The following is a 57671-nucleotide window of genomic DNA, read 5'->3' as shown; positions in this document are numbered from 1 at the left end:
ATAGAATGTACGGCTACATCAATTTTATTACTCAGCAGGTAAGCATCGAGCGTTTTGGTAAATACGCCCTGCACGCCCATTGCATACAATGGCGTTACCAGGTCAAGATCGCCTTCACTTTTTACTTTTACCAATTCACACACACAGCCTTGGATTTCAAGCATTGCTTTTACCTGCGATGCCTGCCATACGGCTAACCTGCTATCACGTGTTCCGATGCGGATGATTTTTTCCATTAAATTTTCAGGATGATTTTTTCTGCGCAATAAAATCGTTCAAAGCCTCCAGGTAAATACAACCCGGCCTGTGGTCGGCGCGCATTTTTACAGCCATTGTTTTTATTACACGATGAACGGTCATGTCTTTTTCCTGCTGATTGTAATCCATTACAAAAACTTTATTGTTCAGATCAAGCATTTTTTGTTTTGCAGTGCGGATCAGCGGTGCATTTTTACGCTGTTTGTACCAATTGTAAAATTCGTCTGCATGCTCCATGATGATCTTCTTAGCTTTCGGCACTTCGGCCTCGCGCATTTCCAGGGTTTCATCATTGATCTTTGAAAGGTCATCAACGTTTGCAAGGGAAATATGTTCCAGCTCCTTTACGTTCACATCAATATTGTTGGGTACAGAAAGGTCTATTAATATTTTGTTACCGCAATCTTTAAAATCTTCTTTGCTCAACACGGGTGTTTCTGCATTCGTTGCCACGATTACCACATCAGCTTTTCGCAATTGCTCGCTATAATTTTCGAACGGTGCAAAATCAATGTCAAGGTCTACTGCCAATGCCTGTGCTTTTTCGTTGGTACGATTTACAATGGTAATATCTTTTACTTTCAAATAGTCTTTCAGGTTCTTACAGGTATTCTTCCCGATCTTGCCAGCTCCTATAATGATCACTTTTTTGTTCCTGAAAGATTGTTTGGTTTTCTTTAAATATTGTATTGCAGAGAAAGCTACAGAGATGGTGCCACCACTGAGCTTTGTTGTATTCTTAATAATCTTAGACGCCTGAAACGCAGTGTTGGTAAGCCTCTCCAAAAAAGAAGAAATAGTGCCGCACGCTTTTGCAGTCTTTACCACGCTTTTGAGCTGACCTACGATTTCATAATCGCCCAGTATCTGCGAGTCAAGACCTGCAGAAACATTAAACAAATGCTCGGCAGCAAAGCAGCCATTCTTGATATAGCCTTTTTCAAGCAAAACCTCTTTGGAGCCTTGTGTAAATTCACACAGCAGGTCTACAAGATCTGAAGCCTGGTCTGCTACGCCGTAAACTTCGGTCCGGTTACAGGTAGATAAAACAAAAAGGTCTGTATAATTGAGCGATTTGGCTTTGCCCAGCAACATCAGGTATTGCTCAGGAGATAAAGCAAAACTACCGCGTACGCCAATGTCGTTTTTCTTATAATTAATGCCCGCTACAAATAAATGTTGAATATCCATTAAGCACGTTTCAGTTTCTCTGTCATTGTAAATCGACGACAAAGTTAACCATTAACTTTTTGTTGGCGTGGGCGAACTGTCACTCCAATGTCATATTATTTAACGTATTCAGCTTTTGCACCACACCTTCACGCCTGAGGATCAGATATCCCAGCCGGTCGTTGCTGATACCGTCTTTAAGTTTGTAGCTGAATTTAAGATAATCGTCCTCACCGACTTCCGTTTCAAAGTATTTAAACTGGATATTCGGATACTGCTTCAGGTTATCCCCGATCTCGTATAAGTGGGTAGATAAAATGAACAACGCATTTTCAATTCTGCGGAAACCTTCTATCACCGCTGTACTGCATTTCATAGCATCCTGTATGTTGGTGCCTTTAAACAATTCATCTATAAGAATGAGCCAGTTCTTGCCGTCTGTAATTTTATCAATGGTCTTGTTGATGCGCTGTACTTCGTTGTAGAAATAGCTTTCACCTTTCAGCGTGTTGTCGGAGATATCAATATTACTAAGCAAACCGTCAAACCTGCTTATCCTGACGCTATCCGCAGGCACAGCCATGCCAATGCTGGCCAGGTAAACCGTGATGCCCACAGCACGTATAAAGGTGCTCTTGCCTGCCATATTTGCACCGGTAAGGAACATGAAATTATTTTTTTCTGAAATAGAAAAATCATAGCCTACCGGGTTTACCAGCAAAGGATGCCAGAGATTTTGTGCGGTAATATAAGGGCGGTTGCTTTCTACCACCTCCGGGAAGCTAAAACCGTGGCGAATACAGGCTTGTGCCATGCTGTACCATGCGTCCATTTTATAAAATATGGTTTCCAGTTCGCGCACGTCGTTCTTTGACCTGTAGAAGTAAAAGCCTGCTTCAATAATCACCGAAGCAGGAATTTTCCTATCGTTGTGGTAGTTTTTTATTTTTTGAAACAGCGGCTTTGCCAGCAGCATCTTAGCCCTGTCTACAGTCACTTTTAAAATTAGCGGGTTATCGTCATCATCAAGCAATTCTATAAGCTCATACATGCCTTTGATAAAGGAAAGCATATGCTTTACTGAGTAGCGGGCTACCACATAATCTCCCCTGTTGAAGAATGTATAGAAAAAAGTTTCCATAGCGCCGGCGCTGTGAGGAATAGATGCTATAGGGCTTTCATAATATTTATCGAGCACCATCATGGTACCATTGGTAATCGTCGCGGGAAATTCAGGGAGTTTTTCCATGAACTTTTTCAGTATCTGCTGTGTGGTGTGTATTTTACCAATATCGTCAAACGGGTTGCTGACAAAGAACTTCAGCCAGTCGCGCCCGCCGGTGGTGCGTGTGTAGTCCAGCAAATGCAAAACACTTTCTTCTTCAATTTTAGAAAAAATACCCAGGTCGGTCAGTGTGGTTCTGTCTATTTGCATAACTGTAGTTTTAATCCCAGGCCGGGTTAATGGCTTTGATCAGTTGCTTACCCTGCTTATCATACAAATAAAGAAAATGGCCTTCAAGCTTGTAACTTGTAATGGACGGCGCTATCTCCACAAACTTACTTTCCATGGCCATCTGCCCTTCGCAGTACTTATAGGTATAGTTTACCTGGGAAAAGGCAATTGTGCCGTTGTTTTTTGTCGTGGTTTTCCAAAATAAATGATTGCAATCCAGGCTCCCTGTTGAATTTTCAGGGTTGCGAAGATCAATATGGGCATTTACTTTCATCAATTCTTCTTTAGTAAAGCCAGGCATTTCTGTCACCATCCATTTTGATTCCAGTGGTTGAGAAGAGCCTGCCTGCTTGCTGCAAGCGTTACAGAAAATACTGCAGATGACTACTGCTGCTGTCACTAAAACAATTTGTTTCATGTGTTAATATTTAATTTTTCTGTTTGCCACACGGAATAACCAAAACCTTAATCTTTATTATCATCCTCGGTTGGTAAAGATTGCTAATCTTTATGGTTATTTCATGTGTGTATTTTTAATTTTTTCTTTATGGCCACATGGAATAAGCTTTATTCATTTGCGGTTGGTATGCAACTTTGCTTATGGTTATTTCATGTGTGTATTTATTTGTTTTTTCAGTTGCCACACGGAATAACCAAAACCTTAATACTTTATTATCATTCCCGGTTGGCATAGATTCCTAATTTTTATGGTTATTTCATGAATTCAATACTCATTCGCGTTTGGTAGCGGCTAAAGCGAAATGATTATTTCATACCGATTTTATTTTCTGTTGAATAATAATCGTTCTCCTTTATAAGATTCATCAAACACACCATTTCCATAAACGAGATGGCCGTTTACAAAAGTTTTATCAATGGTTGAAGAAAACGTGAAATGTTCCAGCGGGCTCCATTGACATTTATACAAAATATTCTCGGGCAATACTTCTTCTTTCTTATTCATGTTCACCAACACCAGGTCAGCAAAATATCCCTCCCGGATAAAGCCGCGATCTTTTACCTGGAAGCAGGCAGCTACATTGTGCGACATTTTTTCCACTACCTTTTCAAGAGATATCTTTCCTTTGTGTACATAATGAAGCATCAACTGCAATGAATGCTGCACCAGCGGCAGGCCGGCGCTTGCCTGTTCATATGAAGCGTCGCTCTGCATGCATATGGTGCCGCGCGGATCGCGCTTTAAACTTTTCTCGCTAAGCAGGTGCGGTGCATGGTCGGTAGCAATTACATCAATTCTGCCGTCGAGCAGGGCATTCCATATAGCATCCTTATTGGATGCTTCTTTAATGGCGGGATTGCATTTGATCTGGTAATGAAAATCTTCATAATCATCTGCTGAAAAATGCAGGTGATGTACACAGGCTTCGGCAGTTATTCTTTTATCTTCCAGCGGCAGCATATTGGTAAACAACTGTAACTCTTTTGCTGTGGAGATATGCAATACATGCAGGCGGCTGCCGAATTTTTTAGCGTATTGCACCGCTTTGAAAGATGATTCAAAACATGCTTCCTCATCGCGGATCACCGGATGGTCAGCCGGCTCCAGCTTACCCTTCCGGGCTTTTAGTTTTTCGTAATTGGCCTTGATGACCGATTCTTCTTCGCAATGCGTGGCTATCAGCAACTCGCTTCCTGAAAAAATCTTTTCCAGTGCAAGCGGGTTATTTACCAGCAGGTTGCCTGTAGAAGACCCCATAAAAATTTTCACACCGCAAATCTCGTTTTTCCTGTCATTGGCCTTTAATATTTCTTCAATATTATCATTAGAAGTGCCCAGGTAAAAAGAATAATTTGCCAGTGATGTTTTTTGTGCAGTAAGGTATTTATCATCCAGCAAGACATGGGTAAACGCCGGCGGCATTGTGTTGGGCATTTCCATAAAAGAAGTAACACCGCCTCTTACTGCTGCTTTTGACTCTGTATAAATACTGGCTTTATGAGTAAGGCCCGGCTCGCGAAAATGCACCTGGTCGTCGATCACGCCCGGCAGCAGATGAAGCCCTTCGCCATCAACTTCTTTGACCTTAAAGTTAACGTTAATATTCTGCGAGATTCTTTCAATTCTCTGATTCCTGATCAGCAAATCAGCATTTATTGATTTACCTTCGTTTACGATTTGTATATTTTTTATAATATAATCATTCATATGCGTAAAAATTATTTCTTTAAGCAACTGCTTGGCGTTGTTTTATTGTCAGGCTTCTGCCTTGCTTCCCACGCGCAAACAGACAACATAGAATTACACGATAAACAAACACGATTGATCAATCGTTTAGACATTAAACTCCGCGGCGATTCTGTAATGCAATTTACAACAGTTAAACCTTTTGACCGAAAAAGAATGACTGAAAGAATAGAACTGATAGATTCGCTGGATAAACTGGGCCTGCTGGATGATGTGCTTACCAATGTGGACAGGTATAATATCCGCAGCATGCTGATGAATAACTCCGAATGGACGCAAAATTACTACGACTCCTTTAAGGTGGATAAACCATTCCTGAAAAAACTGTTTCAGACGCCTGCCCATCTTTACGCCGTTGATAAGCGTGAAAAATACAGCCTGGTAATAGATCCGCTGCTGAACCTTCAGTACGGCCGCGCTACCGGTACAACCACATTTGTAAACACCAGGGGCATCAGGATCAGGGGACAGGTAGACAGAAGGTTCGGCTTCTACATTCACCTGAATGACAACCAGGAAAGAGATCCGCTGTATGTGAGGGATTATACGGCTGCACACAGGGCGCTGCCTAATAAAGGCTACTATAAATATTTCGGCAAAAACAGTGATGGCTATGACTTCTGGGACATCCGGGGCGGGCTTACATTTCATGCCGGCAATTACGTGGATTTTCATATAGGCCACGACAGGTTTTTTATTGGCAACGGCTACCGGACTACCTTCCTGAGCGATTTCAGCGCGCCATACCCTTTCCTGAAAATGAATGTACAGGCGGGCAAGTTCAGGTATACTGCTGCAGCGGCGCAAACTATTGCTCCCTACCTGAACAGTGCACGGGATAAAGATTCCACGCTGCCAAGAAACTATATGATGTTTCATTACCTGAGCTGGCAACCTACGGACTGGCTGAATGTAGGTTTCTATGAAAATACTATGTTTAACAGCAAGATCAATGGCGGCATGCAGGTGGGTTTCTTTAACCCGGTGATGTTTAACCGCGCTTATTCCTCGCACATGGGCAATAGCGCCAAATCAAGCATTGGCCTGGATTTCAAGGCAAACTTTGCCAGGCATTACCAGGTGTACGGCCAGTGGCTGATCAATGAATTTCATTTTAACAAAGTACTTAAAACCAACGGCCCATGGGTGAATAAGTTCGGCTGGCAGTTAGGCGGTAAGTACACAGATGCATTCACCATAAAAAATTTAGACCTGCAACTGGAAGGCAACCTGATAAGGCCTTTTACCTACATGGATAAATGGGCGCAGAACAATTACCTGCATTACAACCAGCCATTGGCGCATCCCCTGAGTGCAAATTTTAAGGAGGTGATAGGCATAATCAATTACCAGCCCATACCAAAACTACATCTCAACGCCACGCTGATCGCCTACAAGAAAGGGCTGGATAGCGCTTCTTACAAAACTGCGTATTATTCGCCCAACAATGGCGGTGACCTGTTCAGGAATTACAACGATTTCAGAGAAGCAGAGGAAGGATATAAAGTGGGCCATGGCATTCTCAACACCGCGCTTATAGGCTCTTTCACTGCTTCGTATGAACTGATACAAAATTTATTTTTTGATGTAAATGCCACCATCCGCAACTATAAAGTTGCCGGCCTGCCTGATAACAGGACCAAATGGATCTCTGCCGGGCTCCGCTGGAATATGGCACGCAGGGACAAAGACTTTTTGTGGTAAGCAACTCCGAATGGTCACCTGATATTTACCATATCAAACCCTGCAACACTGATACAGCGGGTCGCAGGGTTAATTGTTTACAATAAAACCAAATACCATTACCTTCACGCTGCATGAACAGGAAAAAATACAAATATCTTTTTTTTGATCTTGACCATACTCTCTGGGATTTTGAAACAAACGCCAAAGAGGCGATGCGATTGGCATTCGGCATCAATCAATTGCATGAAAAAGGCATTGATGATTTTGATGGCTTCTTTGCACGATACAGCCATCACAATGCTATTTTATGGGACAGGTATACCAAAGGCCTCATTAAACAGGAAGAGCTAAGATGGAAAAGAATGTGGCGCGCTATGGTGGAATATAAAATCGGTGATGAGAAACTGGCCAGGAAAATGAGCGAAGACTTCCTGGAAGAACTTCCCAACCAGAAAAATGTATTCCCCTATACCTTTGAAATACTTGACTATCTCAAAGAAAAAAACTATCCGCTATCACTGATCACCAATGGTTTTAATGCCGTCCAGGCAAAGAAGCTGAAAAGCTCAGGGCTTGAAAAATATTTTGATCATGTGATTACTTCCGAACGCAGTAACAGCCTGAAGCCTAAGAAAGAAATATTTGAATACGCCATTACTACCACCTGTTGCGCTACGTGCGACAGCATTATGATAGGCGATAACCTGGATGCTGATATCTCCGGCGCCCTGGGCTGCGGCATGGATGCTGTATTTGTAAACCATATCAATGCCGAGCCTGGTGATATACAGCCTACCTATACCATTACCCACTTAAAAGAATTGGAAGAGATTTTTTAAAACCTCTTCCAATTTTTACTTTACCATCACTTTTGATATCCCGGATCAGAACCTGTATGAAACTGCTGCTGCAAAGTTCCTGGGGTCAATCTGGTTAATGTAGCCACCGCGGAAATAAGAATTTAAACCTACCTGGTCTGTAAGGTTGTTCATATACACTTTCAGATCCCAGTTCCTGATCCTATAGCCCAACTGTGCATTGAGTGTATAATAAGCCGGCATATTGAAAGGCTCCACGCCTGCATTGTTGCCATGCGCATCAGGTTGCAGGCTGTACTCATTTATCGGGCGTTCTCCTACGTAATACGCACCAACACTCATAGACAGCCCGTTGAGCGCTCCTTTATCCACAACATATTGCACCCACCCGTTAGCTGTATGCTTTGGCGCATTCATAGGTGCAGACCCGTTTACATAAGAGGGAGAATTCTTATAGCGTGCATTCAGGTATGCATAGCCAAGCACCACGGTAAGGTTTGGCATCACACGGCCATTCAGTTCAGTCTCAATACCATCGCGCAACAGGTCGCCGGCTTTGTAGTAATAGCCGGTTGCCTGGTTTGTGCCCGGAACATATTCTGTATTGGAAAGATTAGATGTGAAAATGTGGAAATAAGTAAGGTTAAAACGCAGCCTGTTGTCCAGCCAGTCTGACTTAATGCCTCCTTCAATTTGCTCTGTTGTTGACGGCCCGATCTTTTCGCCATTGCTCATTAAGTTTGCTTCACTTCTCAGGCTGGTAGAATTGGTATAAGAGGCAAACAGGTTTACGTTTTCTAATGGCGAAACAATAATGCCTGCGCTCGGGTTCCATGCAGAGCCCCATGTATGCTTATTTGAAGTAAAGCTCTTTGTGATGATTTCGCTGTAACGTAAGCCTAATGCCAGTTTCACGTATTTATTAAATTCTATAACGTCCTGCACCAGTATCCCGAAAGTACTGTAATAAGCCGGCACTTTATTTCCTTCGGTAAAAGCTATTGACTTCCCTGTTTGCAATTGCCCATTATCATCTTTGTACACTACGCGTTCCAGGTCATTTGCATAATCATTGAAAATATTGATTGTGTCAATGTTGGCTGCATTGGCTACGCCGAAAGGAATATTTTTTCCTAACGGGGAAAGTTTGCCGGCATAAGTGGTGGTAAACACGTCAGATATTCTATAGTCGAAACCTGCCTGAGCTGTATGCTTTACCCTGCCTGTATACAGCTCCTGACCTATAAAGTCTACCTGGAAAACTTTATTCTTATCATTGCGCAAACTACGGGACATCCTGCGGGCAAAAGTATTGTATTTATTATCTGCATCTTTTATCAGTGTAGCAGAGGTAGACTGGTTATCTACTTCGTAGAGCGAACTTGCATACAAGGCGCGTACACTGAACTGGTCAGACAGCCGGTGCTCAAGGCGAGCAGTAATACTACCTGTCTTGGTATTGTTGTTGTCTGTGCTCATCCCTAAAAACTTGTTGTAGGGAAGTATATACAATGCATTTTCGCTTTGCAGCGGGTGAAGGTTCACAGCAGATGTCTGCGGCGTACGATTGTCGTTTAAGAAATCTCCTTCCAGGATAATTTTAGTGTCTTCTCCCGGTTTCCAGGCAAAAGAAGGATTAATATACACCCTGTTTGATTTTACATAGCTGCGATAGCTGTCTGCCCTTTCATAAGCGCCGTTGATGCGGAAGGAAACGTTTTTTTTCCTGTCTAAAACCGTTTCTACATCAAAGGTCGGGCGGAACTGTCCCCAGCTTCCTGCGCGTATGCCTATCTCTCCTGCATTGACAAAGTTGGGGGTTTTGGTTACTACATTTATCACACCACCGGCATTACCCAGGTCGGTGATCACACCCTGCGTAATAGCAGCAGCGCCTTTGATCATTTGTATAGACTCCACGCCCTGCATATCTACTACGCCGGAAGCCGTCTGGAACTGACCGTCAATGCGTACGCCATTCTTCAATACAGGTACGCCACGGAAACCACGTGTAGACATAGATTCCTTTACACCTCCGTAACTGCCAAACAATGTAACGCCGGGGATATTGCGCACGGCATCTGTAAGCGTCAATGCACCTTGGTCTTTGATGAGCTTATGGGAAATAATGGAAATGGTTTGTATCTGGTCAGATGGTTTTAAAGGCATGCGCGTAATGGTCTCCAGGCCTTTCGGGCGCCTGTTGCGCTCCCCGAAAACTTCCACATCGTCGAGATGCTCATTTTCTCCTGCCAGCATGATTGTTAATGCAATACTTTTCTGTACACGCAGATCAGCATGCACAACCTCTTTCACATAGCCGCGCATTTCTACTTCTACATGGTACCTTCCTGAATACAATCCGGTAAAAGAAAAATTACCATTATTGTCTGTAAGCGTTTGTTTATTTAATTCCCTGACAGATACCTTTACAGCGCCCATAGGTTCGCCTTCGGCGTTCATAACTTCTCCTGTGATGCTTCTGCCATTTTTCTGAGCTGATAAATTTATACACAACAGCAGGCTCAGCACTGCTAATAAATACCTCTTCATTTCTAGATTTGTTTTTTCTGAGCGCAAATTTGTAGAGATTAAAAAACAATCTGTTTCGAAATCGGGAAAAATTACTTTGAAGAGTTGAGAAGGCTGGGCAAACTATCTTTTTTCATATTTGCACGGTTCACGGAAGTATCTTTTCGTACTTCAGAAGAAGTAGTAATAATTATCACGCCGTTCATACCTTTGGAGCCATAAATAGCCATAGCTTCCGCAGCTTTTAAAATTTTTATTGAAGTAATCTCTTTTTTATTTAAAGCTTTCATTTCCGTGATTGACGCTACTCTTCCGTTAATAAGCACCATTGGCTCGGTGGTTTTTACTGGAGCATATCCTCTCATTCTCACAGACTCATCCTTTCTTTTATTTGATTGGTTCCGGACGCCGCCCACATTTGCCGCTAAAGCATCATCTGATGATTCTCTTTTTTGATATACATCTTTTTGCGGTAAAGCGCCTGTAATACGCGATTTTTTTTGAGTGCTATAACCTACCACAACAACCTCATCCGCTGCATATCTGCCTGGCTGAAGCACAATATCTTTCCCGATGGCAGCAACCGGAATTTCCTTTCGCTCATGTCCAAGGCTGCTGAGCAATAGTGTATCGTTATTATTTATATGAATAGAAAATTCTCCGTTATTATTTGTAAGCACACCCCCACCTGAATTTTTAACCGACACTGAAACGTTAGGCAGTGGATTATTATTATCATCTTTTACCTGAACTTTCAGTTGCCTTCTTTCTGATGAAATCCCGGGAGCCTTACCCTGTAACGATTTTTCAATGAATGTTTCTTCCGGCACTGTCGATAATGCTGCATCTGTAGCCGTTTTTTTTTGCCGCGCGCCTTTTATTGCTATAGCATCTTTTTGATGTGGAATTGCAGTATCAGCATTTTCTGCTATTAAGAGGTTATCTATAGCTTCCGTTGTGTCAATATATTGTTTGGTAAGGGCTGGCGCCTGGTCAGATATTGCCATATTTTCTTTCCGGCCGTGATTAAATACAAGATATACTGCGCCAATAACACATAGCAGCACGCTGGCAGCTAATGTGTACTTCCACCATTTTGTTGATTTATTTACAGGAACAATTCCTGCTGCAGGAGACAATAAAATTTTTTCTTTTATTTCTTTTAAATGAGCTTCGGTTACAGGATTTAAATTGTTTTCATAGCCTTCCATCGAGTCAGACAAAAACCGATCTTCCAGCGCGTACGCCTCTATATCGTGCATTTCTTTTGCCGACATTTGGCCGCTGAAATATCTTTCAATATCTTCTTGCGTATAGTTCTTATGAGGCTTTTTACTCATTATTTTTTTCCATGCATATTTTTAAATTTCTTCTTCCGTTCTGTATCAGGCTTCTTACTTTATTCCATTCATGCCCGGTTTTGTCTGCTACTTCTTGATAGCTTTTGCTTTGCAGGTAAAACAGTTCTATGCTCTGCTTTTGCTCTTCCGGGAGTTTTTTTATACAATCTTCCAGCAGTTTAAAAATTGCTTCCTTATCATTCTCATCATCATGATGCAAAAAATTACCCGATTGCATAAACGTTTCCGGCTCATCATGATCTACGGGCATTTTTTTATCTGTTCTTAATTGCATTAAGCAATGGTTTCTAACAAAAACATATAGCCAGCTTTTAAAGCTGCGAATTTGTTGCCCGGGCAACTTCTGCAATAGCTCCGTGTATATATTCATTACCGCATCTTTCGCCGCTTCTGCACCTGGCAAATATTTAAGCGCCACACCATACACCAGCTCGTAATAACGCAAATACAATTCTGCCAAAACATTCTGATCATGATTTTGTTTGAATGTTTGCAGCAATTCTTCATCCGACAACGAGGAAGATTCTGATATGTTTCTGAGTACAGCCAACCTGGTTCAAAATTAAGTGCAATATTTTTTCTAAAAAACTTTTTAAGGATTATGTAATCATGGGTTTTCATGCATCTACTTATAAAATCAATAAATATTTTTAACATGAAATAGCCATAAAGATTAAGAATCTATACCAACCGGGAATGAGTATTAAATTTAAAAAATTGGTTATTCCATGTGACAACTGAAAAACAAATAAAATATATACACATGAAATAGCCATAAGCAAGGTTGCATACCAACCGCGGATGAATAAAGGCTATTCCATGTGGCAACTGAAAAAACAAATAAATATATACACATGAAATAGCCATAAGCAAAGTTGCATACCAACCGCGAATGAATAAAGGCTATTCCATGTGACCATTAAAAACAGCCGCAAAGCGGCGCACTAAAATATATACACATGAAAAATATCATCATCTTTAGCGCATTCTTACTATTCGCCTGCCCTTTACTTGCCCAGGAACTAAAGAAATATCATGGAAAAGTAATTGACAGCGCAAAAAATCCTATAGTAAGCGCCAGCATAATTATAAAAAACAGTAAAAAAGGAACTACTACAGACCGCCTTGGAAACTTTTCCATACTTGCCAAATCAACTGATGTATTAGTGATCTCCTCCGTAGGCTACCAAACCAGGGAGGTAAAAGTGTCCGGCTTGCACAACCCTGTTATACTATCAACTGTTGCCGAAGCACGGCTTAACGATGTTGTTTTGGTTGGCTATGGCATACAAAAAAAAGCCGATATCACCGGCGCAAGCCCGCATATTTCAATCAGGGGCACAAATAATATTGGCTACTATGGCGTAATGCCTTCTAAACCTTATAACTACAATACAGAAGGCTATGCGGCTACTGATGAGAACGAGTTTAAAAGCGTGAAAAACAACCCGCTTTCCACCTTCTCCTTAGATGTAGATGCAGCTTCTTATGGCAATGTGCGCAGGTTTATCAACCAGGGCATGATGCCTCCTGATGGCTCCGTAAGAGTGGAAGAGATGATCAACTACTTTAGTTACAATTATCCGAAACCTACTGGCAAGAAGCCTTTCGGCGTTTATACAGAATATGCCGCCGCACCCTGGAACCTTGATCATGGGCTGATGATGGTAAGCCTGCAAGCAAAAAAGATACCTGCTGAAAAGCTGCCTGCATCTAACCTGGTGTTTTTAATTGACGTGAGTGGAAGCATGTACCCGGCCAATAAACTTCCGCTGGTGCAGGCATCCATGAAACTACTGACAGAGCAGTTGCGCGCAATAGATAAGGTAACCATTGTAACCTATGCAGGCAATACATCGGTGCTTATGCCGGCAACATCAGGCGAAGAAAAAATAAAGATCAAAGACGCCATCGATCGACTGACTGCAGGTGGCTCTACGCATGGATCCGCAGCTATAGAGCTGGCATATAAATCTGCACAGGAAAACTTTATCAAAGGCGGCAACAACAGGATCATACTTTGTACAGACGGAGACTTTAATGTAGGCCAGACAAGCGATGCAGCATTGGAAAAACTGATCGAAGAGAAAAGAAAAAGCGGTGTGTTCCTTACGATCCTGGGCTATGGCATGGGCAACTATAAAGACGATAAAATGCAGATCCTCGCCCAGAAAGGCAATGGCAACCATGCATACATAGACGGTATTACCGAAGCGCGCAAGGTACTTATCAACGAATTCGGCGGCACATTGTTTACCGTTGCCAAAGATGTAAAATTTCAACTGGAGTTTAATCCGGCACAGGTGCAGGGGTACAGGCTGGTGGGCTATGAAACAAGGTTATTGAACAATGAAGACTTTAACGATGATGCCAAAGATGCGGGTGAAATCGGCAGCGGCCACACGGTGACTGCATTCTACGAAATAATTCCCGCAGGAGTGAAAACCGGTTTGCTGAAAGATGTTGATGCTTTAAAATATCAAAACAAAAACACACCAAAAAATAATTCTGCAGAGCTGGCTACTGTAAAGCTACGCTACAAGGAACCCGATGGCAATAAAAGCCAACTGATCACGGAAAGTATTTCCTCTGTAAAGAAAGCTCTGGGTAATGCATCTGAAAATTTTCGCTTTGCCAGCGCAGTTGCGGGTTTCGGGCAGATACTTTCCAACTCAAAGTTCAAAGGCGATTACTCGTTTACCAAAGCATTTGAGCAGGCTAAAAATGCTCTCGGCAAAGATGAGGAAGGCTACAGGTACGAATTTACCCAACTCATACAAAAATCTGAGAAATTAAACAGCAAGGAAATGCCCAAAGGGGTACACGGTATAGATTAGAATAAACTTTTAAATTCCGGTTGCAAAGTATGCAAACTACTGCATGCTTTGCAACTTTTTTATGAAAGCCTATTGCCCTGATCAGGCAGACGTACAGCGATGTAGCTCTTTCGCCATTCGATGTAGCCTTTTATGCACATGCCCGTAAAGAATACGGAAAGCGCTGCGTAAAAATAAAGATGCCTGTCTACCTGCAACCAGATACTACAACCATTCAATACAAACCAGTATATCCACGCAGATAAGACTTTACGCGCCTCGAGCACCGTAGCGCTTACGCCAAATACCGTCATAGCAGTATCTATGTAAGGCCGCGGAGAATCTGTATACATATCCATTAAATGCCCCACGCCGATAGTGATAATCGTACAAAGTAAAATATTAACCAGGTGTGCCTTAATGCCATATTCAACCACAGGCGGCGACTCCGTATTCTGTAATTTATTCCTGTTCCAGTAATACCATCCGTACAAACCCGCGAGTATGTAATACACATTCAGCACAGCCTCCAGGTATAATTTGGTTTCAAAATAAATAAACACTGTAATCAGTGAGCTTAGAATACCAAAGATCCAGCACCAGATATTTTCTTTAATGATCAGCACCAGGTAAAGCACACCGCAAATAACGCCGGCGACCTCTAACCAATTCTTCCATAAAAAACTAAATACTTCCTGCAACGCCATGCTTGTGGTTTGTGATTTCAATTGAGCAGCGAATATAAGTATTTACACAAAAAACACTATTTTTGTTTGCCATAAACATTTAAAACAAGCTGTAACAAACACTATGTCACATAATTTATTACAAGGTAAGAAAGGTATTATTTTCGGCGCGCTCAATGACCAGTCCATTGCCTGGAAAGTAGCATTGAAATGCCACGAGCAAGGCGCCGGGATAGTGCTTACCAATGCACCCATCGCTCTGAGAATGGGGGAAATAAACAAACTGGCCGAAGCCATCAACGCTCCCGTTATCGGTGCTGATGTCACCAACCTCTCCGACATCAACAATCTGATTGAAAAGTCTGTAGAGCACTTTGGCGGTAAAATAGATTTTATACTGCACAGCGTAGGCATGAGTATGAACATGCGCAAAGGCAACCCATACACAGACTTGAATTATGATTTTACTTTAAAAACAATGGACATTTCTTCTATCAGCTTTCATAAAGTAATGCAGGCTGCTTACCAGAAAGATGCCATGAACGACTGGGGCAGCATTGCGGCGCTTACTTACATTGCTGCACAACGCGTATTTCCTGACTACAGCGAAATGGCTGATGCCAAAGCGCTGCTCGAAAGCATTGCAAGAAGCTGGGGATACCACTTCGGCATTAAAAACAAAGTGCGCGTAAACACTATTTCCCAATCACCCACCAGGACTACTGCAGGCGGCGGCGTTAAAGGCTTTGACGGCTTTATGGACTTTGCCGAAAAGATGAGCCCGCTGGGTAATGCAGATGCAGATGCATGCGCAGATTACGTGGTAACGCTCTTCAGCGACCTTACCAGATATGTCACCATGCAAAACCTTTTCCACGATGGCGGCTACAGCAGCACGGGTGTTACCCAGACTGTGATTCAGCAAATGGAAAAGCAATAAAAAAATTCTTTAAAACAATTTATACAAGGACGGCACACGCTGTCCCTTTTTTTAATCAGCGTTTAAACGCGGGATGATAATTTTCCAAAGTTCTTTTAAGAAAGTGCTTATCTATATGGGTGTAGATCTCTGTGGTGGTAATGCTTTCATGCCCCAGCATTTCCTGTACCGCCCGCAGGTCTGCGCCGCCCTCTATCAGGTGTGTGGCAAATGAATGGCGGAAAGTATGCGGCGAAACATTTTTTTTAATTCCTGCTGCCAATGCCAGATCTTTGATCAGCGTGAATACATACACGCGCGAAAGGTTCTTGCCGTTCTTATTCAGGAATACATAATCTTCATAACCCTTAGCCGCCTTCGCCTGCTTTCGAGTGGTTTCCATGTAAAGCTGAATTTGCCTGCTGGCTGCAGCGCCGATCGGTACAAGCCGCTGCTTATCCCCTTTGCCGGTGACCTTGATAAAATCTATGTCCAGGTACAGCCAACTGAATTGCAGGTTTACTACTTCGCTTACACGCAATCCTGAGCTATACATTACTTCCAGGATGGCCTTGTTTCTTTCGCCGTCAGGCCGGCTCCTGTCTACCTGGCTGATCATGGATTCAATCTCCTCAAAACTAAGCACGTCGGGCAATGTGCGCTGTATCTTAGGCAATTCAAGCAATACAGCCGGATCGGTGTCTATGATCTTTTCCAGCACACAATATTTAAAAAAACTTCTGATGCCCGAAATGGTGCGTGCCTGGCTTTTGGCATTCATGCCGGAAGAAGCTATATGATGTATAAAGCCCTGAAGCAAAGTGTGATCAACTTTATCAAGCGATGCAGCGCCGCTTTTCTCCTGCAAATAAGCTGTAAGCTTGCGCACATCGCGCAGGTAAGATTCCACCGAGTTTGCACTCAATGATTTTTCCAACTGCAGGAAAGACTTGTATCCGTTTATCTCAGATTGCCACATGAAAGAAATTAATGATGTGCGCATCAAAAGTACACATCTTCATTGAACCAATAATCAATCTTATCCTTATACATATTAATCGCAAGCACATCGAAACATACCAATTTCCATTGTGGATTACGGTACTGGTATTCTTCAGCGCCCTTTTTCATCTGTTCCATTTTCTTCTTCGAAACACTTTCTTCCGGGTAGCCAAACGTTGTACTGGTGCGGGTTTTAACTTCTATAAAATGCAGTACACCGTTTTGCGAAGCAATAATATCAATTTCCACAAATTTGTGGCGCCAGTTTCTTTCCAGGATCACAAATCCTTTCTGCTGTAAAAATTCTACAGCCAGGCCTTCGCCGCTATTGCCAGTGATCCTGTTGCTCATCAGTCAAATTTAGAATTAATTTTTGTGTTGTAAATTGCAGCAAATTTTATTTATGGAACAGCAAGAAAATATTTTTCTTTTAAAAGGAAAAGTACAACATTACGACTGGGGCGGAACTGATTACCTTCCTGAACTTTTACAATTTGAGAATAACGGGAAACAGCCCTGCGCTGAATACTGGATGGGCGCTCATGCATCAGCCCCGTCAATACTTATTTGCAATAGTGAAGAGCGGCCGTTGAATGAACTTATAAAAAATGATCCCGGAAAGTTCATAGGTAAAAAAGTACAGGAGCGGTTCGGCGAATTGCCTTACCTGCTGAAAATACTCGACGTAAAGAAAATGCTTTCCATACAGGTGCATCCTACCAAAAGCGAGGCAGAGAAAGGGTTTGATGCGGAAGAAAAAAAAGGCACACCTGTTAATGCCGCCAATAGAAATTATAAAGACCGGAACCATAAACCGGAAGTGATGATTGCGCTAAGCGAGTTCTGGCTGTTGCACGGATTCAAGACTGAGGAAAAGATTGCACAGGTATTAAATGAAGTTGAGGCGTTTCATCCGCTGCAAAATATTTTTAAAGAAAAAGGTACAAAAGGTTTGTACCAGCATGTAATGGAGATGCCGCAGAACGAAGTAAACACCATGCTTTTACCGCTTGTGAAAAATATATTGTCCAACAAAGCCAGCGATAAATCCAAACCGGAATACTGGATACAAAAATTGTTTGCAGAAAATAAATCCGAAGAGCCGGGCGATTTGGACAAAGGGATTTTTTCAATCTATTTCTTTAACATTGTAAAAGCAGAAAAGGGAGAAGCCATATTCCAGGGTGCGGGTTTGCCTCACGCATATCTTGAAGGCCAGAACGTAGAGCTGATGGCCAACAGCGACAATGTGTTGCGCGGCGGCCTTACTTCTAAATATGTAGACGTGCCTGAACTATTGAAGCATACTTCGTTTGAAGGCATAGTGCCTAAAGCGCTGCAGCCGCAGCTTAATAAGAATGAAAAAATCTTCAACTGCCCGGTGCCGGATTTTGGCATTTCCGAGATCACGTTAGGCGAAAACGAAACGATACAACTGCAAACCGGTTCACTGGAAATATTGTTTGTATTAGAAGGTGATATCACGGTAGAATCAGGTAGCAAAAAGATCGATGCAAAACGCGGAGAAGCAATAGCCGTGCTGCCGGCAAGCGATTTTAGAATTACATCCAAAACCGGGAACAGCGTTGTGTACAAAGCTTTTGTTCCATAAATTTTACCTATGCAGATCATCATTACCGGCGCAAGCAAAGGAATTGGGAAAGCCATTGCATCTGCCTTTGCCAGGGACAATAAGCATACGCTTTTTCTTTGTGCAAGAAACATTTCAGCGCTGCAGAAAACAGCAGCGGAAATTTCTGCTCAATATCCTGAAACGCAGGTGCACTGCCGCTGCTGCGATGTAGGCGATAAGCAGCAGCTACAACAATTTGCAGATTTTATTTTAAGCTTTGGTAAGCCGGTTGATGTGCTGGTAAACAATGCCGGCACTTTCCTTCCCGGCAGTGTATACAATGAGCCGGAAGGCACACTGGAAAAAATGCTCAACATCAATTTAATGAGCGCGTATCATCTCACGCGTATGCTGGCACCACAATTTATCCGACAGCAAAGCGGCGCTATTTTTAATATTTGTTCCATTGCGTCGCTTACTGCCTATGCAAACGGCGGCAGCTACAGTATCAGCAAATATGCGCTGGCTGGCTTTACCAAAAATTTACGCGAAGAGCTGAGACCCTTTGGCATCAAGGTTTGCGGCGTATACCCCGGCGCTGTCATGACGGATAGCTGGGCAGGTTCCGGCGTTGACCCCGGCCGCATTATGCAGGCTGATGATGTAGCGAAAATGATCTATGCGGCTACGCAGTTATCACCACAGGCGGTGATAGAAGACATTGTGTTACGTCCGCAATTGGGGGATTTGTAATGTGCAGGAACGCGCCTCGAGGGCTTCATCATATAATTTCAATGTGGGGACGCGCCTCGAGCATTCATCATATAATTTCAATGTGGGACGCGCCTCAAGCATTCCTCATATAATTTCAAATGTGGGAACGCGCCTCGAGGGCTTCATCATATAATTTCAAATGCAGTAACGCGCCTCGAGGTGTTCATCATATAATTTCAATGCAGGAACGCGCCTCGAGCATTCCTCATGTAATTTCAAATGTAGAACGCGCCTCGAGGGCTTCATCATATAATTTCAATGTGGGAAGGCACCTTGAAGGCTTCATCATATAATTTCAATGTGGGAACGCGCCTCGAGGGCTTCATCATATAATTTCAATGTGGGGACGCGCCTCGAGGCGCGTCCCTGCAATACAATCACCATCACACAATATAATCTGGCAGGAACTGCAAACCATCCAACAACATTATTAAAACCAGCCATTCTTTTTAAACACATAGATCATATACACAGGTATCAACAGCATAAAGGCAATGGCTATGTAAAATGCATAAGGGTTGTTGAGGAAGGGGATGTATTTGAAATTCATGCCGAAAATGCCGCCGATAACGGTTGCCGGCGCCAGCAGGCAGGTAACAATCGCTGTCACTTTCATGGAGCGGCTTAGTTTGTTATTTTCCTGGTTAAGGTACAGGTCCTGGATGTTGGAGATAGATTCCCGGTAGTTTTCCACCATTTCCCTGGCCTGGTTTATATGGTCGCTTACATCTTTCAGGTAGCGCAGGGTTCTTTTATTAAAAAAGCTGTCTTCATTGCGCATCAGCACAGTGATGATATCGCGAAAGGGATAAATGTTCCTGCGCAGGATCATCATCTCACGGCGGTAAAAAATGATCTTGGCAAAAGACCGCTTGTTTAGATTGTTGAGGATTTCATCTTCCACCGTTTCAATGCGCATGGAGAGCTTATCCATTAAATAAAAATAATCATCTACAATCGCATCCAGCAATTCATAAAAAAGAAAATCAATACTGTTGAGCCGCACTTTGCTGTCTTTGTTCTGCAGCCTTAACCTTAATTTTCCGAAAGCATCTTTACCGTGCTCCTCCTGGAAAGTGATCACAAATTTTCTGCCGCAGATAATGGAGATCTGTTCCTGCTCTATAAAGAAACGGTTATTGTTGTAGGAAAGCATGTAAACAAGGCAGTAAATATAATTTTCAAAGGTATCCATTTTGGCATTGTGGCCGATGCTGGAAATATCTTCTTCCACCAGGTCGTTGATGCCGAAAGTTTGCGCGATGAATTTTATTTCATCGCGCTTTAATCCTTCAATATTCAGCCATACATTGTACCTGGAATCTTTTAATCGTGCACATTCCTGCACAGAGGCAAACTCATGCTCTATGAGCTCCTGCTCATTATATTCATATGCCTTAATGTAGGTGTGCTCTACATCCTGCCGGAGCTGGTTGTTGATGGGATTATTATAAAATATTTTTCGGGATTCCCCAAGCTTCAGAAAAGACAAGGTATTTGAAATAGTATCTGTAATGCCCATGAATATTGTGTTTTAACGGTTTATCTTAAAACCATGTTCCTGTCTGCATCAAGCCTTATCAGAATAAAAATAAGTATGGTAAACGAAAGCAGGGAAGAGCCGCCGTAGCTGATCAGCGGCAGCGGTATGCCCACCACAGGAAAAAGCCCGATGGTCATACATACATTAATGGCAATATGCATAAATAAAATGCTTGCCACACAATAAGCGTAAATACGGCTGAAAGCGCTGCGTTGCCGCTCTGCTGCCCTGAGAATGCGCAACAAAAGCATCAGGAAAACACCTAAGAAAGCGACTGACCCCAGAAAACCAAACGCCTCGCCTACGGAAGTAAAAATAAAATCTGTATGCTGCTCAGGCACATACTTACCGCGCGTTTGCGTGCCTTTTAAAAATCCCCGGCCCGTAAGCCCGCCCGAACCGATGGCAATCTTGCTCTGGCGTACGTTGTAATCGTCCGGCTGCATTACTTTTTTATCCTGAGCCTCGCGTTTTTGGGCATGGGCATTGAGGCTGCAATCGTAAGGTTTGCCCACCATAGCATACACCCTGGTAGTCTGGTAGCATTGCAGTACGTTGTTAAAAATATATGGCACGGCAAAGCGTTGTGTGCCCACACATGCAGCCCACATCAATAAGATTGCCAGCAGCAGGCTGCGGTTGCGCTTTATTTTTCTTCTCATAAACCAGATCACGCCGAGGGCAATCAGCGAGAGTATTACAGCCAGCGTGTTAGGGTCTACCAGTAAGGTGGCTATTACCAATACGGCAAAAGAAAAACCTACGATCAGTATCCACGGCGGCAGGCCCTCGCGGAACATGACTATAAAAAAACCGCAGTACACCAGGGCAAGCCCGGTCTCATTCTGCAAGATCGAAAGCAATGCCGGAAGCATGGCAATACCTACTGCTATCAATTGCGATTTCATCTTTGAGAAGTCCAGGTCCTGCATGGAAAGATACTTCGCCAGAGCAAGCGATGTAAAAATTTTGCACACTTCTGCCGGCTGAAGATTAAAGCCCCCGCCCAGAGGTATCCAGCTCCTGGAGCCGCTGATATTTTTACCGATCATAAAAGTGAGGATCATTAAAAATAAACCCAGCAGATAAGAAAGATTGGCAAAAGATGTATACAGCTTACTATCGCTCAATAAGATCAGCGTGGCAAAAAAGGCGCTTACAATAGCAAATATCAGCTGTTTGCTATAATTGGTATTGCCCGAGAAAAAAGAAGATGCCCAGTTGCTGTCAGGATCGTACTCTACCATGAAAATGCAAAGAATACCAATGGCAACCAGCATACCGTAAAGCCATACCATTACCCAGTCTATTCCTTTTGATAATTTACTTTCTTCGCGGTACATGTGTTATCGTCTTTTTCCTGATGTATCTTTATGCTCTATGATTGCAGCAGGCGGCTGCCTGTAAATGGTATTGCCCTGCCCGCCCGTATTTTTATTTCCCCGCTCTGCTTCCGGATCAAAAGTTCTCTTGATCACTGCCACCTGGTTTTCTGTATAAGAAAGTTCCCTGCCCGTGAGCGGATCTTTATCTACATTGTCTGCCATGCTCTTTTGTTGCCTTGAATAAGATGCAGAGTCCCTGGTTTTGTACCAGCGTTTAATTTCTGCAGGTATTTTATCTACCTTCGAAAATTCTTCTGCCTTCTTAGCGCTTTCTGCCGATAAAGTATCGTTCAGGTACTTCTCCATCATATACGCAGCAATGGGACCAGCCCATGTACCGCCGTAGCCGGCATTTTCCACTACTACGGCAATAGCTATTCTGGGGTTGTCAACGGGTGCAAATGCCACAAACAAAGCGTGGTCCTGGCCGTGAGGGTTTTGTGCCGTACCTGTTTTAGCTGCTATCTGGTGGCCGGGCACCTTTATCCTTGCAGCAGTACCGAATGTGGCCACGTCTGCCATGCCTCGTTTTACCACTTCGTAGGCAGTATCGGCAATGTGCAGGTCAGCATGCTTTTTACGGTATTTAGCCATATATACTGTATCGGCAATGGTTTCTTCCTGTATGCTGTCTACAATATGCGGCACGTAGTAATAGCCTTTGTTGGCAATGATGCACATACTGTTGGCCATCTGCAAAGGCGTAGCAGTCATCTTATCCTGCCCGATGCCCAGCGTGATCATATTACATGCCACCCACCGGTTGCCGTAATCTTTGTTGTACACCGATGTATCGGGGATGTTGCCTTTGTATTCACCGGGCAGGTCAATGCCGGTTCTCACGCCAAGGCTGAAAGAGTTCATATATTGCTGCCATTTTACATAGCCCAGTTTATCTGATTTGTATTTGGGATTTTCCACCACAATTTTAAACAGCTGGCTGAAGTAAGAGTTGCACGAGTTTGCCAGTGCTACACGCAGGTTAGAGGCATGCCCCGGATTTCTGTGTGTGCAACCTACACGAATGCCCCGGCAGCCAAAGTATGCTCCCCCGCAACCGTAGCCGTAGCCGGGCGTTATTACCCGTTCTTCCAGTGCTACCAGCGCGCCCAGAGGCTTGAATGTAGATCCCGGAGGATATGTACCCTGCATCGCCCTGTTGTACATGGGCCTGGCCGTATCTAATATCAACCGGCCATAATTCTTTCTTCTCTGGCTGGGAGAGAGAAGATTGGGGTCAAAGTTTGGCGCAGTGACCATAGCAAGTATGCCGCCGGTCTTTGGGTTGATGGCCACTGCTGAGCCGAGTTTGTGCTTAAAAAGTTTTTCACCCAGTTCCTGTAATTCTATGTCCAGGCTGGTATAAAGATTCCTTCCCGCTATGGCCACGGTATCATAAGCGCCGTTGTCGAATGATCCTATTATTCTTGACCTGTTGTCGCGCAGCAATTGTTGCACGCCACGCTGGCCCATCAATACTTTTTCATACGTGAATTCAAGCCCGGCAACACCTTTATAATCGCCCGACTGGTAGCCTTCTTCAGGGTGCTCTTCCAGGTACTTCGCATCTACCTCTCCCAACCGGCCTACAATGTTAGCGCCCACTTTGTATGGATAGGAACGCATAGGCCTGTCCTGCAAATAAAAACCGGGAAACTTGTACAGGTTCTCATTGAGCACTGCATACATCTGCGGCGTGAGCAGCGGCTCGAAAGAACCCTGCCGGTAGTTGCCGTTTTTGATGATAGCGGTAAGCATGCGCTCCCTGTACTGCGCAGTATCAATACCCAGGATATTGCAGAGTGCGAAAGTATCTACTCCCCTGCGAGCTTCGGCAGGCACGACCATCAGGTCGTAGGAGACCTGGTTGGTAAGTATAGGCTTCATTTTTCGGTCATAAATGATGCCCCTGTCCGGGTATATCACTTTGCGGTAAATTGCATTTCCTTCAGCCTGCAGGCGCAGGTTTTTGGAAAACAGCTGCAGGTTCATCAACTGAAAAAATATGATGACGAACAGCGCCACCATAATAGCTGTGATTATTTTGCTGCGTACCTGTAAACGTTGCGGATTGATCATTCAAAAAAATCTTGATATATCGTTTTTACAAAAATAGAAGAAAAGACGGGGAAAGCAAACGCAATTGTTTGTTATAGTTTCTACTCGGCATTTGTCCTGAACCTGGCCTTGCGAAAAGTGATCATCTCGGCAATCAGCATAAGGCCTATGCTCACTATAGTGGATAGCGTAACCTTTCCTATGAAGTAAAAGAAATTACCAAACTGCATCCACTCTATCAATACAATCACCACATGATGAATAAACGTAAGTATCAGCAGGTAGATGGTGTACTGCGGCAGGCCCATGCTTCGTACGCTCGGCTCAAAATAAGTGATCTCTACTTTTTCGTGCGGCAGCAGCGCGTTTAAAACAAAGGGGCGCACAAAGCCGATCATCACACAGGATGCGGCATGCAAACCGGGCGTGCCTGAGAACATATCCATTACCAGCCCGAAAACAAAGCTGATGATCAGCAGCCAGTTGCGCGATATGTCAAAGGGGAGCCATAAGATAAAAAGCAGGTATAGCCAGGGCTTGATGTATTGATGCAACAGCGGTACTTTGTCCAGCACAAATGCCTGTACAAGAATAAAAAGAATGAACCGGATAATATTTTTTAATAATACACTCATTATCTTTTCTGTTGTGCGCCTGCAGCATGCAGGTCTTTCAGACGCTGGGCATCTTCCAGCATGCGCTGTTCTTTAAATAGCTGGTTTTTGATAATATAAACATATTGCAAAGTCCTGAAATTGGCCCCTGTCTTTACTTCCAGCTGATGAAAGCTGGTAGAAGGATCGCGCTTTACTGAATGTATGCGGCCAATCACCACCCCTGCAGGGAAGCTTCCTGATGCGTTGCTGGTGACCACTGTATCGCCCGGTTTTACATCCAGGGTTTTGGGAATATTTCTGAATTGTACAAAGTCCGGCGACTTGCCGTTCCACTCCACATAACCGGTATAGTTATTTTTCAGGAACATGGCGCTCACCTTACTGTTGTGATTGAGCAGGCCCATTACGATAGCAAAGTTCTTGCTGACAGAAACTACTTTTCCCACAATACCTGTGGGGCATACCACCGCCATATCCGCCGCGATGCCATCGTCGCTGCCTCTTTGCACAGTGATGTAATTATTTTCGTTGGTCACAGAGTTATTTACCACTTTGGCGGGTATGTATGCAAACTGCTGATAAAATCTCCTGCCGGATGTATCGCGTACAAGCGAGTCGGTCAGAACCCTTGTGCTGTCAGTGTTTAACGTGTCTGTCAGATACAAGGTTTTATGCAACATATCTTTCAGCCTCGCGTTTTCTTCAACCAGTATTTTGTTCGTTTTTTTAAGATCAAAAAAGTACTGCAGGTCGTTGTAGTTGCGCTGTATTTTGCCTACATATTCGTTGAAAACATTTGAATAAACAGCAGCATAGGAATCATTGTACCTTATCAAAAAAGAAATACTTAAAACTTCCAGCAAAACAAACAGGAAGAAGGTAAAATATTTTTTTATAAATAAGATAATGTTGCGCATGCCAGGTAGCGGAAAGGTAAATTAAAAAGTCAAAAGCAGAAATTTTTTTAATGGCATTTCACTTTTGACTTTGGTTATAAATTTTAAATTTTATTATCGCATAATGAATGGATATCTCTGGTAATTTTTTAAAGCGATGCCGGTACCGCGTACCACGCTTTTAAGCGGATCGTCGGCTACATGTACCGGAAGTTTTATCTTCTGGCTTAACCTTTTATCCAGCCCTCTCAGCAATGCCCCACCGCCTGTAAGGTACAGGCCTCTGCGATAGATATCCGCGGAAAGCTCAGGCGGCGTGGTTTCCAGCGCGCGCAAAATAGCTTCCTCAATTTTAAAAATAGATTTATCCAATGCTTCTGCAACTTCCTGGTAGCTTACCATGATCTGCTTAGGCACGCCTGTTACCAGGTCGCGGCCGCTTACCGGCAGGTCGTCCGGCGGGTTGTCAAGGTCTTTGAGTGCAGCGCCTAATTCTATTTTGATCTGTTCGGCCGTACGCTCGCCTATCAGCAGGCTGTGGTAGCGCCTCAATGCTTCCATAATATCTGCCGTAAATTCATCGCCCGCAATGCGGATGCTCTGATCGCACACAATGCCGGCCAGGGCAATCACCGTAATGCCGGTAGTGCCGCCGCCTATGTCAATGATCATGTTGCCCACGGGCTCTTCCACGTCTATGCCGATACCGATAGCAGCAGCCATCGGCTCATCTATGAGATATACTTCTTTAGCGCCGGCCTGTGCGGCACTGTCTCTTACAGCACGTTTCTCTACTTCGGTAATGCTTGAAGGAATACAGATAAGCATTCTCCAGCTTGGCGGTATCAGCGGCTTTTTGGGATGCAGCATCCTGATGAGTTCCCTGATCATGAGCTCGGCTGCGTTAAAGTCTGCTATTACGCCATCTTTCAGCGGGCGGATGGTTTTGATGCTTTCGTGCGTTTTTTCGTGCATCAGCAAAGCTCTTTTACCCACTGCCATTACGTCTTTAGGATTGTTCCTGTTCAGCGCTACAATGGAAGGCTCGTTTACCACTATCTCATCATTGTGTATGATCAGCGTATTGGCAGTACCTAAGTCCATTGCTATCTCCTGGGTAAAAAAATTAAATAGTCCCATTATTGTAGTTACGTCTTTTTGTATTGTTTTGAGTATGCAAAATGAACCAATATTCCTGAAATTTCCAAAATGAGTTTTTGAAATATGTATTTTTTTGCATATTTTGTTCCCTACGCAATTTTACATCATTATTTCAAATCATTGAAGGGATTATTTTTTATTTAACAAAGTTGGAAACCTGGAAGTTGATTGGCAGCTTCTACTAAATTGAATTAGGATTCAGGATTTAAGTTATCTCATCCAGTGACTTGACTTCATACTTCCGCGCGGGGCAAGTGGAAACACGTCAGCTTTTCCTCGGGCAGAAGAAACCTCAAGCGGGAACAATCTAAATGTAGAGAGAATTTCTCTCTGCGATCTTCGCGCAAAAAACTTTGCAGCCTTCGCGTGAAACAAAAATTTGCAATTGATGCACAGCAATAAAATTTTCTCGCAGAGTGCGCCAAGGCGTACGCAAAGAAGTGGAGGTGTATAAGTGTGATCGAGTGATGATGTGATGGAGTGATGGAGTGATGGGTAAAAGACTGCTTCTAAACCTTCCCTGCATTACGGTTTATCACAGTGACGAGTCCGTCTTTGCGAGCGGGGCAAGTGGAAACACGTCAGCTTCCTCGGGCAGAAGAAACCTCAAGCGGGAACAATCTAAATGTAGAGAGAATTTCTCTCTGCGATCTTCGCGTAAAAACTTTGCAGCCTTCGCGTGAAACAAAAATTTGCAATTGATGCACAGCAATAAAATTTTCTCGCAGAGTGCGCCAAGGTTTTCGCAAAGAAGTGGAGATGTATAAGTGTGATCGAGTGATGATGTGATGGAGTTATGGAGTTATGGGTAAAAGAGTGCTTCTAAACCTTCCCTGCATTACGGTTTATCGCAGTGACGAGTCCGTCTTTGCCGGGGCAAGTAAGAAACATGTCAGCTTTTCCTCGGGCAGAAGAAACCTCAAGCGGGAACAATCTAAAAAATGTAGAGAGAATTTCTTTCTGCGATCTTCGCGTGAAAACTTTGCGGCCTTCGCGTGAAACAAAAATTTGCAATTGATGCACAGCAATAAAATTTTCTCGCAGAGTGCGCCAAGGCTTAAACGCAAAGAAGTGGAGGTGTATAAGTGTGATCAAGTGATGGAGTGATGGAGTTATGGAGTTATGGGTAAAAGACTGCTTCTAAGCCTTCCCTGCATTACGGTTTATCGCAGTGACGAGTCCGTCTCCAGATTTTTTTCGCAAAGGGATATACGGCTTCCCTCTCTTCTCCTCTTCCTTACATTTTCTCAACCCGCTCTTTCAGGTCCAGGTACCATTTTTTATCATTGTCGTCGAAGAATGGCAGCAGCTTTTCAGGGTACTTTTGTTCGGCTACTATAAAGCAATTTTTAGCATAGGCAGTATCACCGGCTTGCAAGGCATACTCTGCGGTCCATGCATGTACAAAGCGCACTACATTCAGCATCTGGAGATTATCCGGATTATTGAGGTGAACCGTATCCTGCTTCCTTATTGCTTCAAGTGCAGGAAGCCGCGACCGCAGATAATTTACATCGTTGGAATTTTTGTAAGGGTTCAGCTTCACCGTAAGGCCACGCAACTGCAGGTAATTTTCTGTATTCAAATAAAGCCGCTGGTTTACAGGCAGGCCCGAGGGAAAGAACACATCATCGCGCAACTGGTTTTGCTGTAAGAGTTGTAAAGTTATGAAATCAGACCGCAGCAATGTGCCGTCAAAAGAAGGCTTGATCTGCCAGGTCAGGATACTGTCGCCGTAAGCCGGGTAGCGTGAATTAATCATAGACACATCTTTCGTGATCCATGTGCGCGAGCTGATGGCGTTCAGCACTTCCGGTGACATAGACAATTCCATCTTACCGCTGCTTACCATCAAAGGCGCATACCAGCTCGTATTGAGATAGTCGAGATTGATGGAACGTATATCCTGCCTTGCTTTCAGCACATGTTGCAGGTAGGCAATGTAATAAACCTGCAGATCGCCGGTGGTAAATAAATAAGCGCTGTCGGAGCATTCATCCAGCATTTGAGAAAAATATTTCAGCATCACCGGGTTTATGCCGCCCCTTTTCCTGGCTTCCTGTAAGCACCAGGCTGTAGAGTCTGTTTTATGCTGGTACAGGTAACGCATAGCCTGGCCGCCCCAGACAGACAATATTTTAGAATGCGGGTCAAGCAGCAGCCTTTCGCCGGAATACCTGCCGTTGCTTAATTCCAAAGCATTCTGAAAACATTCGCTTGCTTTTTGTGCCAGCAATAAATTTGAGTGAATAATATTTTCTCCATCCAAAGCGTTGAATTTATCTATGGCATAGCCCAGGAAATACCACGCTTCCGGGTTGCCTGGGTTAGCAATGGCATACTTTTCCAGTGCAGCGCCCACATCCGTAAAATCAACCTCTTCCCGAGCATTGATTTTTCTGCGCATCTTTTCTTTAGCACGATCAAAGTCGCGGCGCGACTCTTCCTGCTGCGCAAAAGAACCATTGACAAAACAAGCCAGCAACAGCAGAACTGTTACTTTTTTTAAAAATGATGATATGAAATGCCTGTTATTCAAATTCGTAACCAATGTCTTGCCTGTAATACATTCCTTCAAAAGATACCTGCTCCAGTATTTCTTTGGACTGCGCCACTGCTTGCTGTATAGAATTTCCGGAAGAGGTCACAGCCAGCACTCTGCCGCCATTGGTAACCACATGATCTCCTTCAACTCTTGTACCTGCATGAAAAATTATGCTGTCGCCGGTGTGTTGCGGCAGCCTGACGGTTTTGCCTTTCTCATAATCGCCGGGGTACCCTCCGCTGACAGCTACTATGGTAGCGATTGCCCGCTTGTCAATACTTACATTACAGTCTTTCAGCGTTCCGTTGCCAACTGCCAGGAATAATTCCACCAGGTCGTTTTTAAGACCAGGGAGCACTACTTCTGTTTCAGGATCGCCCATGCGGGCGTTGTATTCAATTACAAAAGGCTCGCCCTGTATGTTGATCAGCCCAAAGAAAATAAATCCTTTGTACACGATCTGCTCGCTGTAAAGCCCGTTGACCGTAGGCTTTATAATGCGCTCTTCTACCTTCTGCATAAACTCACCTTCTACAAAAGGAACGGGCGTAACGCAACCCATGCCGCCGGTATTGAGGCCGGTATCTCCTTCACCGATCCTTTTGTAATCTTTGGCGTGACCGATAATTTTATAGTCATTGCCGTCTGTAAGCACAAATACACTGGCTTCGATACCATCCAGAAATTGCTCTATCACCACTTTGGCAGATGCATCTCCGAACTGCTTGTGAATGATCATCCCCTCGAAAGCCTGCAAAGCCTGTTCATGTGTTGCAGCAATCACCACGCCTTTTCCAGCTGCCAGCCCGTCGGCCTTTAACACCACAGGCAATGTTTGCTGCAAAATGTATTGCTTACCTTGCTCAAAACTTGCGGCGTCAAACTCTGCATAAGCCGCGGTAGGAATATTGTGCCTTTGCATGAACTTCTTGGAAAATGATTTGCTGCCTTCCAGCTGTGCCCCTTCTTTGGAAGGGCCAATCACCAGGATGTTTTCATCCTCTTTAAAAAAATCATACACACCCTTTACCAGCGGATCTTCCGGGCCCACTACAACCAGCTCAATGTTGTTTTCCTTGCAAAACTGCCGTTGCTTTTCAAAATCATTTACATCCATAGACACATTCTCAGCTATGTGTGCTGTGCCTGCATTGCCAGGTGCAACAAACAATTTATCACAATAAGCGCTTTGCTTTATTTTCCATGCCAGCGCGTGTTCCCTGCCGCCGGAGCCTAAGATCAGAATATTCATAATCAGATTGTATCATGCGAAATTAGCAATGTTTTGTTTTCTATACAATTTAATCATTTTGAGAATAAATAGAATTATTTTAGATAAAATATGTATTTTACCGGCTTATTGTATTTTTTATAAAATAATAACCTGACGACCTTTATGCTACACCAAAGCAATGATCTTTTCAAGACCAAAGTGCTGGGACACCCTGCCGGATTATTTGTATTGTTTTTTACTGAAATGTGGGAGCGTTTTTCTTACTACGGTATGCGCGCGTTACTGATATTATTTTTTACTGCTTCCGTTCTGGGAGAGCATCCCGGGTGGGGCTGGTCCAGAGGCAATGCACTGGCCTTGTTCGGTTCGTACACAGCGCTGGTGTACCTGTCTACCATGCTGGGAGGGTACGTAGCAGATAATAAGATCGGCTACCGCAAATCGGTTATTCTCGGCGCATTCCTGATGACGCTGGGACACGCTTCCATGGCCGTTGAAACGCCGTGGTCTATCTACACAGGGCTTACCTTATTGGTGTTCGGCACAGGTTTTTTTAAGCCGAATATGACTTCGATGATCGCGCTGATGTACAAAGACCACCCGGAAAAGAAAGACGGGGCCTACACCATATTTTATATGGGTGTAAACGCTGGCGCCTTTTTCGGCATACTGCTTTGTGGTTACCTGGGCGAAAAAGTCGGCTGGAGCCTGGGCTTTGGTCTGGCGGGTATATTTATGCTGTTTGGACTGTTGCAATTTTATTTTACACAAAATATATTTGGAAACATCGGTTTAAAACCCGGCAAAATAGAGAAGGGCGCAGATGCTGCCCAGGAAGCTGCCGAGCATGACCCTGATAAGCGCGTGCCCTTCCCGGGCTGGCAGCTGGCGATCATTGGCCTTTGTTGTGTTATCGGTTTGGTGTGGATCATCAACGATCCCGTATCAAAGATCTCTGATGGCAGGATAAACTTCCTGAGGTTTAATATATTCGGGCTTGAAGGCGCTGACTTCACCATTCTCACCGGGCTTGCATTGTTCTTCTTCCTGCTCTTTTACAGGCTGGGCAAATACTCGCTTATAACAAGGCAGCGGTTGTATGCAGTCACCATTTTTGCAAGCTTTGTATTCGTGTTCTTCGCCATTTTTGAACAGGCGCCGGGCACGCTTACGATTTTTGCCAAAGACTATACCAACCGGGTGCTTGAAGGCAATGCAGGGCTTATTTTTAAAATAGTCAACTCGCTGATCGCGGTGGTGCCGCTGGGTATCATCACCTGGGTGCTGATGTTGCTGTTCAGGCAAACGTTTAAAAATTATGCGCTGGGCAATATTATACTCAGCTGTAGCTTTATCATTATCTGGGGCATTACGTTATGGATGGTAGTGCGTGAATTCAGCGTAGAAAAAACCGAGGTGCCTGCCTCGTGGTTCAGCATATTAAACTCCCTGTTCATCATTACCCTGGCGCCGTTATTTTCAAAAATATGGGAAAGCCGTTTCAACCCGCCGGCCAATGTGAAGTTTGGCGTTGGCCTTATTCTGTTAGGTGTGGGCATGGCTGCACTGGTAGTGGGGGCAAGGCATATCCCTGCGGGGGCCAATACGGCTGCCGTGAGCATGATCTGGCTGGTACTGGTGTACTTGTTTCATACCATGGCGGAATTGTGCATTTCTCCGGTGGGATTGTCGTATGTAAGCAAGCTTGTGCCTGCAAGAATGATTGCGTTTATGTTCGGTGTGTGGTACCTGGCTGTAGCCATTGCCAATAAGGTTGCAGGCATACTGGGAGAAAATGCTGTAGAGATAGCTGCCAAAGACGGCATCAGTTATTTCTTCCTGATCATTACCGTGGCTGCTGTCATCATCGGTTTTATTGCCATTTCGCTGACACCGGTGATCAGAAAGCTGATGCATGGTATAAAATAAATCAGTAACAATACACAAATTTTTTTGATGTTGAAATAGTATTTTACATAAGTTTTGAAAAAAAACTCTGTATCTTAGCGCATCGTTAACTTTCAATTTTAATTGAAAACTTCATCAAATATTATCTACATACTCAATGGCAGATAACTCGTTTTTTAAATTAGTAAAAACGTTCAAAGGCAATTTTTGGATTGCCAGTATCATGGAGCTTTTTGAACGTTGGGCTTGGTACGGCATGTTTGCTGTTTTAGCTTTATATCTTACAGGTTCAATTGATACAGGAGGCTTAGGCTTTAGCCAGGTACAAAAAGGCCAGATCATGGGAATTGTGACGGGCATATTGTATTTTATGCCTCTGGTGTTGGGGGTAGTAGCAGATAAAATAGGGTTTAAAATATCACTTATCATCTCTTTTATTATCCTGGCAATTGGGTATTACCTGATGGGGACCGTGACCAGCTATGCTGGTTTTTTTGCCGTATTCCTATTTGTTGCCTTCGGCGCTGCTTTCTTTAAACCGGTTGCGTCGGGCACAGTTACGAAATCCACAGATGACCGTAACTCTAAACTGGGTTTTGGGCTCTTTTATATGATGGTGAATGTGGGTGGATTTATTGGTCCTGCTATGTCGTCATATCTTCGGACAACTTACGGGTGGAAATTAATTTTTATTCAGGCTTCCGTTGTTATTTTTATCAATCTCTTGCTGGTAATTTTCTTTTTTAAGGAACCTAAAATAGAAAGAAGCAAAGAACCTGTGGGACAAGCTATAAGGAGCGCATTCATCAATGTATGGGAAGCTGTAAAAGATGTAAAGCTTACCATATTGCTCATAATAATGATAGGGTTCTGGACCATGTTTAACCAGTTGTTTTATACGCTTCCTACATTTATAGAAGACTGGGTAGATACTGTGAAACTTCACGATCAAATAGCTTCTTTTGCACCTTGGCTTGCAGACTTTATGAGCGGCGGCAGCAACAGTGTAAAACCGGAAATGCTGATTAATATTGATGCCGGTGCTATTGTGGTATTTCAGATCATGATCTCCTTACTGGTAACGAATATGCGGCATGTTACAGCAATGATCAGGGGCTTCATAATTGCTATTATCGGTATCGGGCTTACTTTTTATTTTCAAAACGGGCTTTATACTATTGTGGGAATTGTGATATTTGCTATAGGTGAAATGACTACCAATCCTACATTTTCTTCTTTTATAGCAAGTATTTCTCCCAAAGGAAAAGAAGCGCTCTACCAGGGCACATATTTCTTACCTGTCGCAGCTGGTAACTTCCTGACTACATTTATATCCGGAAACTTGTACCAGTCCTGGTCAGACAGACTTACGCTCCTGCAAACAGAGATGATAAACCGCAATATTGCCATGCCGGAGGTAAATGCTCAATTCTCTAAGAATGATTATTATAATATGGCTGCCGAAAAACTGGGCATGACACAGCCACAGATAACCGATATGCTCTGGAATAATTATCATCCGCATAAGATAGCTTATATAATTGTGGCTATCGGCATTGTAACAGTTTTGGCTTTATTTATTTATGATAAAACTGTTATTAAACCTAAAGAAACGCTTGCTATGCAAGACATATCCACAGATAAAGAAATTTAATTGCGCATATCAGTATCCATTAAGAAAAATTCATTCAAAAACTAATAAGCATGCACAGAGAAACTCTGGAAGAAATTCAATCTTTTGAAGGGAAATATCCCAAACAACTTTGGCACCTGTTCTTTTCAGAAATGTGGGAGCGCTTTTGTTTTTACGGTATGCGCGGCATGCTCACCTTCTTTATGGTGCACGAACTTTTTATGAAAGAAGACCAGGCCAACCTGCAATACGGCGCTACGCAGGCTTTCGTGTACGCTTTTACTTTCATCGGCGGCCTGTTTGCCGATAAAATATTAGGCTTCCGCAAATCTCTTTTCTGGGGCGGCATACTGATGATAGCAGGCAGCCTGATACTGGCAACCGACCCGCATAAATTTTTCTTTCTCGGCATCAGCGTTACGGTAATAGGCACCGGTTTCTTTAAACCTAATATTTCCACTATGGTGGGCCAGTTGTACAAAGACGGCGATCCAAGAAGAGATGCCGGTTTCTCCCTTTTTTACACAGGCATTAACCTGGGCGCTCTGCTCGGCGGATACGTTTGTGTGGCAGTAGGAAAAGGCACACTGCTCGGAGGCGTAATCCCTGAAAATATCCGCTGGAATATAGCTTTTGGATTTGCAGCAGTGGTGATGACCATCAGCCTGATCACTTTTATATTTACCAAGAGGCATTTAGGCTCTATAGGCCTTGCTCCTGAAAGAAAGAAAAAAGTGGTTGATTATGGCGCTATTGGCAATAACCCTGAACAGGAACCGGTAGCCATTTCCCTTGAACCCGGAAGAAAGAAATCTAACGCGCCTGCCATGCTGGTGTATGCAGGTTCCCTGCTGGCAGTACCCGTTATTATGAAAATGGTAGCTACGCCGCAGTATACAGATTGGTTTATGTACATCATCGGACCGGCCACGCTGATCTTTCTTTTCTACGAAATGACCAAGTGTACAAAACCTGAAATAAAAAGATTGTTTGCAGCGCTGATCTTCATAGCTTTTTCTATTGTCTTCTGGGCATTCTTCGAACAAAGCGGCGGCTCCCTAAGCCTTTTCGCAGCCAACAATCTCGACGATAAGCTGCTGGGCTTTATCCCGCTGGACCCTAACGGCGTTAACAACTCTGCCAATGCTTTATTCGTAATTATTTTTGCATGGATGTTCGGGCTCGTCTGGCTCGCACTTGCCAAAAAGAGAAGAGAACCCAATACAGTGGTAAAGTTTGGCATGGGCTTCCTGTTCTTAGGGCTCTCTTTCCTGATGCTGTTCGGTACAAGGTTTTTCCAGGTATCGCCGGGCATTGCAGGGCTTGACATGTTTACACTTGCTTACCTGGTAATGACCTTCGGCGAGCTGTGCTTATCCCCTATTGGCTTGTCTACCATGACCAAACTTTCTCCCCCCAGACTGCAGGGCATGATGATGGGCATGTGGTTCCTGGCAAGCGCTTACGGGCAGTATGTTGCCGGGCTTTTAGGCGCAGGCATGGCAAAAACCAATGAGAACGGCACGCTGTTGGAAAAGCTGATCGCTTATACAGAAGGCTACAAACAATTGGGCATTTATGCGATCATAGCCGGGGTGATACTGATAGCAATTTCACCATTGGTAAGAAAATTAATGCAGGGAGTGAGATAAGAAAACAAGCAGCATATAAATATTCGTCCTTGGCAGCAAGACCAATAAGCCGCTTAGATTAGTGCCGGTGGCGATATAATTGTTTGTGAAAAAACCCTTCAACTCAATGACAAGTTCTACCCTGATTGCATTATGTATGCCGCTACATACAGCAACGATAGTACATTGGCCTAAGCTGGGCAAAATGATCATACAACAATGTGCCAAGACGAGTACCAGCTGAGCATACGCATCACTGTGGCGGAGTCTTTCAGATAGTAGCTGCGTGCGCGGAAATTGAGGCATCATACATATGATCTGTCACAAGCTATCTTTTGATTAACGCTATTTACCCAAAACAGGGAAAGTATACAATGATCGCACTTCCGGGAGTTATCAGAATGGGGACCCGCTTGATGCTTAAACAAAGTTTAAATAAAAATCCAGAATCCTTTTAAACATGCAGCTAAGGTTGCAATTTGAAATCGCAGTTACTTGTGAGCAGTTCATAAAAAAACCACCCCTTGCAGAGTGGTTTTAGAATAAAATAGAAATATTATCTTGTAGAAAAATGATTCAGGTTTTGTTCTGATAGCTTTGTCCACTCCAGCACGTTCGGGCAATCATTGTACTCCTCTGAAACTTTAATGTAATAGTTGCCTACATTTTTAGTTAACCAGTTGCCTAAAACATTCTGCTGTTTTATGCTCAAAGCACGGTGAGATATTTCATTGAAATCATCTTTGAGATTTTCCCTGTGAGGCTCGGTTTTAGAACGCAGGTAGAGCAGGCGCACCTGTAATTTCCCGTTCATAGGATTTTGAAAGATCTGTGCTTCAGATATTTCACCTACTTTCATTTTTGCCACTGCATCTGCAATCTGTTTATCTGTAAACTGGTCTAAAGTAAGCACCGATTCATAACCACCATTCGGATTTTGGGAAATGACAGCGCCACCGGTATATTTTAAGTTTTCATCATCGCTGAAACGGTTTACCGCCGTATTAAAAGGAATGTTATTGTTGATAATAATTGTTCGCAGGCTATCTGCTCTTTCAATTGCCTCTCTCACCTCTGTATCTCCAAGCGGGGGAAGTTTAATGATGTGCCTCACTACTGCATCGCTACCAACCTTAGACACCATCTGTATGATGTGATAACCGAAAGCCGTTTTTACTACCGGCGATATCTGGCCCTCTTTCAGTTTGAAAGCAGCCGTCATAAAAACAGGATCGAAACCGCCTGCATCTTTATTCACGCTCAACTGCCCTCCTGTTTGTTTTGCTGAAGGCTCATCAGAATGTTGCCTGGCCAGGTCTGTAAAATTAGCCCTTCCGTTTTCAATATCGTTTTTCCATTTGGTCATTTGCTCAATCAGCGCGTCCTCGGCTGACTTTGCAGGCTGCGGATCCATCACCAACTGGCTTACTTCGTACTGGCTTTCCTTGTAGCGCAGGCTGTCAACCGGGATGGAATTGTAATACGCTTCCACCTCTGTGGGCGTAATGCGTACATGCTTGATGATGTTTTGCTGCGCAGCCTGCGCAAGCGCCTGCTCTTTCACCTGTGCACGCAAATCTTCCTTATACTGGTAAAGCGGCTTGTTTACAATTTTTTCCACTTCCTCTCTGGAACCATATTGCCTGATGAACAGGTTTATCCTGCCATCCAGCTCCTGCTCTATCTGCTCATCGGTTACGGGCAAAGAATCTTTTTGTGCCTGTATAGCTAATACTTTGTTTTGTATAAATGAGGCCAGTATCAAACATTTTGTGTTAGGCGGCAGAAAGGTCTGCCCTGTTTCATGCTTGTGCTGCTCCATATAAATATCCACCTCGGATTTCAGTACAATGCCATCGCCCACAATGGCAGCGATACCATCTATCAGCACCCGCGGCTGAGATTTGAGATTGTTTTGTGCATAGGAACAGAAATAAGCGCCCAGCAGTATTGAAAGCAATATACTTTTCTTCATTCAAAAATATTAAACAGCTAAATTAGATATATTCCTTTATAAAGTTCTCTTAATTTCTTCTTCCTCGTATGCAACCACGTGATCTCCTACCTGTATGTCTGCATAGTTTTTCACGGTAAGGCCGCACTCGTAACCCTGTGCCACTTCTTTCACATCGTCTTTGAAGCGTTTCAGGCTGGCCAGTTCGCCAAAGCCGCCCTCCTGTCTGGGGAATACAAGAATACCATCTCTGAATACTTTGATCTTATGATCGCGCTTAACTTTACCTTCCAGCACGTAACACCCGGCAACGGTAGCTTTATCGAATTTATATACTTCGCGTATTTCAACGGTAGCCACTTCTTTCTGCTCAACCTTAGGTTCAAGCATGCCTTCCATAGCGCTCTTCAGTTCGTTGATGGCATCGTAAATAATAGAGTAGGACTTTATCTGCACGCCTTCGCCTTCAGCCAGGCGGGCTGCCTGCAGCGACGGGCGCACGTTAAACCCAATAATGATGGCATCTGAAGCGGTTGCAAGCAATACATCACTTTCAGATATTTGTCCTACTGCTTTATGCACCACGCTCACCATGATCTCTTCCGTGGAAAGTTTTTGCAGTGAGTCGCTCAGTGCTTCCACAGAACCATCCACATCACCCTTGATAATTACATTCAGCTCTTTAAAGTTGCCCAATGCAAGCCTGCGCCCGATCTCATCGAGCGTAATGTGCTTACGTGTGCGCAATCCCTGCTCGCGCAGGATCTGTGCACGCTTGTTGGCAACATCTTTCGCTTCAGCTTCATCGGCATACACCTTGAAACGCTCTCCGGCCTGCGGAGCGCCGTTGAGGCCGAGTATCTGCACCGGGGTGGAAGGCCCGGCGGCATCTATGCGCTGGTTTCTTTCGTTGAACATGGCTTTTACGCGGCCAAAATACTGCCCTGACACCACCAGGTCGCCCTGGCGCAGCGTCCCATTCTGTACAAGCAGCGTAGCCACGAAGCCGCGTCCTTTATCAAGAGAGGCTTCAATAATGGAGCCTGTGGCTTCCCTTTCCGGATTGGCTTTCAGATCAAGCAGCTCTGCTTCGAGCAATATTTTTTCTTTCAGCAGGTCTACATTCAGGCCCTGCTTGGCAGATATTTCCTGGCTCTGGAACTTACCGCCCCATTCTTCTACCAGCAAATTCATCTGCGATAGCTGCTCATATATTTTTTGCGGGTTAGCGCCTTCTTTATCAATCTTATTGATGGCAAAAATAATCGGTACGCCTGCAGCCTGTGCGTGGCTGATAGCCTCTTTAGTCTGCGGCATCACGGCGTCATCTGCGGCAATGACAATAACGGTTACGTCGGTGATCTTGGCGCCTCTGGCACGCATGGCTGTAAAGGCTTCGTGGCCCGGTGTATCCAGGAAGGTGATCTTTTTTCCGCCCGGCACTTCTACCACGTAGGCACCAATGTGCTGGGTAATGCCTCCGGCTTCGCCTGCCACCACATTTGCACTGCGGATATGGTCAAGCAAGGAGGTTTTACCATGATCCACGTGTCCCATAATGGTAACGATGGGGTAACGGGGCTTCAACGCTTCCGGATCATCATCTTCTTCCTCGTCTTCCTCTTCGTTCATATCATCGAGGCCCAAGAATTCTACTTCATAATCAAATTCACCGGCAACAAGTTCAATCACCTCTGCATCCAGGCGCTGGTTGATGGACACCATAATGCCCAGGCCCATACACTTGGCAATAACGTCTGTAAAGTTTACGTCCATGAGGTTTGCGAGTTCGCTTACGGTAATAAATTCCGTTACCTGCAGCTTATTGTCGGCATTTTCTTTTTCGCTCATGGCAGCATCGGCCATTTCCTGGCGTCTTTCTTTACGGTATTGAGCTCTTGTTTTAGCCTTGCTGCCTGTGCCGGCAAGCTTAGCCTGCGTTTCCCTGATCTTTTCCTGTATTCTTTTCTGGTCTATTTCTTTCTCTTCAGGAGTCTGTACTTTTCCTTTGCTTCCCGGGCGGTTGCGGTTGGCCCCGAACCTGTTGTCTCTCTGACCATGCGGGGGCCTGCCATGCTGATGCTGTCCGCCCTGTCTGCCACCTTGTTGCTGGCCTGTTCTCTGGTCTTTGTTGAAACCCGGTTTATTTTCTGTTGGTGTAGTATCAGTACCTTTTGTATCCTGTCCTGCCTTATCAATCGGTATTCTCTTTCTCTTCCGTTTTTCGTTCCTGCCTGCTTTGGGGCGGGTATCATTGTCTACAGGCAATTGTATCTTGCCCAGTATTTTCGGGCCTTCCAGCTTATCTACTTTCAGGTGAATATGCTCTACAACATTTTCTTCTTTTTGTGCGGGCGGCGCTTCCTGTGGCGGAGCTGCAGCTTCCGGCGCAGGCTTTACTTCCGGCATTTCTACCTTGGGCGCTTCTGTGGCCAGCGGCTTTTCCTTCTTAGGCTCTTTAGGCGCTTCAGTTTTTTTGGGAGCAGCTTTTTTAGGCCTGGTAGAAGAGTCAATTTCTGAAAGGTCAATTTTATTGATCACTTTGGGGGCTTCCAGTTCAGGCGCTTTCGGCTGGATCACTTCCGCCTCTTCGGGTATAGCTTCCTGTTTTTCTTCTACAGGGGCAGGCGCTTCCTGCTTTACCACAGGCGCTTCTTCCTGCTTTGCAACAGGCGGTATTTCAGCCTGAGCCGGCTCTGCGGGTGTTATCTCCACAGGTTCAGGCGCTGCAACCGGCTCCGGTTCCGGCTGTACCGGTTCTTGTTTCTTTTCTTCCAATAATGGCGCTGCCTCAGGTTTTTCTTCTTCTTTTTCTTCTGTTTTTTCTTCCACTACCGGTTTGGGAGCAATCACATCTTTTTTCTTCCGCTCTTTATCTTTTTCTACAACGGCGCCTGCACTTTTAGGGATTTCTATCTGGTCGGCTTTGTTCTTAGCCAACTTATCGCTTTGAAACTCCGACTGCAACGCACGGTACATGTCTTCGGACAGTTTTGCCGAAGGCTTCAGTTCATCGCGGTTAAATCCTTTGCTGTCTAAAAAGTCTATCAGCGTTTCGGCACCGATATTGAACTCTTTAGCTGCAGCCAACAATCTTGGTAATTTAATTTCTGACATATAATATTTTATCGTAAGTCTTTACCAATGACAAATCTAAAACAGATTTGATAAAACTTACTCTTTTTCAAATTCTTCTTTCAGGATGCGCACTACATCCGCGATGGTTTCTTTCTCCAGGTCTGTCCTTCTTTCCAGCTCTTCCGAAGATAATTCCAATACGCTTTTTGCCGTATCGCAACCAACTCTTTTCAATTCATCTATTACCCATTCATCAATCTCATCAGAGAATTCATACAGGTCTATATCGTAATCCTCTTCACCGCCTTCATTTTCCCTGAACACATCAATATCGTAGCCGGTAAGCTCGCAGGCAAGCTTAATGTTTACACCCCTGCGGCCGATGGCCAGCGAAACCTGGTCTGCTTTCAAATACACTTCTGCATGCTTATTTTCCGTATCAATATCAAAGGATGATATTTTAGCAGGCGTAAGTGAACGCTGTATCAGCAATTGTATATTGTTGGTATAATTGATCACATCAATATTTTCATTTTTCAGCTCACGCACAATGCCGTGGATGCGGCTTCCCTTCATGCCCACGCAGGCGCCCACCGGGTCTATCCTGTCGTCGTAGCTTTCTACAGCCACCTTTGCCCTGTCGCCGGGCTCGCGTACAATTTTTTTAATGGTAATGAGGCCATCGAAAATTTCAGGCACTTCCAGTTCCAGCAATTTAGCCAGAAATTCGGGAGCAGTGCGGCTGAGGATAATTACGGGATTGTTATTTTTTACATCTACCCTTCTGATGATGGCGCGGATGTTTTCTCCTTTTTTGAAATAATCCTGTGGTATCTGCTCAGACTTGGGCAGTATCAATTCATTTCCATCTTCATCAAGCAATAACACCTCTTTATTCCACACCTGGTACACTTCGGCAGAGATCAGTTCGCCGATGCGGTCTTCGTATTTTTTCACCAGCGCGCTTTTCTTCAGATCACCTATGCGGCTTGCCAGGGTTTGCTTGGCAGCGAGTATGGCTCTTCTGCCGAAATCAATAAGGTCTACTTCCTGGTACAATTCTTCGCCCACTTCAAAGTCGGGCTCAATTTTAATGGCTTCACTATATTCTACCTCCGTCAGCGGATCTTCAAGCTCACCGTCTTCCACGATCATCCTTCTGCGAAAAATTTCAAGGTCGCCTTTTTCGGCGTTCACAATCACATCAAAATTTTCATCGCTGCCGTATTTCTTTCTCAGGAGGGTTTTAAACACATCTTCTACCACTTTCATCATCGTAGGACGATCAATGTTTTCGGCATCTTTAAAGTCCTGAAAAGCCTCGATAAGGTTAATACTTGCCATATCTTTATATTAAAATTGTATTTTAAAAATATTTAAAATTGTATCTGTACGATTGTTTTCTTTATCTGGTCGAAAGCAATGTCCACGTTATGCACTATTGCCTTCTTGCCTTTGCCTGTTGTTTCTTCAATGGTTATGCCGCTATCTTCAACAGCCACCAGCTTTCCGGTCCTTGGTTTTTCATCTTCATTTAAGAAGGTCACTTCCACCAGCCTTCCTGTATTCTTCCTGTACTGGCGCACGCTTTTCAACGGTTCATCAATGCCCGGAGACGATACTTCCAGCGAAAAATCTCCTTCCGGGAAAATGCCGGATTCATCAATCATTGTGCGAAGTGCACGGTTTATCTGAATACACTTGTCTATGTTGATACCGTTGTCTCCATCGAGGTAAAGCTTGATATTATTGGTGGGTTTTATTTTGGCGGAAACCAGAAAATATTCCGGTTCCGGACCGATGATTTCTTCTGTCCAGCCCTGAACTTTTTCCAATAGTATTTCTTTTTCCATCTCAGAAGGGTTTAGGTAAAAGACAAGGGAACGGCATCCGTTCCCTTGCAGCATCTCTTTGACTCTGCAAAGATAGTGTATTTACGCGGAAATTAGAAAGAAAAAGTTGAAATTCAACCTGATCCATTAAATTTTTTTTCCAAGCTTGAAATGGCATCTGGCCGGTTAAACCAAACAGGCCCTCTGACTGTTGATCAGAGGGCCGTATTAAGATTATAAACACTACGGGATGGATTTACCCGCGCCTAATAATTATTATTGAGCATCAAAGGCATTATCAGCATCAGCAGGTCTTCGTTTTCGCCGTTTTCAGTGGGTTTCAGCAGGCCGGCCTTGGTTGGTGTAGATAGTTCCATTTTTATATCTTCAGTTTCAACCGCGTTGAGCATATCTGCCAGGAACTTAGCGTTAAATGCTATCTGCAGGTTTTCGCCTGTGTATTGGCAGGCCATTCTTTCGTTTCCTTCAAAACTAAAATCAATGTCCTGCGCTGCAAGCTGCAGTTCATTGCCGCTGATGGTAAAAGCTACCTGGTTAGTGCTTTTGTTGGCAAACACATTTACGCGCCTCAAAGCATTCTGAAAATCCTGTTTGTTTACCGTAAGTATATATGGGTTATCTGCAGGTATCACCACCCTGTAATCCGGGAAACGCGCGTCTATGAGGCGGCAGGAAAGCTGCAGGTTCTCACTGGCTACAAAAAAGTGCTTATCATTAAAGCTGGCCTGCAATTCCTCGTCATTGTCTACCAATACATTTTTAAGGATGTTCAATGGCTTACGCGGCACGATAAAGCTGGCGTTCTCCTCTGTTTTTACATCGCTTCTTTTGTACTTCACCAGGCGATGTGCATCGGTAGATACAAAGTGTGCATACTCGGGTGTAAGCTCAATGAAAACCCCTGTCATCGCCGGGCGCAGGTCGTCTGTGCTGGCTGCAAACAGTGTTTTATTAATACCTGTAAGCAGGGCATTGCCTGTGATGGAGAAGTGTGTGGCATCTTCTTTAGAAGGCTCCTTGGGAAAATTGTCAGCATTTTCACCCATGATCTTAAACTTCCCTTTTTCACTGGTGATCTCGATGCTGTTGTGATCGTCTACCATAAAAGCTATGGGCTGGTCGGGAAATGTTTTAAGCATGTCCAGTAATATCTTGGACGGTATGCACACCCTGCCGGTCTCTGAGCTTTCTATCTCCACATTGATGCGCATTACAGTTTCCAGGTCTGTTGCTACCACACTAAGGTTTTTATTATTGATCTCGAAAAGAAAATCTTCCAAAATCGGCAATACGGTATTGGTGCTGATAACGCCGCTAATCTGCTGCAAATGCTTTAACAAAACAGAAGACGAAACAATAAATTTCATGTGTGTATATTTTTCATTTTTCTTAATGGTCACATGGAATAGCCTTTATTCATTCGCGGTTGGTATGCAACCTTGCTTATGGCTATTTCATGTGTATATATTTATTTGTTTTTCAGTTGTCACATGGAATAACCATTTTTTTAGATTCAATATTCATTCCCGGTTGGTATAGATTCCTAACCTTTATGGTTATTTCATGTGTATATTTTTTATTTTTCTTTATGTTCACATGGAATAGCCTTTATTCATCCGCGGTTGGTATGCAGCATTCTTATGGCTATTTCATGTGTGTATATTTATTTGTTTTTTTAGTTGCCACATGGAATAACCATTTTTTAGATTCAATACTCATTCCCGGTTGGTATAAATACTTAATCTTTATGGTTATTTCATTGGTATCATTTTAATTTTTAATCCTACCGGCCCTTAATACGCATAAAAATACCTTTGGCCGTTAGTAGTGCAATTTTACAAATTTTAATTCATTTTAATAAATATGTTTTTCAAAATTCTAAAATTTTACCGCCGAAAAAAGATTCGCCCGCACAATTAGGATAAGTTTGTCCGAGTTGTAATAAATACTATCTTTGCATACTATGTTTTCAAAAGCATGCGAATATGCAATCAAGGCCGGGGTGTTCATTGCCACGGAAACGCAGAAGGGCAACAGGTGCAGCCTTAAAACCATTGCAGCGGAAATTGATTCTCCTGAAGCTTTCACGGCGAAAATCCTGCAGCAATTATCCAGGAACAACCTGATCGTTTCCACAATAGGTTCACATGGCGGTTTTGAAATGGATGCAAGAAAAGCAAAAGCCAATAAGCTCAGCACGATTGTGGAATTGTTTGACGGCAACGGCATTTACAAAGGTTGTGGATTGGGTTTAAAACATTGCTCTGAAGTGAAACCCTGCCCCATGCACGACCACTTTAAGAAAATAAGAGAAGAATTACGCGAAATGCTGGAAAACACTACAGTGTACGACCTCAGCAGGAAAATTGAAAATGGAAACGGATTTTTAAAAAGATAATTTTTTTTATATAAAACACGGACAAAGTTGTCCGGATTAAAACAATAGATATGGAAAACATACTGGAACAAAATATCGGCCAGCTTGTGGCAAAAGACTACCGCGCTGCTGCCGTATTCAAGAAAAACAAAATAGATTTCTGCTGCAACGGCAACAGGACCATCAACGAGGCTGCTGATGCTAAAAAATTAGATAAGCAAAAGCTGGCACACGAGCTACAGGAAGTTTTATCTGCCAATACATCTGCAGAAGTAGATGTCAACGGGTGGCCGCTGGATCTGCTGGCAGACTATGTAACCAAGAAACACCACCGGTATATCCGCGAGAAAGTGCCCGTGTTACTGCAATTTTTAGACAAGCTTTGCCGCGTACACGGAGAAAGGCATCCTGAGCTGTTTGAAATAAACAATCTTTTCAGAGCGTCTGCTGAAGACCTGGAAATGCACCTGCAAAAAGAAGAGCATGTACTGTTTCCTTTCATTGAAGAAATGGTGGCTGCCGGATCGCAGAACCATAGTGTAAACATACCTTTTGGCACAGTAGAAAATCCTGTAAGCATGATGATGGATGAACACAATGTGGAAGGCGAACGTTTCAGGAAGATTGCAGAGCTTACAAATGAGTTCAACCCGCCTGCAGATGCATGCAACACTTACCGTGTAGCATTTGCCATGCTGAAAGAGTTTGAGGAGGACCTGCACAGGCATATACATCTTGAAAACAATATTTTATTTCCAAAAGCAATAGCTTTAGAAAAAATAATAAACCATGGCGCCAATTAAAAGACATCCTGCATTGCAGTCTTTAAGCCGCGAACATCACCATACACTTTTGCTGAGCTGGAAAATAAAAAACGGCCTGGCAAAAGGTGTGGATGTAAACCGCATAAAAAAATATTGTGACTGGTACTACGAAGACCACCTGCTGCCACATTTTAAAGTAGAGGAAAAGGAACTGGAAAAAATTGTAGACAACACTCACCCGCTGATGCAGCAGATGAAGCAGGAGCACCAAAGGATCATTACACTCTTTGAACATCCTGCGGATAAAAACACTTTTGCTGAGATTGTGGAGGTACTGCACAACCATATACGTTTTGAAGAACGTGTGCTGTTTAATGAAATTCAAAACATAGCCACAGAGCAGCAGTTGCAGGCGTTTGCAGATGCGCACCAGGATGAACGGTTTGTAGAAAATATTGAGGATGAATTCTGGAAATAGCGCCTCACCCCGGCCCTGTCCTCAAGGAGAGGAGTAGAAGCAACTGTGCCAAACCTGTAGTACCCCGAACCCTGTCTTTGCACGAGGTATGAACGAAGCAATCTCAACGTGATTTATCGCAAGAACAACGCAGCAAATCAACAATTTAAAGAGACCTTCTGCTACCGCCCCTGGCTCAAATAAAATTCTGCTATAGCCATATCTACCGGCCTGGTAATCTTAATGTTGGCATAGTCGCCTTCAATAAGATGCACCCGCTGCCCGGAATGCTCCACCACATTGGCTTCATCGGTAAAGAATGCGCTGTAAGGCTGCGCAAATGCGGGCAGCAAAATTTCTGAACGGAACGTTTGCGGCGTCTGTACAATACGCACGCTTTCCCTGTCTACCAGCTTATTTTCAGCTCCTTCCTCCACACGTATGCTGTCGGTAGAAACCACAGCCGGCACGGCGCTGCCTTTTTCCACGGCTTGCTCAAAACAACTGCTGATAAGCTTTTGCGAAACCAGGCATCTTACTGCATCATGCACAAAAACAACGGCCGGTGCGTGTATTTGTTCGAGACCGTTTTTCACGGATGCAAAGCGTGTATCGCCTCCCGTAACCAATAATATTTTATTTCTTTCCTGGAACAGATCTATGATCTGCTGTGTTCTTTCGAGGTGGTCTTGATGGGCAACCACAATAATTTCCATATCCTCAAACGCCTGCAGGAATGCCCGGATGCTGTACCAAAGTATTGGTTTTTCATTCAGCAATAGAAATTGCTTGGGAATATCTTTACCCATCCGGCTGCCTGTGCCACCTGCAACGATCACCGCTATTTTCTTCAAGATTCTGAATTTTTTTATCTGGCAACAAAAATATAAAATGTTTATTACTTCAGCAGATGTATAAACTTATGCACAATATCCCGTTGGTAGTAGCTTTATAATTAATTTAGCCACTATCCGAAAAAATTTATTCAACTAAAGTACAACAATAAGCATGGGAATCTTACTACAGGCAGCAGATACTGCAACGCAATTAGCAGCTACGGCAGCGCCTGCCATTGAAAAAATATCTTTGTGGGAACTGCTGGCCAAAGGCGGCTGGCTGATGTACCCGCTTTACCTGTTGCTGATCGTAGCTTTATTTATTTTCTTTGAAAGATTGATAGCTATACGCAAAGCATCTAAAATAGATTCCTCGTTCATGCCCATTATCAGGGATAATATTCTTTCAGGCAATATCAAAGGCGCAGAAACACTGGCGCGCAACACCAACAATCCTGTTTCGAGAATGATCTCTAAAGGATTGAAAAGGATAGGCAAGCCCATTGATGTAATTGAAAAGAGCATGGAAAGCGTGGGCAGGCAGGAAATGTACAACATGGAGCGCAACCTGAACATTCTTTCACTGATAGCAGGCATAGCGCCGATGTTTGGTTTCCTCGGTACGATTATTGGCATGGTGCAGCTGTTCTACGAGATCAACAGTTCCGGCAACTTTGAGCTCAGCACCATTGCAGGGGGTATTTATGTGAAAATGATCACTTCGGCAACGGGCCTTATCATTGGGCTGATAGCGTTTATCTTCCATAACTATTTATCTACACAGGTAGATAAAACAGCTAATAAAATGGAGATTGCCGCCACGGAGTTTATTGATATTTTGCAGGAACCCACTAAATAATTTTTCTTCTAAAAAGAAAAGCAGAAAATGGATATAAGAAGAAAATTAAAATCGAAGCCCGAAGTACAGACAGGTGCGTTGAACGACATCCTGTTTATACTGCTGTTGTTTTTCCTGATCGTGTCTACACTGGCAAACCCGAATGTGATCAAGGTAAATAACCCGCGCGGGGAAAATGATACCAAAGTAAAACAAAATGTGGTAGTGTCTATAGATAAAGACCAGAAGATATACCTGGGGCAAATGCCTGTAAATGACCTGGCTCAGCTGGATACTTTACTGGGCATAGAAATACAGAAGCTGCGTACCCTGGTAGACACGCCTTCTGTGGTGATCAATGCAGATACGGTATCGCATTACGGGGAGGTATTCAGAGTAATGCAGTCTGCCAAGAGATCAGGCGCCAGGGTTGTGGCTAATGTGCAGTAACGCGCTTAAAGCCTGATAAGTTTACACAATTTTTCCAGGAATAATTGATCGGTTTCATCGAAATGGGCAAGGTGTTCGCTGTCTGCATCCAGCACGGCAGCTACTTCTCCTTCCCGATCAAATACCGGCACTACTATCTCTGACCTTGATGCACTGCTGCAGGCTATATGTCCCGGGAACTGTTCTACATCCTTTACAATGAGTGTTGTTTTTTGTTGCCATGCAGCGCCACATACGCCTCTGCCTTTTGCAATCCTCGTGCACGCTACAGGCCCCTGGAACGGGCCGAGCACAAGCTCATTATGCCTTACAACATAAAAACCTATCCACCACCAGTCGAACTGTTGTTTCAGCGCTGCGGCTATGTTGGCCATGTTTGCAATCAGGTCTTCTTCACCGGAGATCAAAGCCTCTATTTGCGCCAGGATTGACTGGTACTGCTTCTCCTTAGAGTCTTGTATAATTTTTAATTCTTCTGCCATAGTATAAAAAAAATGCCCCGTATAGAACGAGGCATTAAAGATAAAAACTTAAATACTATTTTTTGCCTTTAAGCATGTTATTTAACTGCTCTACAGCCTGTTTGGCGCCTGCATTTTCAGGATCCAAAGCTACGATTTTTGCAAAGTAATCTCTTGCGTTTGCATAGTCTTTTTTCGTATTAGCATAGTAATCTCCTAACAGGTAGTACTCATAGATCAGCGTCTGCTTGTTGGATGCTTCATTGATCCTGGGCTCAAGATAAGCAATGAAGTTTTTAATATGAGGCAATGCTAATTCTTTGGTAGAATCCTGTGCCAGTGCGCTTTGCTGAAGATAGTAATAAGCGAACATATCTTCGGGATATTTGCTTTTCAGTATAGTGTATAAGCTGTCTGAAAGCTTGTACTGCCCTGCTTTGAAAGCTGCATCTGCGTAAGATACCATGCCTTTATCAGAGATTTTCTTACCGGCATAGATTCCCTTTAACCATTGGAATTTTTCAGCAGGCTTGTTCGCTTTATCATAAGCTACAGAGATAGAGTCAATATATCTTTCCCTGAGATAAACTGCTGTGTCCATCTCGTAAGCTTTTTTCAGGTATTCAACAGCACGCATCGCTTTGGTAGAATCTTCCTTTAAAATATACCCGGCGCTTGCATAATCCTGTCCGTGGATGCTTGATGCAGGAGCTACTTTAAAGTATGCGTCTACAGCAGCAGCAGCTTTATCGCTTTGTCCCAGTCTGTGGTAGCTCTTAGCCAGCAACATATTTACGTCGGGGTATGAGCGGCACTCAGAGTTTAGCATTTGCTGCGCCTGATTGATTGCTTCCTGGTATTTACCGGATACGTAAGAAAAATCTGCCTGGAAATATTTGGTATCGCAGCTTTGTTCAGCCACTCTAACAAACTGATCCAAAAATTCTTTCGCTTTGTTTACATCATTTTCCCTGAAATATTCAAAGTAGGTGAGGTAAGGTGCAGCGAAGTTAGGATCTGCGGAAATAGCTTTTTGGTACCACTCATTCATGGCCTGGTAGTTAGCCTGGCTCTGGTACATTACACCGATCCTGTAGGGGGCCAATGCGAAGCCAGGATTTCTTGTAAATGCTGTATTATAAGCCTGGTAAGCCTTACCGCCGTTTTCACCACCTTGTTTCAGGTAGTTCATACCGAGATAGATACCGGAGTAGGGGTTGCTGTCATCCAACTGCATTGCCTGCTCCAGCAAAGGAATTACATATGCAGGATCACCCTGGTCGCCATCACCGTGAGAGCTTGCGCGGCCTATGGCTGTATATATTTCTGCCAGGTTTTTGCCTTTGTCTCTTTTCTTAGACTTGTCACTTATAATTTTGATAGCCTGCTCAAATCTTTGTTTGGCAGCATTCTTATCTTTTGTTACTAAATAGTCTGTATTACCCATACCTACCAGCAACCAAGGATCGCTTGGGTTTGCTGCCAATGCTTTCTCATACAAAGCTCTTGCCTGTTGAGGCCCGTCGGGCATTGCCAGGTTCTGGATCATTGTCTGGCCTAACCAGTAGATAGCCTGGGTGTTACCCGGCTCTTTATTTACAATCTGTTGAAAAATATTTTTAGCTGTATTGAATTTAGAATAATATACAGCCTGGATACCTTCATCGATTGATTGGGCAACTGCTATAGAAAAGCTCATAGCCAATGCCAAAAAACTAAAAAGGATTTTTTTCATGTGTATTCTTTTTTTTAATTGTTTCTGTTTGCCACATGGAATTTCGCCCGATACAGCTTTAATTTTTAAGCTGGATTATGGCTTCATGTCATGTGTATTCTTTTTTTAATTGTTTCTGTTTGCCACATGGAATTTCGCCCGATACAGCTTTAATTTTTAAGCTGGATTATGGCTTCATGTCATGTGTATTCTTTTTTTTAATTGTTTCTTACCTATCTAAACATCTGACAACTTTGCTATTCAAACGCTGCTGTCATATGGTTTTATTTGATGTTTTTTCTTTTTTTATGTTTAATGTTCTATCACTCTATTTTACTTTGGAGGAGTCTTCCCGCTCGCCCACAATTACATGCCTTAGACCGAAATACATTTCAGCAGGCACCAGGTTAGCCCTTCTGAAAATCAACTGCCCACGCTCGCCGCGCATAAAACCCATAAAGCCCATACCCAGCTGTGTTGTATTGGTATGTTCTTTCACAATACCCCAGATAGGCCTTACAAAAGCATACTGGTCATTTGAAATGGTGGCTTGTGAAGGTTTTGCATAGCGTTGCAGTGAATCATTTTTTACTTCTATCAGCGCAGCTTTTACTTTACCAAAATAAGCTACCTGTTCCGGATCATATTCGTTGCCTACCCAGCTTGAACCTACAAAGCCAATTGCATTAATATTGTTAGCCACATACTCTATCACAGCCTTGCTTCCCTGCACGCCTTTTACATTCGGTCCGAGCGGCCTGCCCATTGCAATAGAATCCTGTAAATAAAGAACTGTACTCGTTGCGTTCAAACCGTCTACAACAAGTGTTTTACCGGTTGATTGAGCAGTCACCAACTCACGTAATCTTTTTAAGGAAAATACCGTATCGGAAGACGCGGCATTTACGATCACACTGATAGCATCCCACGCAAGCCTGAAATTTTTGGGATAAAAATCCAGGTTATGTTTAAAAATTTCAAACTCTTCCTTCTTCAACTTCCTTGCTACAATGATCATCCTGGTACTATCGTTCTGAAGGTCTCTGAAACAGTCAGCTTCAGACTTGTATGATGCTATAATATTTGCTTCAGGGAAATCAGCCCTGTACACTTTTATCTGCTCATCAATCACGGGTTTAAAAGATTCGTCCACACTTATGTAAATTGTGCCCTTTTTAGGTGAATCATATATATCTTCTCCGCGATCATCATTTCCATTGTTGCAACCCGACAAAATAAAGAACAAGGTGATAAAATTAAGTATTAATATGTTTGTCAACGATTTCTTAGACACTTTTTCAATAATTTGACTACTAATTAAATTTTATTTAACAATGGATGATTTCTTAATAATCTTTTTGAGTAATGGTGCGGTACAGCCTGAAACCGCCGTACAACAAGCACAATCCGCCGAATATATTAAGTAGCAATGGGTCTTTATTCTCCATAATAGGTTTCAATGCATTGATCTTATTACCAAAAAACATCAGCAAGCCTATCAGCAAGATAATGACAGACATGGTAAAATCCTTTACCTGCCGCATTTTTATATAACTCTTCCTATTCCTTTCCCTTAGATCACGATTGTCCATCCTAAAAAATTAAAGAGGTGTAAGATAAATAAAAATTCAATATTTCAGTATTAAGATCAAAAAACTTATTGTTTTCCACATCAATTCTTCTTATTTAATCGTTAATTTAAGATTTCCCTGCAGGTTTCCGCAGCAGCGTTTATTGTAAAATCCAGGTCATCGTAGGTGAGCGCATTGTTCAGGAACCAGCTTTCAAATGCCGATGGGGGCAGGTACACGCCCCGCTTCAACAAGCCGTGGAAAAACTTCTTAAAGGTTTCACCGCAGGCAGCGGCGGCAGAAGCAAAGTCAGTAACCGGCGCTTTTGAGAAAAACACCGTGATCATACTCCCTAAATGGTTGATCTTATGGTCAATGCCCATTCCGGCCAAAACTTTTTCCAGGCCGGTACGCAAATAGGTTGTTTTTGCCTCCAGTTCTGAGTAATGTTCCGGATGCGCATTGAGCTCCTTCAGCAAGGCCATGCCTGCGCTCATGGCGAGCGGATTGCCGCTCAATGTACCTGCCTGGTATACATTGCCCACAGGAGAAATATGCTGCATAATCTCACGCCTGCCGGCAAATGCGCCAACGGGCAAGCCTGCGCCGATAACCTTTCCGTAGGTCACCAGGTCGGCATCAATTTTCAGTTTTTCCTGTGCACCGCCTTTTGCGAGCCGGAAGCCCGTCATTACTTCATCCAGTATCAGCACCATATTTTCCTGCGTACAGACTTTACGCAAACCTTCCAGGAAACCTTTTTCAGGCAATACACAGCCCATGTTTCCTGCAACAGGCTCTATGATGATGGCAGCAATTTCATTTTTGTGGTCTGCTACCAGCTGCTTCACCGCTTCCAGGTCATTGTAGGGCGCTACCAACGTATCCTGGGATGCGCCTTTGGTTACGCCCGGCACTTCCTGAATGCCAAAAGTTGCCACGCCGCTGCCTGCCTTTACCAGGAACATATCTGCATGGCCGTGGTAGCACCCTTCAAACTTGATGAATTTATTTTTGCCGGTATAGCCTCTGGCCAGACGGATAGCAGACATGCAGGCCTCCGTGCCGCTGTTTACCATCCTCACCTGGTCTATATTCGGTGTCATGGACCTGATGAGCTCTGCCATTTCTACTTCCAGCGCTGTTGGCGCACCAAAAGAGGTAGACTTTTCTGCCTGTTTTTTGATTGCCTCAATTACCGGCCTGTAAGCATGGCCGAGTATCATAGGCCCCCAGGAAGCTATGTAATCTACATACCGGTTGCCGTCTGCATCGTAAAGGTATGCACCCTCAGCTTTTTCAATAAATAAAGGCGTGCCGCCTACACTTTTAAAGGCGCGGACCGGCGAATTTACACCACCGGGAATGCTCTGTTGCGCTCTTTCAAATAATGATTTGCTTGAAGTATACTCGTACATGATCGCAGATATTTTTTTATGTATGCAAATGTAAGGATTCCGGGGCTTTTGACAGCCTCAACAGAAACAACCTTATGGTTAGGCTGTGGTTTTATGCGGTGCAGCGTTCAGCGATGTTTCTTGCTGCAATGATGCCGCTTGCCCAGGCATGCTGAAAATTAAAGCCGCCGGTAATGCCGTCCACGTCCATGATCTCTCCTGCCAAGAATAAATGATTATGCAGCCTGCTTTCCATAGTTTGCGGACTGATCTCCTGCAACGCAATGCCGCCGCAGGTTACAAACTCTTCTTTAAAAGTAGTTTTTCCTTTTATAGCATACGTATCGCTGGTGAGCATTTGTATCAGCTTGTTTTGTTGAGTAGAAGAGAGTGCATTCCACACTGTAGCCGGATTGATGGCAGCTCTTTGCAATAAATAGTGCCACAGGCGCTGCGGCAGTTCAAACGGATTTTTGTTGCCTGTCTTTTGTACAGCATATCTGTTCCTGAAATCATTCCATTCTTCCCGCAATGTATTTTCGTTGTATTTGCCGCTCCAGTTGATTTGTATGGAAAAAGAATATGCTTTTTCAGCGAGCGCCCTGGCGCCCCAGGCAGATAACCTTAAGACAGCCGGGCCGCTGAAGCCCCAGTGTGTGATCAGCACCGGGCCTTTTTCTTTTAACTTTGTCCCGGCAATTTTTACTTCCACATTTGTGGCGCTTACGCCCATTAACTTTTTTATTTCATTGTCAACAGCATTGAATGTAAATAAACTTGGCGCCGGCGGTTCAATGGTATGCTGCAAGTTCCTGATCCAGTCAAACTGTTCGGCTTTGGGAAAACCGCCACAGGCAATTACTACATAATCTGCCTTTAACACACCTGCATGGGTATGCAACAGGAACCGCCCGCTTTCTTTTTCAATGGCTGAAACCCCTGTATTCATGCGTATTTCTACGTGATGCTTATTGGCTTCGGCTAAAAGACAATCAATGATTGTCTGCGATGAATTGCTTGCAGGAAACATCCTGCCATCTGCTTCAGCGTGTATGTTTACGCCACGGCTTTCAAACCATTCAACAGTATCTTTGGGTGTAAATTGAAACAATTCTTTTTTGAGGAAATTTTTACCGCGCGGATATTTTTTAATCAGTTCATTCACGTCAAACTCATTGTGGGTAACGTTGCAGCGCCCGCCACCACTCACTTTTACCTTAGCCAACAGCTTTGAGCTTTTCTCTAATACCATCACTTTCAAATGCGGCGCAAGGCGTGCTGCATTTACCGCGCAAAAAATGCCCGCTGCCCCTCCGCCGATGATAACAAGCTGCTGCATAGATTATTTTTTAAAGAGAGCGATGTAATCCTGGTACATATACATTTTATTCTTTTTCGTGCCTGTGACTTCATTAATGATGTCTAACATTTGCAACTCTTCCAATAGCCGGTAAGATGTATTTTGCGATACACCTGTTATTTCCATCGCTTTTGCTGCGGAGATTAATGGGGTTTGATACAGATGATGCATTAACATCAGCAAGTGTTTTGCCCTCCTGCTTTTTAAACGGATTTTATTCTCGGCATCCTGCTTTAGTTTTAAGATGTTATCGAATGTCTCTATGCCTGTCTTGGCCGTTTCTATCACTCCCACCAGGAAAAATTTAAACCACTGTTTTAAGTCCCCATGTGTTCTTACACGATTCAGGTTATCATAATACAGCAACCTGTTTCTTTCAAAAAAATCTGATAAATACAATACGGGTTTTTTTAAAATATTTTTCTGTAACAGGTAAAGTATAATAATGAGCCTGCCAATTCTGCCATTACCATCCAGAAAAGGATGAATTGTTTCAAACTGGTAATGAATTAATGCAATTTTCAAAAGTTCAGGTAAAAATATTTCATCGTTATGGGCGAAATGCTCCAGGTCACTCATCAACTCCTGTATACTTGTATGTACAGGCGGCACAAAAACCGCATCATTAATGGTAGCTCCTCCTATCCAGTTTTGACTTGTTCTGAATTCTCCCGGCATCTTATGATATCCGCGTACACCAGTGAGTAATATCTTATGTGTGTTACGTATAAGCCTGGACGAAAATGGGAGGTCTTTTATTTTATCGATTGCTGCATTAATTGCCTCAATATAATTATTTACTTCCTGCCAGTCATCTCTTCTTTCCGGGTCTATCTCTTCTTTACTAAGAAGCACATCCTCAATATTAGTTTGCGTACCTTCTATCTTACTACTTTGCGTTGCCTCTTTGCGAATGTGCATTGAGATAAATAAATCAATATTGGGGATGTATTCGCTATACATATCCAACCTGCCCAGATGCCGATCTGCAAGAGACAACAATTTTTGGATTTCCATATCAGATAACAGCCACTGCCTGTTTATGAAAGATGGCTGAAAACTCTTATAACTACCATGACTTAGGTAATTCCCGGGATCAAAATCTATCATTTAAACAAAAATTTGAGTTACGACTACTTTAAAACTCAAATTTAGGTATTTTTTTGAGTTTTCAACAATTCAAAACTCAAGTTTTGTGTCTTTTTTGAGTTTTGTCAGCATAAAAACTCAAGTTTTAGATGATTTTTGAGTTTAAGGATATTATAATTCAACAATTAGGTGTTTTATGAGTTAATAACAAACCTGAAAATCAACATAATTAAAAATAGCTTGTGTTCAGGTTGAGGTTCTTCTTTTCCTGTTCTTCAATGATGGAAAAATCTGAAAGTATCAGCGCTTTCCCCTTTTTTACACACACATTGTGTTCGAAGTGAGCTGACGGCAACCCGTCTTTGGTTTTTACAGTCCAGCCGTCCTTATCGGTAAAAACGTCTTTTTTCCCAAGGTTGATCATTGGCTCTATAGCAATGGTAAGATTTTCTTTTAGTTTTTTACCGCTGCCGCGTTTACCGTAATTGGGTACATGCGGATCTTCATGCATATTTTTACCAAGGCCGTGGCCTACCAACTCACGCACTACGCCGTAACCGTGCCTGCGCTCGGTATGCTCCTGTATAGCAAAAGCAATATCGCCCACGTAGTTGCCTACAATGGCTTTTTCTATGCCTTTATAGAGGCTTTCTTTGGTAACTTTTACCAGTTGTAAAACTTCTGGCGGCACTTCGCCAATGATAAATGTGTAAGCATGCTCGCCTACATAATTGTTCCTGGTAATGCCCAGGTCCAGCGAAAGAATATCGCCGTCTTTTAACGCTGTATTGTTTGGAAAGCCGTGCACAACTACATCGTTTACGGAGGCGCATACATTGTACGGATACCCGTTGTACTTATAAAAAGTGGGAGTACCGCCTTCATCTAAAATCATTTTTTTGCACAGCTCATCTATTTGCAGGGTGGTCATGCCGGGCTTTAGTACAGATGCTACATGTGCAAGTATCCTGCTGATGGTGGTAGCATTCTGCTGCATGATGGCAACCTGTTCATTGGTCTTATAATGGATCATTCTGCAAAGATAATTTATTAAAGTCTTTTTGCGTCAAACACCTCACCCTGCTCACTCCTCGAGGAGCGGGAGTAGTTGTAAATCTCTCAAAGTCGTAGCGCGCAAAGAATAGAACATTGTCAGGTGAAAAAACCGGACGCGGCGCCAACCTTGTCAGGAAAACCTACACGGCAAGGAAACGCAACAGAAAACATACATCATAAACACCATTCACAAAATCCAAAATTAAAAGACTGCTTTTACTTCGCTGCGCTGCGTATCGCAGCGACGGTATCAGTACTCACCCATGGCGCAAGCATCCGCTTGTGCCAAACCTGCCTTGTGTGCATTGTTGACCCATGGCGCAAGCATCCGCTTCTGCCAAAGCTGGCTTATGTGCTTTGTTGTCAATCTCACCCATGGCGCAAGCGTCCGCTTGTGCCAAACCTACTCCTTATGAAAAACCCTGTGCGCATTGTTTTTAAATTTAATACAATGTCACAAAGAATACGCAAGTTTCACAAAAGACTGCCTGAACTGACGCCTGCCTGTCAGTGAGCGAAAGCAATGCACGGAAGGTGATTGATTCGCC

Annotated in this window: 47 protein-coding genes (1 of these 47 cut by a window edge); 14 read left to right on the top strand and 33 right to left on the bottom strand. The window is 43.6% G+C overall.

Going from position 1 to position 57671, the window contains the following annotated elements:
• The 5 genes from hemC to OD355_RS03820 all read right to left on the bottom strand — a co-directional run.
• Positions 1-236, bottom strand: partial view of a hydroxymethylbilane synthase gene (hemC, locus tag OD355_RS03840; RefSeq protein ID WP_263037132.1) — the start only. The gene continues 712 nt to the left of window position 1, outside the view; only the first 236 of its 948 coding nucleotides appear in the window; its start codon is at positions 234-236; the stop codon falls past the left edge of the window.
• 7 nt (positions 237-243) lie between these two features.
• On the bottom strand, positions 244-1449 hold the full coding sequence (gene hemA / locus OD355_RS03835; protein ID WP_263037131.1) for a glutamyl-tRNA reductase: 1206 nt from the start codon (positions 1447-1449) through the stop codon (positions 244-246).
• Between the two features lie 79 nt (positions 1450-1528).
• Entirely contained in the window at positions 1529-2863 is a 1335-nt protein-coding gene (locus OD355_RS03830; protein ID WP_263037130.1) for a MutS-related protein, read from the bottom strand.
• A 10-nt stretch (positions 2864-2873) separates the two neighbouring features.
• Positions 2874-3302: an META domain-containing protein gene (locus OD355_RS03825; RefSeq protein WP_263037129.1), complete on the bottom strand. Its 429-nt coding sequence runs from the start codon at positions 3300-3302 to the stop codon at positions 2874-2876.
• A gap of 363 nt (positions 3303-3665) precedes the next feature.
• The gene (locus tag OD355_RS03820) at positions 3666-5051 is read right to left on the bottom strand and encodes a dihydroorotase (RefSeq protein WP_263037128.1); all 1386 of its coding nucleotides are present in this window, start codon (positions 5049-5051) and stop codon (positions 3666-3668) included.
• Here OD355_RS03820 and OD355_RS03815 point away from each other — a divergent pair, their 5' ends adjacent.
• Together OD355_RS03815 and OD355_RS03810 are read left to right on the top strand one after the other, a co-directional pair.
• On the top strand, positions 5052-6794 hold the full coding sequence (locus tag OD355_RS03815; protein WP_263037127.1) for a hypothetical protein: 1743 nt from the start codon (positions 5052-5054) through the stop codon (positions 6792-6794). It begins immediately after the preceding gene.
• A gap of 113 nt (positions 6795-6907) precedes the next feature.
• A complete protein-coding gene (locus OD355_RS03810) occupies positions 6908-7615 on the top strand; it encodes a YjjG family noncanonical pyrimidine nucleotidase (protein ID WP_263037126.1) in 708 nt (235 codons plus the stop codon).
• Positions 7616-7660: 45 nt separating this feature from the next.
• Here the strand turns inward: OD355_RS03810 and OD355_RS03805 are convergent, their stop codons facing one another.
• The 3 genes from OD355_RS03805 to OD355_RS03795 all read right to left on the bottom strand — a co-directional run bounded on the left by OD355_RS03805 (position 7661) and on the right by OD355_RS03795 (position 12037).
• Positions 7661-10147: a TonB-dependent receptor gene (locus OD355_RS03805; RefSeq protein ID WP_263037125.1), complete on the bottom strand. Its 2487-nt coding sequence runs from the start codon at positions 10145-10147 to the stop codon at positions 7661-7663.
• A gap of 71 nt (positions 10148-10218) precedes the next feature.
• Positions 10219-11466, bottom strand: a complete 1248-nt coding sequence (locus OD355_RS03800) for a carboxypeptidase-like regulatory domain-containing protein (protein WP_263037124.1) — start codon at positions 11464-11466, stop codon at positions 10219-10221.
• The gene (locus OD355_RS03795; protein ID WP_263037123.1) at positions 11459-12037 is read right to left on the bottom strand and encodes an RNA polymerase sigma factor; all 579 of its coding nucleotides are present in this window, start codon (positions 12035-12037) and stop codon (positions 11459-11461) included. Before OD355_RS03795 ends, OD355_RS03800 begins: the two co-directional genes overlap by 8 nt.
• Before the next feature lie 409 nt (positions 12038-12446).
• On the opposite strand from OD355_RS03795, the gene OD355_RS03790 reads away from it, so the two are divergent.
• Positions 12447-14324 carry a vWA domain-containing protein gene (locus OD355_RS03790; RefSeq protein ID WP_263037122.1) on the top strand — a complete coding sequence of 626 codons (1878 nt, stop codon included), beginning with the start codon at positions 12447-12449 and terminating at the stop codon, positions 14322-14324.
• A gap of 59 nt (positions 14325-14383) precedes the next feature.
• On the opposite strand, the gene pnuC is transcribed toward OD355_RS03790, so the two are convergent.
• Positions 14384-15010 carry a nicotinamide riboside transporter PnuC gene (gene pnuC, locus OD355_RS03785; protein WP_263037121.1) on the bottom strand — a complete coding sequence of 209 codons (627 nt, stop codon included), beginning with the start codon at positions 15008-15010 and terminating at the stop codon, positions 14384-14386.
• A gap of 103 nt (positions 15011-15113) precedes the next feature.
• Here pnuC and OD355_RS03780 point away from each other — a divergent pair, with 103 nt between their 5' ends.
• Positions 15114-15929 (top strand): enoyl-ACP reductase FabI, encoded by an 816-nt coding sequence (locus tag OD355_RS03780; protein WP_263037120.1) that lies wholly within the window; start codon positions 15114-15116, stop codon positions 15927-15929.
• Positions 15930-15984: 55 nt separating this feature from the next.
• Here OD355_RS03780 and xerD read toward each other — a convergent pair whose 3' ends face one another.
• Together xerD and OD355_RS03770 are read right to left on the bottom strand one after the other, a co-directional pair.
• Positions 15985-16887: a site-specific tyrosine recombinase XerD gene (gene xerD, locus OD355_RS03775; RefSeq protein ID WP_263037119.1), complete on the bottom strand. Its 903-nt coding sequence runs from the start codon at positions 16885-16887 to the stop codon at positions 15985-15987.
• Between the two features lie 23 nt (positions 16888-16910).
• A complete protein-coding gene (locus OD355_RS03770; protein WP_263037118.1) occupies positions 16911-17261 on the bottom strand; it encodes a YraN family protein in 351 nt (116 codons plus the stop codon).
• 52 nt (positions 17262-17313) lie between these two features.
• Between OD355_RS03770 and manA the strand changes: the two genes are divergently transcribed.
• Both manA and OD355_RS03760 read left to right on the top strand, forming a co-directional pair.
• A complete protein-coding gene (gene manA, locus OD355_RS03765) occupies positions 17314-18522 on the top strand; it encodes a mannose-6-phosphate isomerase, class I (protein WP_263037117.1) in 1209 nt (402 codons plus the stop codon).
• Positions 18523-18531: 9 nt separating this feature from the next.
• Positions 18532-19236, top strand: coding sequence for an SDR family oxidoreductase (locus OD355_RS03760; protein ID WP_263037116.1), 705 nt, complete (start codon positions 18532-18534; stop codon positions 19234-19236).
• A 451-nt stretch (positions 19237-19687) separates the two neighbouring features.
• Here the strand turns inward: OD355_RS03760 and corA are convergent, their stop codons facing one another.
• The 8 genes from corA to purD form a co-directional block, all read right to left on the bottom strand.
• A complete protein-coding gene (corA, locus tag OD355_RS03755) occupies positions 19688-20779 on the bottom strand; it encodes a magnesium/cobalt transporter CorA (protein WP_263037115.1) in 1092 nt (363 codons plus the stop codon).
• Between the two features lie 20 nt (positions 20780-20799).
• Positions 20800-22143, bottom strand: coding sequence for a rod shape-determining protein RodA (gene rodA, locus OD355_RS03750; protein ID WP_263037114.1), 1344 nt, complete (start codon positions 22141-22143; stop codon positions 20800-20802).
• Positions 22144-22146: 3 nt separating this feature from the next.
• Complete coding sequence (gene mrdA, locus OD355_RS03745) at positions 22147-24264, bottom strand: penicillin-binding protein 2 (RefSeq protein ID WP_263037113.1); 2118 nt, start codon at positions 24262-24264, stop codon at positions 22147-22149.
• Positions 24265-24344: 80 nt separating this feature from the next.
• Positions 24345-24878, bottom strand: a complete 534-nt coding sequence (locus tag OD355_RS03740; RefSeq protein WP_263037112.1) for a rod shape-determining protein MreD — start codon at positions 24876-24878, stop codon at positions 24345-24347.
• Positions 24878-25777 (bottom strand): rod shape-determining protein MreC, encoded by a 900-nt coding sequence (gene mreC, locus OD355_RS03735; protein ID WP_263037111.1) that lies wholly within the window; start codon positions 25775-25777, stop codon positions 24878-24880. Before mreC ends, OD355_RS03740 begins: the two co-directional genes overlap by 1 nt.
• Positions 25778-25870: 93 nt before the next feature.
• Entirely contained in the window at positions 25871-26896 is a 1026-nt protein-coding gene (locus OD355_RS03730) for a rod shape-determining protein (protein ID WP_263037110.1), read from the bottom strand.
• A 1258-nt stretch (positions 26897-28154) separates the two neighbouring features.
• Complete coding sequence (locus OD355_RS03725; RefSeq protein WP_263037109.1) at positions 28155-29495, bottom strand: hypothetical protein; 1341 nt, start codon at positions 29493-29495, stop codon at positions 28155-28157.
• Complete coding sequence (gene purD / locus OD355_RS03720) at positions 29449-30714, bottom strand: phosphoribosylamine--glycine ligase (RefSeq protein ID WP_263037108.1); 1266 nt, start codon at positions 30712-30714, stop codon at positions 29449-29451. The genes OD355_RS03725 and purD overlap by 47 nt, the downstream gene beginning before the upstream one ends.
• A gap of 144 nt (positions 30715-30858) precedes the next feature.
• On the opposite strand from purD, the gene OD355_RS03715 reads away from it, so the two are divergent.
• The 3 genes from OD355_RS03715 to OD355_RS03705 all read left to right on the top strand — a co-directional run bounded on the left by OD355_RS03715 (position 30859) and on the right by OD355_RS03705 (position 35889).
• A complete protein-coding gene (locus OD355_RS03715) occupies positions 30859-32625 on the top strand; it encodes a peptide MFS transporter (RefSeq protein ID WP_263037107.1) in 1767 nt (588 codons plus the stop codon).
• A gap of 136 nt (positions 32626-32761) precedes the next feature.
• Complete coding sequence (locus tag OD355_RS03710; protein WP_263037106.1) at positions 32762-34258, top strand: MFS transporter; 1497 nt, start codon at positions 32762-32764, stop codon at positions 34256-34258.
• Between the two features lie 50 nt (positions 34259-34308).
• Complete coding sequence (locus OD355_RS03705; protein WP_263037105.1) at positions 34309-35889, top strand: peptide MFS transporter; 1581 nt, start codon at positions 34309-34311, stop codon at positions 35887-35889.
• Between the two features lie 535 nt (positions 35890-36424).
• Here OD355_RS03705 and OD355_RS03700 read toward each other — a convergent pair.
• The 5 genes from OD355_RS03700 to dnaN form a co-directional block, all read right to left on the bottom strand.
• Entirely contained in the window at positions 36425-37843 is a 1419-nt protein-coding gene (locus OD355_RS03700; RefSeq protein ID WP_263037104.1) for a peptidylprolyl isomerase, read from the bottom strand.
• A gap of 36 nt (positions 37844-37879) precedes the next feature.
• Complete coding sequence (gene infB / locus OD355_RS03695) at positions 37880-40939, bottom strand: translation initiation factor IF-2 (RefSeq protein WP_263037103.1); 3060 nt, start codon at positions 40937-40939, stop codon at positions 37880-37882.
• A gap of 57 nt (positions 40940-40996) precedes the next feature.
• Positions 40997-42244 (bottom strand): transcription termination factor NusA, encoded by a 1248-nt coding sequence (gene nusA / locus OD355_RS03690; RefSeq protein ID WP_263037102.1) that lies wholly within the window; start codon positions 42242-42244, stop codon positions 40997-40999.
• A gap of 32 nt (positions 42245-42276) precedes the next feature.
• Positions 42277-42753 carry a ribosome maturation factor RimP gene (locus OD355_RS03685; RefSeq protein WP_263037101.1) on the bottom strand — a complete coding sequence of 159 codons (477 nt, stop codon included), beginning with the start codon at positions 42751-42753 and terminating at the stop codon, positions 42277-42279.
• Between the two features lie 245 nt (positions 42754-42998).
• The gene (gene dnaN, locus OD355_RS03680; protein ID WP_263037100.1) at positions 42999-44120 is read right to left on the bottom strand and encodes a DNA polymerase III subunit beta; all 1122 of its coding nucleotides are present in this window, start codon (positions 44118-44120) and stop codon (positions 42999-43001) included.
• 596 nt (positions 44121-44716) lie between these two features.
• On the opposite strand from dnaN, the gene OD355_RS03675 reads away from it, so the two are divergent.
• From OD355_RS03675 to OD355_RS03665, 3 genes are read left to right on the top strand one after another with little or no spacing between them, the layout of a single operon-like run.
• Positions 44717-45151 (top strand): RrF2 family transcriptional regulator, encoded by a 435-nt coding sequence (locus tag OD355_RS03675; protein WP_263037099.1) that lies wholly within the window; start codon positions 44717-44719, stop codon positions 45149-45151.
• 50 nt (positions 45152-45201) lie between these two features.
• Positions 45202-45933: an iron-sulfur cluster repair di-iron protein gene (ric, locus tag OD355_RS03670; protein ID WP_263037098.1), complete on the top strand. Its 732-nt coding sequence runs from the start codon at positions 45202-45204 to the stop codon at positions 45931-45933.
• The gene (locus OD355_RS03665) at positions 45920-46372 is read left to right on the top strand and encodes a hypothetical protein (protein WP_263037097.1); all 453 of its coding nucleotides are present in this window, start codon (positions 45920-45922) and stop codon (positions 46370-46372) included. The genes ric and OD355_RS03665 overlap by 14 nt, the downstream gene beginning before the upstream one ends.
• A gap of 161 nt (positions 46373-46533) precedes the next feature.
• Here OD355_RS03665 and OD355_RS03660 read toward each other — a convergent pair whose 3' ends face one another.
• On the bottom strand, positions 46534-47205 hold the full coding sequence (locus tag OD355_RS03660) for a 2-C-methyl-D-erythritol 4-phosphate cytidylyltransferase (protein WP_263037096.1): 672 nt from the start codon (positions 47203-47205) through the stop codon (positions 46534-46536).
• 154 nt (positions 47206-47359) lie between these two features.
• Here OD355_RS03660 and OD355_RS03655 point away from each other — a divergent pair, with 154 nt between their 5' ends.
• Positions 47360-48046: a MotA/TolQ/ExbB proton channel family protein gene (locus OD355_RS03655; protein ID WP_263037095.1), complete on the top strand. Its 687-nt coding sequence runs from the start codon at positions 47360-47362 to the stop codon at positions 48044-48046.
• 27 nt (positions 48047-48073) lie between these two features.
• The gene (locus tag OD355_RS03650; RefSeq protein ID WP_263037094.1) at positions 48074-48475 is read left to right on the top strand and encodes an ExbD/TolR family protein; all 402 of its coding nucleotides are present in this window, start codon (positions 48074-48076) and stop codon (positions 48473-48475) included.
• Positions 48476-48480: 5 nt separating this feature from the next.
• Here the strand turns inward: OD355_RS03650 and OD355_RS03645 are convergent, their stop codons facing one another.
• The 8 genes from OD355_RS03645 to map form a co-directional block, all read right to left on the bottom strand.
• Positions 48481-48957 carry a GAF domain-containing protein gene (locus OD355_RS03645; protein WP_263037093.1) on the bottom strand — a complete coding sequence of 159 codons (477 nt, stop codon included), beginning with the start codon at positions 48955-48957 and terminating at the stop codon, positions 48481-48483.
• A 55-nt stretch (positions 48958-49012) separates the two neighbouring features.
• Positions 49013-50671: a tetratricopeptide repeat protein gene (locus OD355_RS03640; protein WP_263037092.1), complete on the bottom strand. Its 1659-nt coding sequence runs from the start codon at positions 50669-50671 to the stop codon at positions 49013-49015.
• A gap of 307 nt (positions 50672-50978) precedes the next feature.
• Positions 50979-51944, bottom strand: coding sequence for a PstS family phosphate ABC transporter substrate-binding protein (locus OD355_RS03635; protein WP_263037091.1), 966 nt, complete (start codon positions 51942-51944; stop codon positions 50979-50981).
• A gap of 52 nt (positions 51945-51996) precedes the next feature.
• A complete protein-coding gene (locus OD355_RS03630; protein WP_263037090.1) occupies positions 51997-52242 on the bottom strand; it encodes a hypothetical protein in 246 nt (81 codons plus the stop codon).
• A gap of 101 nt (positions 52243-52343) precedes the next feature.
• Positions 52344-53639, bottom strand: a complete 1296-nt coding sequence (gene hemL, locus OD355_RS03625) for a glutamate-1-semialdehyde 2,1-aminomutase (protein WP_263037089.1) — start codon at positions 53637-53639, stop codon at positions 52344-52346.
• Positions 53640-53730: 91 nt separating this feature from the next.
• Positions 53731-54957: a BaiN/RdsA family NAD(P)/FAD-dependent oxidoreductase gene (locus tag OD355_RS03620; RefSeq protein WP_263037088.1), complete on the bottom strand. Its 1227-nt coding sequence runs from the start codon at positions 54955-54957 to the stop codon at positions 53731-53733.
• Between the two features lie 3 nt (positions 54958-54960).
• Positions 54961-56088, bottom strand: coding sequence for a Fic family protein (locus OD355_RS03615; RefSeq protein WP_263037087.1), 1128 nt, complete (start codon positions 56086-56088; stop codon positions 54961-54963).
• Between the two features lie 208 nt (positions 56089-56296).
• Complete coding sequence (gene map, locus OD355_RS03610; RefSeq protein ID WP_263037086.1) at positions 56297-57100, bottom strand: type I methionyl aminopeptidase; 804 nt, start codon at positions 57098-57100, stop codon at positions 56297-56299.
• Positions 57101-57671 lie beyond the last annotated feature (571 nt).

This window comes from Haoranjiania flava (assembly GCF_025631005.1).
GTDB lineage: Bacteria > Bacteroidota > Bacteroidia > Chitinophagales > Chitinophagaceae > Haoranjiania > Haoranjiania flava.
The sequence above is the reverse complement of the archived record's forward strand: the minus strand, read 5'-3'. Positions and strand labels throughout refer to the sequence as shown.

Bases quoted from the DNA above. Each gene is read 5' to 3' on its own strand.
- OD355_RS03650 (WP_263037094.1), top strand. From the start codon at position 48,074: ATGGATATAAGAAGAAAATTAAAATCGAAGCCCGAAGTACAGACAGGT.
- nusA (WP_263037102.1), bottom strand. From the start codon at position 42,244: ATGGCAAGTATTAACCTTATCGAGGCTTTTCAGGACTTTAAAGATGCC.
- OD355_RS03815 (WP_263037127.1), top strand. From the start codon at position 5,052: ATGCGTAAAAATTATTTCTTTAAGCAACTGCTTGGCGTTGTTTTATTG.
- corA (WP_263037115.1), bottom strand. From the start codon at position 20,779: ATGGGCATTACAGATACTATTTCAAATACCTTGTCTTTTCTGAAGCTT.
- xerD (WP_263037119.1), bottom strand. From the start codon at position 16,887: ATGTGGCAATCTGAGATAAACGGATACAAGTCTTTCCTGCAGTTGGAA.
- OD355_RS03820 (WP_263037128.1), bottom strand. From the start codon at position 5,051: ATGAATGATTATATTATAAAAAATATACAAATCGTAAACGAAGGTAAA.
- OD355_RS03830 (WP_263037130.1), bottom strand. From the start codon at position 2,863: ATGCAAATAGACAGAACCACACTGACCGACCTGGGTATTTTTTCTAAA.
- OD355_RS03825 (WP_263037129.1), bottom strand. From the start codon at position 3,302: ATGAAACAAATTGTTTTAGTGACAGCAGCAGTAGTCATCTGCAGTATT.
- OD355_RS03770 (WP_263037118.1), bottom strand. From the start codon at position 17,261: ATGAGCAACAGGATCACTGGCAATAGCGGCGAAGGCCTGGCTGTAGAA.
- OD355_RS03805 (WP_263037125.1), bottom strand. From the start codon at position 10,147: ATGAAGAGGTATTTATTAGCAGTGCTGAGCCTGCTGTTGTGTATAAAT.
- OD355_RS03715 (WP_263037107.1), top strand. From the start codon at position 30,859: ATGCTACACCAAAGCAATGATCTTTTCAAGACCAAAGTGCTGGGACAC.
- hemA (WP_263037131.1), bottom strand. From the start codon at position 1,449: ATGGATATTCAACATTTATTTGTAGCGGGCATTAATTATAAGAAAAAC.
- map (WP_263037086.1), bottom strand. From the start codon at position 57,100: ATGATCCATTATAAGACCAATGAACAGGTTGCCATCATGCAGCAGAAT.
- OD355_RS03780 (WP_263037120.1), top strand. From the start codon at position 15,114: ATGTCACATAATTTATTACAAGGTAAGAAAGGTATTATTTTCGGCGCG.
- OD355_RS03760 (WP_263037116.1), top strand. From the start codon at position 18,532: ATGCAGATCATCATTACCGGCGCAAGCAAAGGAATTGGGAAAGCCATT.
- OD355_RS03730 (WP_263037110.1), bottom strand. From the start codon at position 26,896: ATGGGACTATTTAATTTTTTTACCCAGGAGATAGCAATGGACTTAGGT.
- OD355_RS03620 (WP_263037088.1), bottom strand. From the start codon at position 54,957: ATGCAGCAGCTTGTTATCATCGGCGGAGGGGCAGCGGGCATTTTTTGC.
- OD355_RS03810 (WP_263037126.1), top strand. From the start codon at position 6,908: ATGAACAGGAAAAAATACAAATATCTTTTTTTTGATCTTGACCATACT.
- OD355_RS03800 (WP_263037124.1), bottom strand. From the start codon at position 11,466: ATGAGTAAAAAGCCTCATAAGAACTATACGCAAGAAGATATTGAAAGA.
- OD355_RS03710 (WP_263037106.1), top strand. From the start codon at position 32,762: ATGGCAGATAACTCGTTTTTTAAATTAGTAAAAACGTTCAAAGGCAAT.
- OD355_RS03630 (WP_263037090.1), bottom strand. From the start codon at position 52,242: ATGGACAATCGTGATCTAAGGGAAAGGAATAGGAAGAGTTATATAAAA.
- dnaN (WP_263037100.1), bottom strand. From the start codon at position 44,120: ATGAAATTTATTGTTTCGTCTTCTGTTTTGTTAAAGCATTTGCAGCAG.
- OD355_RS03685 (WP_263037101.1), bottom strand. From the start codon at position 42,753: ATGGAAAAAGAAATACTATTGGAAAAAGTTCAGGGCTGGACAGAAGAA.
- OD355_RS03740 (WP_263037112.1), bottom strand. From the start codon at position 24,878: ATGAGTGTATTATTAAAAAATATTATCCGGTTCATTCTTTTTATTCTT.
- purD (WP_263037108.1), bottom strand. From the start codon at position 30,714: ATGAATATTCTGATCTTAGGCTCCGGCGGCAGGGAACACGCGCTGGCA.
- OD355_RS03655 (WP_263037095.1), top strand. From the start codon at position 47,360: ATGGGAATCTTACTACAGGCAGCAGATACTGCAACGCAATTAGCAGCT.
- mreC (WP_263037111.1), bottom strand. From the start codon at position 25,777: ATGCGCAACATTATCTTATTTATAAAAAAATATTTTACCTTCTTCCTG.
- OD355_RS03665 (WP_263037097.1), top strand. From the start codon at position 45,920: ATGGCGCCAATTAAAAGACATCCTGCATTGCAGTCTTTAAGCCGCGAA.
- mrdA (WP_263037113.1), bottom strand. From the start codon at position 24,264: ATGATCAATCCGCAACGTTTACAGGTACGCAGCAAAATAATCACAGCT.
- infB (WP_263037103.1), bottom strand. From the start codon at position 40,939: ATGTCAGAAATTAAATTACCAAGATTGTTGGCTGCAGCTAAAGAGTTC.
- OD355_RS03640 (WP_263037092.1), bottom strand. From the start codon at position 50,671: ATGAAAAAAATCCTTTTTAGTTTTTTGGCATTGGCTATGAGCTTTTCT.
- OD355_RS03790 (WP_263037122.1), top strand. From the start codon at position 12,447: ATGAAAAATATCATCATCTTTAGCGCATTCTTACTATTCGCCTGCCCT.
- pnuC (WP_263037121.1), bottom strand. From the start codon at position 15,010: ATGGCGTTGCAGGAAGTATTTAGTTTTTTATGGAAGAATTGGTTAGAG.
- OD355_RS03675 (WP_263037099.1), top strand. From the start codon at position 44,717: ATGTTTTCAAAAGCATGCGAATATGCAATCAAGGCCGGGGTGTTCATT.
- rodA (WP_263037114.1), bottom strand. From the start codon at position 22,143: ATGTACCGCGAAGAAAGTAAATTATCAAAAGGAATAGACTGGGTAATG.
- OD355_RS03700 (WP_263037104.1), bottom strand. From the start codon at position 37,843: ATGAAGAAAAGTATATTGCTTTCAATACTGCTGGGCGCTTATTTCTGT.
- OD355_RS03705 (WP_263037105.1), top strand. From the start codon at position 34,309: ATGCACAGAGAAACTCTGGAAGAAATTCAATCTTTTGAAGGGAAATAT.
- hemL (WP_263037089.1), bottom strand. From the start codon at position 53,639: ATGTACGAGTATACTTCAAGCAAATCATTATTTGAAAGAGCGCAACAG.
- ric (WP_263037098.1), top strand. From the start codon at position 45,202: ATGGAAAACATACTGGAACAAAATATCGGCCAGCTTGTGGCAAAAGAC.
- OD355_RS03615 (WP_263037087.1), bottom strand. From the start codon at position 56,088: ATGATAGATTTTGATCCCGGGAATTACCTAAGTCATGGTAGTTATAAG.
- OD355_RS03645 (WP_263037093.1), bottom strand. From the start codon at position 48,957: ATGGCAGAAGAATTAAAAATTATACAAGACTCTAAGGAGAAGCAGTAC.
- manA (WP_263037117.1), top strand. From the start codon at position 17,314: ATGGAACAGCAAGAAAATATTTTTCTTTTAAAAGGAAAAGTACAACAT.